We start from the raw sequence: 55,173 nt of genomic DNA, 5'->3' as shown, positions 1-55,173 counted from the left end.
TAAGGAAATATGTAGAACTAATACAATCAAGGAGGTGTGGGAACATATGCTTAGAAAATTCGTTTTGGCATTTGCCGGTCTTTGCGGTGCTTGGGCAGGCTTTGCATTGCACCAGGCAGGCGGATGGACGTTCCCGAGGTTAGGTATTGATCAATCCGTATGGGGTCATCTGATGTTTGCAGCGCTTGGCGCAATTTTATTTTTGTTGATAGGTTCCCTTTGTGCGCAGACTTTAACATCCCGCCTGCAATCGATGCAGCAGCTGCTGGCGGGCTTGCCGATGAATGAACTGGCTGCCGGGGCTGCGGGTCTTACGGGAGGTCTGCTGCTGTCGCTGCTGATTTATCCGAGTCTGGCTTGGGCCGGTAAAGCCGGAGAGCTAGCAGCTGTAGGCTTGACTCTTTTATGTGGGTACATGGGATTCCGGATCGGTTTGGACAAAAAGGATGAGCTTGCGACGCTCTGGACATCCGGCAGATGGAGCAAAGGGGATGCCTACGAAGACCGGAAGATCGAAGAACATAAGATCCTGGATACCAGCGTGATCATCGACGGCCGGATTGCCGATATCTGCAAGACGGGCTTTATCGAAGGGACGATCGTCATTCCGGAGTTTGTACTCGAGGAGCTTCAGCATATCGCGGATTCCTCAGATTTGCTTAAACGTAACCGCGGCCGGCGGGGACTTGATATTTTGAACAAAATTCAGAAGGAACTGGACGTGCGGGTGCTGATCTACGAAGGGGACTTCGAGGAAATTTCGGAGGTGGACAGCAAGCTGGTGAAGCTCGCCAAGGTGCTTCAAGGAAAAGTCGTCACCAACGATTTCAACCTGAACAAGGTGTGCGAGCTGCAAGGAGTTTCGGTGCTTAACATCAACGATCTCGCGAATGCGGTGAAGCCGGTCGTCCTGCCGGGGGAAGAAATTATGGTGCAGGTGATCAAGGACGGCAAGGAACATGGCCAGGGAGTGGCCTATCTGGACGACGGAACCATGATTGTGGTTGAGGGTGGACGTGACTATATCGGCAGCATGATGGAGGTCTTGGTGACCAGCGTCCTCCAGACATCGGCGGGACGGATGATTTTTGCCAAACCGAAACTGTTGGAAAAAGCCCAGTAAAAGGGGTATGATGGGGGTATACATTTTTTCTGGCAGGGATTGAGGGAGGCAGGACGAAGCTTGGACACTGAAAGCCATGTGGGCGTGGTGGTGGTTTCCGCGGGCAAAGGCACGCGAATGGGAACCCCTGAAAGCAAGCAGTATTTGCTGCTGGAGGACAAGCCCATCATTATGCATACTCTGGAAGTTTTCGAACAGATGCCGCTGGTTCAGGAAATCGTGCTGGTCACAGGGGCTGATGATATCGAGCGATGCTCCGCGTGGATTGCGGAGTACGGGCTTCGCAAGGTAATAAAGGTGATACCGGGCGGCGGCGAAAGACAGCAGTCCGTTTATAGAGGCTTGTTGGAAATCGGAACGGATTGGGTAATGGTGCATGATGGCGTACGCCCATTCGTCAAGCCCGAACATGTGGAGGCATGCCTGCGGAAAGCCCAGCTTTCCGGCGCGGCAGTCCTTGCGGTGAAGGTGAAGGATACCATCAAGCAGGTGAGCGAGTCGGGAACGATCGAAGCAACACCCGACCGCCGAAGTCTGTGGGCGATTCATACCCCACAGGCTTTTCGTCTTTCTGAATTGAAGCAGGCGCATGAGCAGGCCGCGGCAGACGGCTTTACAGGGACGGATGATTCCATGCTCATGGAGAGAATGGGGTCTGCGGTTGCCGTCGTCGAAGGCAGCTATACGAATATCAAAATAACGACGCCGGAAGATTTGGAATATGCCGCATTCATGCTGAAACGTGAGGGAGAGAAGAATACATGATACGTTTAGGACAGGGGTTTGACGTGCACCAGCTTGCAGAGGGCAGGCCATGCATTATCGGGGGCGTGACGATTCCATATGAAAAGGGACTGCTAGGGCATTCGGATGCCGACGTGCTGCTGCATGCCATTACGGATGCCATTCTGGGGGCGCTGGCGCTTGGGGATATCGGAAAGCATTTTCCGGATACGGATCCGGAATTCAAGGATGCGGACAGCTTGAAGCTGCTGCTTCATATTTGGGAGATGGCCAAGGAGCGGGGATACCGCCTTGGCAACATCGATTCCACCATTATCGCGCAAAAGCCGAAAATGGCTCCATATATTCCGCAAATGGTGGAAGTGATCGCCCGTGCGCTGGATGCTGACGTCGATCAGGTCAACATCAAAGCGACGACGACCGAGCAGCTCGGCTTTACTGGCCGCGGCGAGGGAATCGCTGCGCAGTCCGTTGTCTGCCTTGTGAAAGATGTATTATCATCTTGAAGGATTTGAAGAGGGAAAAGGTATAAAGCATTGTCCAATTCATTGCGAACTTATTATGGCGAAAAGTAGCGGAGGGGACGGAATCGTTTTGAAGAAGCGCGAGCGGTCGCCTAAAAGCTTTCCTTAGGAAAGCTCGCTTCGGAAGTATATGCTTTGTTTCCGTAATTTTAACCTTTGTAATATTTAATCGAGAAAATACGGGGACAACAGCGATCGGAAAAACGATCCGTAACCGTAGCGGTCACTTCGCACATTTCAGGAACGTGATGTATGAATTGAATGCAAACACAAAAGCGGAGGGGATTACCATGACCAATAAAGTTCGCGTACGATACGCACCGAGTCCTACTGGACATTTACATATCGGAAATGCCAGAACGGCGCTGTTTAACTATTTGTATGCCCGCAATCAGGGCGGAGATTTCGTGATTCGTATCGAGGATACGGACGTGAAGCGCAACATCGCCGGCGGCGAGGAAAGCCAGCTCAAATATTTGAAATGGCTTGGCCTGGACTGGGACGAGAGCATTGACGTAGGTGGCGAATACGGCCCTTACCGTCAAACCGAGCGCCTCGATATTTATAACAAATACACGCAGGATCTGCTCAGCAGAGGCCTGGCTTACCGCTGCTACTGCACGGAAGAGGAGCTTGAAAAGGAACGTGAGGAGCAGATGTCCCGCGGCGAAACGCCTCGTTATTCCGGCAAGCACCGGGATCTTACCGAGGATCAGTGCAAGGCTTTCGAAGCGGAAGGCCGCACGGCGAGCATCCGTTTCCGTGTGCCTGAAGACAAAACCTATACGTTCGATGATATCGTCAAGGGTGAGATTTCGTTTAATACGCAGGACACCGGCGACTTTGTTATCGTGAAAAGAGACGGAATTCCGACATATAACTATGCGGTTGTCATCGACGACTACCTAATGAAAATTACCCATGTACTGCGCGGAGAGGACCATATTTCAAATACGCCGCGCCAGCTGATGATCTATGAAGCGCTTGGCTGGGAAGCGCCCCGCTTCGGTCATATGACATTGATCGTCAACGAGAACCACAAAAAGCTGAGTAAGCGGGATGAATCGATCATCCAGTTTATCGAACAATATGATCAGCTCGGATATTTGCCTGAGGCGTTGGTTAACTTCATCGCGCTTCTCGGTTGGTCGCCGGAAGGGGAAGAGGAGATTTACAGCCTCGAAGAACTGATTAAAATTTTCAACCCGGACCGTTTATCGAAGAGCCCGGCCGTGTTTGACCAGAACAAGCTCGCCCATTTGAACAACGCCTACATCAAGAACGCCGATCCGGACCGTATCGCGAAGCTGGCAATCCCGCATTTGCAAAAAGCAAGCCGCCTGCCCGCGGAGCTAAGCGAAGAGCAGGAAGCATGGGCTAAAAATCTGGTGGCATTGTACCAGGAGCAAATGGTGGCTGCGTCCGATATCGTCGGCTTGTCCGACATGTTCTTCCGGACGCATCTGGAGGTCGATCATGAGGCTCTGCCGATTCTTGCAGAGGAACAGGTGCCGACCGTACTGAAATCCCTCGTAGACAAAATTGAGGCTTCCGAGGAATACACGGCAGCCCACATCGCCGTCCTGATCAAAGAAGTGCAGAAGGAAACCGGATTTAAGGGCAAGCAGCTGTTCATGCCGATCCGCGTGGCAATTACCGGACAAATGCATGGCCGCGATTTGAACGAAACGATTTACCTGATGGGCAAGGATCGGGTCATCGAACGCTTGAGATCGCAAATTAAAGGAGCCTGAAGGGGCCAGTCCGCTTCCTTTTAGCCGAATAGCGCCGAAAACATTTCTTGTCAGTCTGATGTATTTTCGGATATAATAACTACCAAAATAAGATCTATTACCACCTGTCTTAAACAGCAGGTTTCGAATAGATCATGCTGCAAACAGCGACGAACAGGAGAAGTACGCTTTAGCCAAGGGCATTTGCCAGAGAGGATAACCTCATGGAGATACAGCTTTCCATGCGGCTGGAAGTTATCCATATGCCGACTGCGGAAATGCGCCTGCGAGCTGCATGGATGAGCGGTTCAGCACGTGAACCGTTAGACTGTGCCGGGAGGTCCCCCGTTATCAGGACAGACGAGACGAATTCGTCCCCGGCCATGCAAGACAGAAGGCATGTGCCGACCAGGAAGGATTCAAGCAGAGTGGAACCGCGTATAACGCCTCTGCAGCGAAAGCTGCCGAGGCGTTTTTTGGTTTTGAGATATAGGAATGGGTTGCATTCAGGGCCTTAGCTGCCTTATATCGCACAAATGATGACCGCCGGTAGGGTGTAAATGAACTGGAGTAATCCTTCGATTTATGTAATAAGACGTCTTTCGCGGCACTTTCGCGAGGAACAGAAGAGGACGAAGAGGGGAACGGGTATGTTTAAGCAGATCAGATCGGATATCCAGACGGTATTTGAAAATGATCCGGCCGCCAGAAGATTGTTCGAAGTGGTATTCACATATTCAGGACTGCATGCCATCTGGGCCCACCGGGTTGCCCATAAGCTGTATACCCGCCGGTGGTTTACCCTGGCGCGCATCATTTCGCAGTTCAGCCGTTTCATGACGGGGATTGAAATCCATCCCGGCGCCAAGATCGGCAAAAGACTCTTTATCGACCATGGGATGGGCGTGGTGATCGGGGAAACCTGCGAGATCGGCGATGACGTCGTCATTTACCAAGGGGTAACCCTGGGCGGTACGGGCAAGGAAAAGGGAAAGAGGCACCCGACAATAGGGAATAATGTCGTTATCGCTTCCGGCGCGAAAGTGCTGGGCTCTTTCAAGGTGGGAGATCAGAGCAACATCGGCGCGAATTCTGTCGTTTTGAAGGAGGTTCCCGCGAATAGTACGGTTGTCGGCATTCCCGGTACGATAGTGAAACAGGATGGCCGGCGGGTGGACCGCCTCAGCCATCAGCTCCCGGATCCGATCGTCGATTCCATCCGCAGCATGCAGCAGGAGATGGACCGGCTGCGCGGCGAAATCGAAGGCCTCAAAAACGAAAACAACGAATTGGTTCGGATCAAAGCTGCTGCCGGAAGAGAGCACAGGGAGTAGGAGTGGCTTGCTCCGTTAATGGATCGACTTTTATTAAAGAAAGGAAATGTGACGATGGCACTTCAAATTTACAATACAATCATTCGGTCGAAGGAAGAGTTCGCACCGCAGGAACCCGGAAAGGTGAAAATGTACGTATGCGGACCGACCGTGTATGACTATATTCATATCGGCAACGCACGGCCGATGATATTTTTCGATGTGGTCCGCACGTATTTGGAGCAGATCGGCAATGAAGTGAATTACGTAGTGAATTTTACCGACGTGGACGACAAGCTCATCCGCAAGGCGGAACAGCTGGGCAGCACCGTTCCTGAGGTTGCCGACAGATTTATCGCGGCATACTTCGAGGATCTGGAAGGCCTCGGCATTCACAAGGCGACAATCAATCCGCGCGTAACGGAGAACATGGACAATATCATTGCCTTTATAACGGAACTCGAGCAAAATGGCTATGCTTACGAAAAGGGCGGGGACGTATTCTACCGGACGAACAAGTTTCCGGGCTACGGCAAGCTGTCGCATCAGAAGCTGGATGAGCTGCAGTTCGGCATCCGGATCAACGTCGACGAGCGCAAGGAGAATCCGGAGGATTTCGTGCTCTGGAAAGCCGCCAAGCCGGGTGAAATCTTTTGGTCGAGTCCATGGGGAGACGGCCGTCCCGGCTGGCATATCGAATGCTCCGCCATGGCACGCCGTTATCTCGGCGACACGATCGATATCCACGGCGGCGGACAGGATCTGCAGTTTCCGCATCATGAGTGCGAGGTCGCACAGTCCGAAGCGCTGACAGGCAAGCCGCTCGCCAACTATTGGATGCATAACGGCTACATTAAAATCAATAACGAGAAAATGTCGAAATCGCTCGGCAACGGTATCCTCGTCAAGGATCTTCGCAAGGAGTTCAAGAAGGAAGCGATTCGTTATTTCATGCTCTCGACCCATTACCGCAATCCGCTGAACTTTAACGCGGAAACGATGGATCAGGCGACAAACAGCGTGGAGCGTATCGCGAATGCCGTCGGCAATTTGAAGCACCGCCTTGAAACCGCAACGGCAGACGGCCATGGTCCGGTCCGGGAGGAAATGAAGCAAAAGCTGGACGGTATTTTGAAGCAGTACTATGAAAAAATGGATGACGACTTCAATACGCCGGATGCCATTACGGCGATGTTCGAGTGGGTGAATGAAGCGAACCTGCTGCTGCAGGAGCCGGTCGCCAATCCGGAAGATCTGAAAGCCATGCTGTCCGCCTTCGACGAACTGAACGCCGTGCTTCGCCTGTACGCAGGAGACGAGGCAGAGCTGCTTGACGAAGAAGTGGAGAAGCTCATCGCAGAGCGCGTGCAGGCCCGCAAGGATAAAAACTGGAGCCGTGCCGATGAAATCCGCGATACGCTTGCAGCGCAGGGGATCGTGCTTGAGGATACGGCGCAGGGTATGCGCTGGCGGCGGAAATGAGCGGCCAAGACAATCCGGGGCTGACACCTGAAGCGGGATGGTTCGATTTTCCGCCTTCCAGGCAGCCCCGGCTGATTCCGCCGATCGTGCTTGCCTATATCGGTGATGCCATTTATGAGGTCGCGGTCCGGCAGTACCTGATTTCCAAGCAGAACCTGAAGCCTCATCAGCTCCACCGCCAGGCCACCGGCATGGTATCGGCGAAAGCACAGAGCCGGATCGTGACCGCGCTTGAGCCCGTGTTAACGGATGAGGAGAAGGATGTCGTAAGGCAAGGACGCAACGCCAAATCCGGGAGCATTCCCAAGAACGCCGACGTGCTGGAATACCGGCACGCCACGGCCTTTGAAAGCCTGATCGGGTACCTGTATTACATGCAGCGTCTGGATCGGATGCGGGAGCTGATCGGAATGGGTATAGAATATATGGAGCAAGAGCAGCATGTAAAATAAAGCTTGTGGAGGATATCATGGAAGAAGAAATTATCGGCGGGAAGCATTCGGTCATCGAAGCGCTCAAATCCGGCCGTACGATCAATAAAATTTGGGTTGCCGAAAATGCGCAAAAGCATCTGACCCAGCCGATCATCATCGAGGCCAAGAAGCTGGGCATCGTCATTCAGCAGGTAGATAAGCGCAAGCTTGACCAGCTGGCGCCCGGAATGCAGCATCAGGGCGTTGTCGCTCAAGTAGCACCCTACGCTTATGCGGAAGTAGAGGATATCCTGCTTGCGGCAGAAGACAAAGGGGAGCCGCCTTTTATTCTGCTGCTGGATGAAATTGAGGATCCTCATAATCTGGGATCGATTCTCCGTACCGCGGACTGCACCGGCGTGCATGGTGTTATCGTTCCCAAGCGCCGCTCAGCACAGGTTACGGCAACGGTCTCGAAAACATCGGCCGGAGCCGCGGAGTATGTGCCTGTTGCGAGAGTGACCAATCTGGGTCAGACCATTGATGCTCTGAAGGAAAAAGGAATCTGGGTCGTAGGCACCGATGTATCAGCAGCAGCCGGTATTTACGAAACCAACGTTTTCGACGGGCCGGTAGCTATCGTCATCGGAAATGAAGGCAAGGGCATGGGACGGCTAATCCGTGAAAAATGCGACGTCCTGATCAAGCTGCCGATGAACGGGCAGATCAATTCACTGAACGCCTCGGTGGCTGCTGGTGTGGTCATGTACGAAGTATTGCGCCGCCGCAACCAAGGTTAACGTGCAATGGCAGATTTGCGGGATGTGCTTCTGGTGGACGGCTATAACATGATCGGAGCCTGGCCGTCTCTTGCGAAGCTGTCGCAAATCAGCATGCAGGAGGCGCGCGATAATTTGCTCGGCATGCTCGCGGATTATCAGGCTTTCACCGGCCGCAAGGTTATTGCCGTCTTCGACGCATACCGGGTGCCGGGGCTCGGCAAAGCCTTTCACCAAAGTAAAATTCAGGTTTACTTCACGAAAGAGAAGGAAACTGCCGATGAATGTATAGAGCGGCTCGTAGGAGAACTCAGCCTTCGCAGCCGCAAAATATACGTGGCGACCAGCGATTTCATCGAGCAGCATGTGATTTTTGCCCGTGGTGCGCTTCGGCTATCTGCCCGGGAGCTTCTGATCGAGGTGGAAAACTGCCAAAAGGCAATTCAAAACCGCATTAAGCATGATCAAGCTGCTTCTACACGGAACACGCTGGACAGCAAGCTCAAACCGGAGCTCAGGGAAATATTCGAGAAATGGCGCAGAGAATAACAAAATATGGAAGTTATTACAAATTTGAATCTCTTGACAATTTTGTTATTCATGTTCTTTTTTAGGGAATACGTGGTTGACGGCTTGAACTGCCATCATATATACTGTTCGTATATTTCACAGAGTAACGGGGTACCTTGCGTTGCAGCCGGGGGGATTCTTGGTGAGTGTAGACCTCAAAGAATTAACGTTGTCGGATTACGAGTATAAGTCAGATGAGGACGTTGTCGAATATTTTCGCGAAGGCGATAGCGAAGCGCTGGAGTTCTTGATTAACAAGTACCGGAATTTCGTACGCGCCAAAGCCAGGTCTTACTTTTTGATCGGTGCCGACCGGGAAGATATCATTCAGGAAGGCATGATCGGCTTATACAAATCGATTCGCGATTTCAGAACGGACAAGCAGTCTTCGTTCAAAGCCTTTGCCGAGCTGTGCATTACACGGCAGATCATTACGGCGATCAAGACGGCGACGAGACAGAAGCATATTCCGCTGAACTCATATGTATCTTTGGACAAGCCGATTTACGATGAAGATTCCGACCGTACGCTGCTTGATGTGATTTGCGGTTCCCAGGTTTCAGATCCTGAGGAGCTGATTATTAACCAGGAAGAGTTTGTGGGCCTGGAGGACAAGATGTCCGAAATTTTAAGTGACCTGGAACGCAAAGTGCTGATGCTGTACTTGGACGGCCGCTCCTATCAAGAGATCGCGGTCGATTTGAAGAGGCATGTGAAATCGATTGACAATGCACTGCAGCGGGTCAAACGCAAATTGGAACGTTATTTGGAAGTTCGCGACAATTAGACGCTTTGATGGAAAAGGCTCATTTCAGAGTCTTTTTTTTTCACAGAGGAAGTTTGCCAAGGTTTAAGCACAACAGGAATGAATCATAATGGTAAATGAATGCAGGCGGCTTTCGTCAGAGAAAAAAGGCTTGAAACGACAAGGGAAAAAGCGGTTTTTGCATGCCGAAAACAGAGGGATTCTTTCGTTGACACGGGTTGACCCTTATGATAAAGTGTTTTAGGTAGGCCTAAATTCGCGTGTTTTAATGAATATTCGAGCAAAGACCGGTCGGTTTTTGTTTCTTATTCATTTCGCAGGAACGGTTTTTTTCTTTTCAGCAATGAAGGGCTTGGGCTGTTCTGCTAGGAAATATAGACCCTTCTGAAAAGAAGGAAGTCTTCGGGAGGTGCACAGCATGCGGGTAATTATCACTTTGGCTTGTACGAACTGCAAACAAAGAAACTATACGACTACCAAAAACAAGCGAAATCACCCCGACCGCATGGAGATGAAGAAATTTTGCAAGTTCTGTAACGAGCAAACTCCTCATCGCGAAACCAGATAGTTTTTTGGAGGTGTAGTCGGCGTGAAAAGTAGTTTCAAGTCTCTGTTTTCCTTTTTCTCTGAAAGCTGGGCGGAGCTCAAAAAAGTTCGCTGGCCTAATCGTAAAGAGCTGACGAATTATACTCTGATCGTCCTCGGCACCATTGTATTCGTCACGATTTATTTTTGGGTTCTGGATATCGGCATTTCCGCTGTGATCGAAGCGATTATTTAAGAAGGGTCCCGGGTGGCTTGATATGGAAACTATGGAAAAAAGATGGTACGTTGTGCATACCTATTCCGGGTATGAGAACAAGGTAAAGGCCAATTTGGAGAAACGCGTTGAGTCTATGGGCATGGAAGACAAGATATTCCGCGTTCTTGTTCCGATGGAAGAAGAAATCGTAAACAAAGACGGTAAGAAGAAGACCGTCATGAGAAAAGTTTACCCCGGTTATGTCTTGGTTGAAATGATCCAGACCGACGACTCTTGGTATGTTGTCCGCAATACGCCTGGAGTTACAGGGTTCGTCGGATCGACGGGTTCGGGTTCCAAACCGACTCCACTGCTTCCGGAAGAGGTTGAGCAAATCCTGAAGCATATGGGGATGGAAGAACCGAAGCCGAAGATCGAATTCGACATCAAAGAATCTGTGCGTATCAAGGTTGGTCCGTTTGCGAATTTTGTGGGCTCTGTAGAAGAAATTCTGGCCGACAAGAGCAAACTCAAAGTTCACGTCAACATGTTTGGACGGGAAACCCCGCTTGAGCTGGATTATACTCAGGTGGAGAAGATATAATTATCTTCAGGTTTCTTGTGGGAGGGGCAACCTAGTCCCGTTAACCACTTTTGAAGGAGGTGTCTTACATGGCAAAAAAGGTAATCAAAATGGTAAAACTGCAAATCCCTGCAGGTAAAGCGAATCCAGCACCACCGGTAGGTCCAGCATTGGGTCAAGCAGGTGTCAACATCATGGCATTCTGTAAAGAATTCAACGCTCGTACTGCTGATCAAGCTGGTCTGATTATTCCGGTTGAAATCTCGGTATTTGAAGATCGTTCCTTTACGTTTATCACTAAAACTCCACCGGCTGCAGTTCTGCTTCGCGTAGCTGCAAAAATCGAGAAGGGTTCCGGCGAACCTAACAAGAAAAAGGTGGCAACAGTTAAACGTAGCGCGGTTCGTGAAATCGCTGAAACAAAAATGCCTGACCTTAACGCTGCTTCCGTAGAAGCTGCTATGCGTATGGTTGAGGGTACTGCCCGTTCTATGGGTATCAATATCGAAGACTAATTTTTATTCGGTTTTTCTGCGACAACCGGTCAAGCGTGACCGGCACATGTGGGAGGAATTTCCGTTAAAACCACAAAGGAGGAACAAACATGGCGAAACATGGTAAGAAATATGTTGAAGCTGCCAAGCTGATTGACAGCGAAACATTTTACGAGCCTTCAGAAGCTGTTGAGCTTGTGAAAAAGGCTGCGACTGCCAAATTCGACGAAACCGTTGAAGTTGCTGTTCGTCTGGGCGTAGACCCGCGTAAACAAGACCAGGCTGTTCGTGGTGTTGTTGTACTGCCTCACGGCACAGGTAAAACACAACGCGTACTGGTATTTGCAAAAGGTGACAAAGCGAAAGAAGCGGAAGCGGCTGGCGCGGATTATGTTGGCGATCAAGACATGATCAACAAAATCCAACAGGGCTGGTTCGAATTCGACGTCTGCGTAGCTACACCTGACATGATGAGCGAAGTCGGTAAACTGGGTCGTCTGCTCGGTGGTAAAGGCCTCATGCCTAACCCTAAAGCAGGTACAGTTACATTCGATGTTTCCAAGGCTGTTCAAGAAATTAAAGCCGGTAAAATCGAATACCGTCTGGACAAAGCAGGTCAAATCCACGCTCCAATCGGTAAAGTATCCTTTGATGCGACTCAACTGAATGAGAACCTCAAAGCTCTCATCGACGCACTCAACCGTGCTAAACCGGCTGCTGCAAAAGGTGTTTATCTGAAAGGGATCGCAGTATCCTCGACGATGGGACCAAGCGCACGCGTGAGCACAGCTACTTACAGATAATAAAAATAACGTTGACTTCTGTCACGTTATCTGATAATCTGTTAAAGTTGTTGCAAAGAAGTGACCATTAAAGTTGAATATGCTTACCGTAGACAGTAGGTGCCATCAAGGCTTAATTTCCTACCGAGGTGTTGTGATAGAATTTAGATGTTTGAATGAATTCGGTTCGGACAAACATCATTTATCAGGCCTTCGTGATTCTACGGAGGCTTTTTACTTGCCTAGAACGTAGTAGAGGGCGGAAGCAGTCATGCTTTTCGTCTGAACCTATAGCAGAATGTCCCGGCGACCGGATCACTCCGGTGGCTGAGGACAGTGAAATTTTTCAGGAGGTGTAGACATGGCAAACGCTAAAGTGATTCAAGCGAAACAAGAAGCAGTAGAAGTTGTGACGGCTAAATTGCGCGACAGCGCATCTACCGTTGTTGCAGACTACCGCGGATTGAACGTTTCCCAGGTGACTGAACTGCGTAAGCAGCTTCGTGAAGCTGGCGTTGAATTCCAAGTGTTGAAAAACACGTTGCTGCGCCGCGCTACCGCTGCTGCTGAGCTGACTGAACTGGACGAAGTTTTGACCGGTCCTACAGCGATTGCATTCAGCGCGGAAGACGCCGTAGCTCCAGCAAAAATCCTTAACGATTTTGCTAAAAAGAACGATGCTTTGAAATTGAAAGGTGGCGTGGTCGAAGGCCGTGTAGTTGGCGTTGACCAAGTCAAAGCGCTGGCAGAACTGCCATCCCGCGAAGGTCTCCTTTCCATGCTCCTCAGCGTGCTTCAAGCTCCAATGCGCAACTTCGCGCTTGCAGTTAAAGCCGTTGCAGAGAAAGAAGAACAAGGCGCGTAAGCACTTGCTTCTTCCCGCAATATGAAGTACAACCACAAAAAACTTTTATTATAAAATGGAGGTTCAACCATGAGTAAAGAGCAAATCTTGGAAGCAATCAAAGGTATGACTGTTTTGGAACTGAACGATCTTGTTAAAGCAATCGAAGAAGAATTCGGCGTAACTGCTGCAGCTCCAGTAGCTATGGTAGGCGGCGGCGCTGGCGCAGCTGAAGCTGAAGAGCAATCCGAATTTGACGTAATCCTGACTAACGCTGGTGCTTCCAAAATCAACGTTATCAAAGCGGTTCGCGAAATCACTGGCCTTGGCTTGAAAGAAGCTAAAGACCTCGTTGACAACGCACCAAAACCACTTAAAGAAAAAGTGGCTAAAGAAGAAGCTGAATCCGTTAAAGCAAAATTGGAAGAAGCAGGCGCTACTGTAGAAGTGAAGTAATTCCTTCTTAAGCGGCATTGAACATAACAAACCCCTTGAATCCTCAAGGGGTTTGTTTTTGTAAAAACAGTCTGTCCTTGAGGTCTGAGTTGCGGCCGGAAGGGGAATTCTGTGAATACAAGACCAAGATACGGAGGAACGGCATGTCACAGCATTACTATTCGAATCAGCCGGAAGCCAGTCATGACCGGCGTCAGCTGGAAGAAACGCTTCGAGGCCAAACCTTGAAGTTCGTTAGCGACGCGGGGGTGTTTTCCAAAAAGGGCGTGGACTTTGGCAGCAAGGTTCTGATTGAAGCGATGGATATTCCGGAGCATGCGGAAGTTCTCGATGTCGGGTGCGGATACGGCCCTATCGGATTTGTGGCCGCTCGACTAGCTGTTAAGGGTCATGTGACGATGCTCGACGTGAACTCCCGTGCAGTGGAGCTGGCCAAGGAAAATGCGAAGCTGAATGGCATCGGAAATGTGACCGTTCTGGAAAGTGACCTGTTCGCTGCTGTTAAAGACAAGAGCTTTGATGTCGTACTGACCAATCCGCCGATCCGTGCCGGCAAAGATACCGTGCATGCGATTTTTGAACAGGCTTATGCACATTTGCGGGACGGTGGAACGCTGTGGATTGTTATTCAGAAGAAGCAGGGTGCACCTTCGGCAAAGGCCAAGCTTGAAGGGTTGTTTGGGCGAGTGGAGGAAGTCACGAAGGATAAAGGCTACCGGATTTTTAAGGCTATAAAAACTTCTCAATAATGTGCAATAGGACTATTGACTTGAAATTACTGATGTGATATTATTATAAAATGTCAGTATTAGGATAGGCTTCTTGTCTTTAGTTGACTGAAATGTCAATAGTTTTTATGCGGAGAGATGCATAAACGAGGGCATGTTCACGTATAATATGTACATTTTGGGCAAATCTACAGGATATGAGGCCACTTCCGTGTTTAGCTAAGAAGACCATGGATAAGTTGCTCTTTGTTCGAAAGCATTCGGGTAAGGGCTTTTCTTTATTTGTGGATGAATCCTCTGCATGAATCCATTATAAGGTTCCAAACAGAGGTTCGCAATCAATTTTTGAAGTGAGTAGACATGAGGGGTGAGTTAAAGTTGGCAGGACATCTTGTTCAGTATGGTCGACGCACTCGGCGAAGTTATGCGCGAATTAATGAAGTACTAGAGGTTCCGAACCTGATCGAAATCCAACAGAAATCATACGAATGGTTTTTGGAGGAAGGATTGCGCGAAATGTTCCAGGATATCTCGCCAATTCAGGATTTTACGGGCAATTTGGTGCTGGAGTTTATTGACTACAGCCTTGGTGAACCTAAATACACCGTCGATGACGCTAAGGAACGCGACGTGACGTATGCAGCACCTTTACGGGTGAAGGTACGGCTCATCAACAAAGAAACCGGAGAAGTCAAAGAACAGGAAGTATTCATGGGAGATTTCCCTCTGATGACGGAGACCGGTACGTTTATTATCAATGGCGCAGAACGGGTCATTGTCAGCCAGTTGGTACGCTCTCCTAGCGTCTACTTCAGTACGAAAGTCGATAAGAACGGCAAAAAGACATACACCGCGACAGTTATTCCTAACCGCGGCGCATGGCTTGAACTGGAGACGGATGCGAAGGATATTATGTATGTCCGGATTGACCGTACCCGTAAAATCCCGGTTACCGTTTTGCTTCGGGCGCTTGGTTTTGGCAGCGACGCCGAAATTTTGGACCTGCTAGGCAATGACGAATATATCCGCAATACGCTGGATAAAGACAATACCGATTCTACGGAGAAAGCGCTCATTGAGATTTACGAACGCCTCCGTCCTGGCGAACCGCCTACGCTGGATAATGCGAAGAGCCTCCTCGTAGCGCGTTTCTTTGATCCAAAACGATATGATCTGGCCAACGTCGGCCGTTATAAAATCAATAAAAAGCTTCATATCAAGAACCGTTTGTTCAACCAACGTCTGGCTGAGACATTGATTGACGCAAGCACCGGCGAAATCATCGCAGAAGCAGGTCAAATGGTTGACCGCCGCTTGCTGGATGAGATTCTGCCACATTTGGACAACATGGTCGGCCACAAAACCTATCATGTTGCGAACGGTGTGCTTGATGCTGATGACATTCCGCTTCAAAGCATCGAAGTGTTCTCGCCGATCGAAGACGGGAAAGTTGTTAAGGTACTGGCGAATGCCAACATCGACAAATCGGTGAAGCATATTACGCCTGCTGATATTATTTCCTCGATCAGCTACTTTATTAATCTGCTGCACGGCATCGGCAATACGGATGACATTGACCATCTGGGTAACCGTCGTCTGCGTTCCGTTGGCGAGCTGCTGCAGAACCAGTTCCGGATCGGTTTGTCCCGGATGGAACGCGTGGTACGTGAAAGAATGTCGATCCAGGATGCCAATGTTATTACGCCTCAGGCACTGATCAACATACGTCCTGTGATTGCATCGATCAAGGAGTTCTTCGGAAGCTCCCAGCTGTCGCAGTTTATGGACCAAACGAACCCGCTCGCAGAACTGACGCACAAACGCCGTCTGTCCGCACTCGGACCAGGTGGTTTGACGCGTGAGCGCGCAGGCTTTGAAGTGCGTGACGTCCATCACAGTCACTATGGCCGTATGTGTCCGATTGAGACGCCGGAAGGTCCGAACATCGGTTTGATCAACTCCCTGTCTACGTTTGCCCGCATCAATGAGTACGGCTTTATCGAAGCTCCGTACCGCTGGGTAGATCCGAAGACGGGTGTGGTAACCGATCATATCGACTATCTCACGGCAGACGAGGAAGACAACTACGTTGTCGCCCAGGCGAATGCGAAGCTCAATGATGATGGAACGTTTGCGGAAGAAATGGTTATCGTCCGTTATAACAAACAGTCCGATAACATTTTGCCAATGCCGAATGAACGCGTCGATTACATGGACGTATCTCCGAAGCAGGTTGTATCCGTCGCGACGGCGCTCATTCCGTTCCTTGAGAACGATGACTCCAACCGTGCGCTGATGGGATCGAACATGCAGCGTCAGGCTGTGCCTCTGCTCATTCCTAAAGCTCCGCTCGTCGGAACCGGAATGGAGCACAAGTCGGCGAAGGATTCGGGCGTATGTATCGTTTCCAAGCATGACGGCATCGTGGAACGTTCGAGCGCGGACGAGATCTGGGTGCGCCGGATCGAAAACGTGGACGGCAAAGAAGTGAAAGGCGATATCGTTAAGCATAAATTACACAAATTTATGCGTTCGAACCAAGGAACGTGCATTAATCAGCGTCCGCTCGCCAAAAAAGGCGACATCGTGAAGAAAGGTGACATCCTGGCAGACGGTCCTTCCACAGAAATGGGCGAACTCGCTCTGGGACGTAACGTCGTCGTTGCGTTTATGACCTGGGAAGGTTACAACTACGAGGATGCGATCCTTCTGAGCGAGAAGATGGTTAAAGAGGATGTCTACACTTCGATTCACATCGAGGAGTACGAATCCGAAGCTCGTGATACCAAGCTTGGACCTGAGGAAATTACCCGCGATATTCCTAACGTGGGTGAGGATGCGCTTCGAAACCTTGACGAGCGCGGCATTATCCGCATCGGTGCCGAAATTAGCGCCGGCGACATTCTGGTTGGTAAAGTAACGCCAAAAGGTGTTACGGAGCTGACTGCTGAAGAACGTCTCCTGCATGCAATCTTCGGTGAAAAGGCTCGTGAAGTCCGTGACACGTCCCTTCGCGTACCGCATGGTAGTGACGGGATTATCGTTGACGTTAAAGTGTTTACCCGCGAGAACGGCGATGAGCTGCCTCCAGGCGTAAACCAGCTGGTTCGTGTGTACATCGCTCAGAAGCGTAAAATTTCCGAGGGTGACAAAATGGCCGGACGTCACGGTAACAAAGGGGTCGTGGCCCGCATTCTGCCGGAAGAAGATATGCCGTTCCTGCCGGACGGTACGCCTGTACAGGTCGTACTGAACCCGCTCGGCGTACCATCGCGGATGAATATCGGGCAGGTACTCGAAGTCCATCTGGGCTTTGCGGCCATGCAGCTCGGCATTCATGTGGCTACACCGGTATTTGACGGAGCCAATGAATACGACGTATTTGACACGATGGAAGAAGCAGGCATGCAGCGCAATGGTAAGACGGTGCTTTATGACGGACGTACAGGCGAAAGATTCGAACGCGAAGTAACGGTCGGCGTCATGCACATGATCAAACTGGCGCACATGGTTGACGATAAAATCCATGCCCGTTCCACAGGTCCTTACTCTCTCGTTACGCAGCAGCCTCTGGGTGGTAAAGCTCAGTTCGGCGGACAGCGCTTCGGTGAGATGGAAGTGTGGGCGCTGGAAGCCTACGGCGCCGCCTATACGCTTCAGGAAATCCTCACGGTCAAATCCGACGACGTGGTCGGCCGGGTGAAGACATACGAATCCATCGTCAAGGGCGAGAATGTGCCGGAACCGGGCGTTCCTGAATCATTCAAGGTCTTGATCAAAGAGCTTCAGTCTCTCGGTATGGATGTGAAGATCCTGAGCGGTGACGAGCAGGAAATCGAGATGAAAGAGCTCGATGACGAAGATGAGACTGCAGGCGATAAGCTGAGCCTCAATCTGGAAGGCGCGGAAGTCGGAGTGGAATAAGTTCGTGATTGACGGCGGACGGGGCTAACCCGTCTGCCTCATTCTCGGATTAAAACAATAGGACTAGGAGGGTTGCTCCTTGTTGGACGTAAACAATTTCGAATTCATGAAAATCGGGCTTGCATCCCCGGAAAAAATTCGTTCATGGTCCCGCGGAGAAGTAAAAAAACCGGAAACCATCAATTACCGTACGCTGAAACCGGAGAAAGAAGGCCTGTTCTGCGAACGTATTTTTGGACCGCAAAAAGACTGGGAATGCCATTGCGGCAAATATAAGCGTGTCCGTTACAAAGGCGTTGTCTGCGATCGCTGCGGCGTCGAAGTTACACGCGCGAAAGTTCGCCGCGAACGGATGGGTCATATCGAGCTGGCAGCTCCCGTATCCCATATCTGGTACTTTAAAGGCATTCCGAGCCGGATGGGTCTCGCTTTGGATATGTCTCCAAGATCTCTTGAAGAGATCATTTATTTTGCATCCTATGTTGTAACCGATCCAGGAGATACGCCTCTGGAGAAGAAACAGCTTCTGTCTGAAAAAGAATACCGCAGCTACCGTGAAAAATACGGCTACGGATTCCAAGCAGGCATGGGTGCCGAAGCTATCAAAAAGCTTCTGCAGGATCTCGATGTCGAGAAAGAACTCGAATTCCTGAAAGAAGAGCTTCGTACCGCTCAAGGTCAACGCCGTAACCGTGCGATCAAGCGCCTTGAAGTCATCGAAGCCTTCCGCAATTCCGGCAACAAGCCAGAATGGATGATCATGGATGTGCTTCCGGTCATTCCTCCGGAACTTCGTCCGATGGTACAGCTGGACGGCGGACGTTTTGCAACGTCTGACCTGAACGACCTGTACCGCCGCGTTATCAACCGTAACAACCGTCTGAAACGCCTGCTTGATCTGGGCGCACCTGACATCATCGTGCAGAACGAGAAACGCATGCTGCAGGAAGCTGTCGACGCCTTGATCGATAACGGCCGCCGCGGACGTCCTGTAACGGGTCCGGGTAACCGTCCTCTCAAATCCCTCAGCCATATGCTGAAAGGTAAACAAGGACGTTTCCGTCAAAACCTTCTCGGTAAACGTGTTGACTACTCTGGCCGTTCCGTTATCGTCGTTGGTCCTTACCTGAAAATGTACCAATGCGGTCTGCCGAAGAAAATGGCTCTGGAATTGTTTAAGCCGTTTGTCATGAAAGAACTGGTCAACAAAGGCCTTGCCCATAATATCAAGAGTGCCAAGCGCAAAGTAGAACGTGTAAGTCCGGAAGTATGGGATGTCCTCGAAGAAGTTATCAAGGAGCATCCGGTACTGCTGAACCGTGCACCGACGCTTCACCGTTTGGGTATTCAAGCGTTCGAACCGATTCTGGTTGAAGGTCACGCGATCCGTCTTCACCCGCTCGTATGTACGGCGTACAATGCCGACTTTGACGGTGACCAAATGGCGGTTCACGTTCCGCTGTCTGCCGAAGCTCAGGCCGAAGCCCGCATCCTGATGCTGGCATCCGGTAACATCCTGAACCCGAAAGACGGTAAACCGGTCGTTACACCATCCCAGGATATGGTCCTCGGTTCCTTCTATCTCACCATGGATAACAAGGAAGAGAAGGGCAGCGGTATGATCCTTCGTACCGTGAACGAAGCCGTATCCGCTTATCAGCGTGGTTCTGCAGGTCTGCATGCCCGCGTTGCAATCCCTGTCAAAGCTTTGGGTAAAACCAGCTTTACGGATAAGCAGCAGGATGCCATGCTCCTTACGACGGTAGGACGCATCATTTTCAACGAGATTTTCCCAAGCAGCTTCCCGTACATTAACGAAGCGACCCGCGACAACCTGTTCAACGGTACGCCTGAGAAATATTTCGTGTATGAAAAAGGCGTGGACATCCGCGAGCGTATGGAAGCACTGCCTGTCAGCAGCGCAGTAGGCAAGGAATATCTGGGTCAGATCATTGCCCGCTGTTTCGAAATTTACCATACGACGGAAACCTCCGTTATTCTGGATAAAATCAAACAGCTCGGTTTCACATACTCGACACGTGCCGGCGTAACCGTAGCGGTTTCCGACGTTATCGTGCCGGAAGAAAAACAAGCGATTCTGAAGGAATCCGACGACAAGGTTGCGGTTGTTACCAACCAATACCGTCGTGGTCTGATTACCAACGAAGAGCGTTATGACCGCGTTATCGATATTTGGTCCAAAGCCAAGGACGATATTACGGAAGTCCTCATGAAGTCGATGGACCGTTTCAATTCCATCATGCTCATGGTTGACTCCAAAGCGCGGGGTAACAAATCGCAGATCACCCAGCTGGGCGGTATGCGGGGTCTGATGGCCAACCCGTCGGGCCGTATCATCGAACTCCCAATCAAATCGAACTTCCGTGAAGGTCTGACAGTACTCGAGTACTTCCTTTCCACACACGGTGCGCGGAAAGGTCTGGCGGATACAGCTTTGCGTACCGCTGACTCGGGTTACCTGACTCGTCGTTTGGTTGACGTTGCGCAGGACGTGATCGTTCGCGAGGAAGATTGCGGAACCGATAAAGGCTTCACCGTCAGCCGTATCCAAGACGGTAAAGAGGTTATCGAGGATCTTTACGATCGTATCGAAGGCCGCTACTGCTTCGAGACGGTTCGTCATCCGGAAACCAAAGAAATTCTGGTTCACCGCAACGAACTGATCGACTCGGACAAAGCGAACCTGATCGTAAACTCTGGTGTTACCAAACTGCAAATCCGTTCCGTACTCAGCTGCCGTGCGCGTCACGGGGTATGTAAGAAGTGCTACGGACGTAACCTGGCTACCGGTAAGTTTGTCGAAATCGGCGAAGCAGTCGGCATTATCGCTGCCCAGTCCATCGGTGAACCGGGAACCCAGCTTACCATGCGTACGTTCCATACCGGCGGTGTAGCAGGTGACGATATCACTCAGGGTCTTCCGCGTATCCAGGAATTGTTCGAAGCGCGGAATCCGAAAGGTCAAGCAACGATCAGTGAAATTGACGGCGTGGTCAAAGAGATCCGCGAAGGCAAGGACCGTCGTGAAATCGAGGTTCAAGGCGAAGCGGAAACGAAAACTTACTCTGTTACCTACGGTTCCCGCCTCCGCGTAAGCGAAGGACAGGAAATCGAAGCCGGCGACGAGCTGACCGAAGGTTCGATTGACCCGAAAGAAATGCTGCGCATCAAAGGCATCCGCGGCGTACAGAACTATATCCTTCAGGAAGTTCAACGCGTATACCGGAACCAAGGCGTAGAAATCAACGACAAGCACGTTGAAGTGATGATCAAGCAGATGCTTCGGAAAATCCGCATCGTAGATGCCGGAGACACGCCGCTTCTGCCGGGATCCTTCAGCGACATGCATGAATACGAAGCAGCGAACAAGGAAGCGATCCTGAGCGGCAAGGAACCGGCTGTAGCCAAACCTGTCCTGCTCGGTATTACCAAAGCTTCCCTGGAAACCGATTCGTTCTTGTCTGCCGCATCCTTCCAGGAAACAACGCGCGTTCTGACCGATGCTGCCATCAAAGGCAAAGTCGATCAGCTGCTCGGCCTGAAGGAAAATGTCATCATCGGTAAATTGATCCCTGCGGGTACGGGTATGAACCGCTACCGCAGCGTCAAATTCGATGATCCGAACGCGGAAAATGACAGCTCCAAGGAATTGGAAACTGCTACTGTAGAATAGTCTTGAATGGGAATGTCTGCTGCGAGAGTGCCGGGCTGACCGGCGCCCTCGCGCAAGCCTTCCAATCTTTTGCTATTGCGCTATCCGAGAAATGGTTGGATTTATCTACATGAAGGTTTCTATGAAGCAATGGATGCTGGATCTAGTTATTTTTCATGCGAATAGCAAAAATTAATAGCTTGATGTTCTTGACATCGCTCAGTGCAGGTGCTAATATATCAAAGGTGCGTGAGACGTAACACCCTGTACTTTTGGAGGAATCGTAAAGATGTCTAATGATAAAGGATTACAGGACGCTCATGTAAAGATCGGGGCCAAACAAACCATGAAGCTTGTGGAGTTGGGCCAGGCTGCTGAAGTTTATGTAGCCGAAGATGCGGAACACCGGCTCATTTCAAAGATTGAAGGCTTGTGCGGTAAGCACGGCGTGAAAATCACCTATGTGGATACCATGGTACATTTGGGGAAAGCATGCGGTATTGAAGTGGGAGCAGCCATGGCTGCCATCATTAAACCATAGCGATATGGATGGACGTAAGTTCAATCTGTAAGGAACGTTTTTGTTAGGGGAGTGGTCAACTTCTCTCGGCAAAAACTTTTCATTTGTTCTTTTATGAACCGCCTGGGTCTGTGGACTTAAAACAAGGTTTGTAACGAGAATAATCATATTGGAAGGGGGTGGCTAGAATGCCAACAATTAACCAACTGGTTCGCAAAGGACGTCAAGCAAAAATCTACAAATCGAAATCCCCTGCTCTGCAGAAAGGATATAACGCTTTGAAGCGTGAAGATACGGATTTGAGCGCTCCTCAAAAACGTGGAGTTTGCACCCGTGTAGGTACAATGACTCCGAAGAAACCGAACTCCGCACTTCGTAAATATGCCCGTGTTCGCTTGACGAACCGCATTGAGGTGACAGCTTACATTCCGGGGATCGGACACAACCTGCAAGAGCACAGCGTGGTATTGGTTCGCGGTGGACGGGTAAAAGACCTTCCGGGTGTACGTTACCACATCGTTCGCGGCGCACTTGATACAGCTGGTGTGAACAACCGTATGCAGGCTCGTTCCAAATACGGTGCTAAGCGTCCAAAAGCTAAAAAATCGTAATACAACTTATATGAGTACATGACGTAAGAAAGGGGGATATCCATGCCACGCAAAGGTCCAGTTACCAAAAGAGACGTGCTGCCAGATCCGGTTTATAACAGCAAGCTGGTTACTCGTCTGATCAACCGCATTATGCTGGATGGTAAAAGAGGTGTTGCTCAAAGCATTCTTTACAATTCGTTCAAGCTGATTCAAGAACGTACTGGTAAAGATCCTATGGAAGTGTTTGAAGCAGCAATCAAAAACATCATGCCAGTTCTGGAAGTTAAAGCTCGCCGTGTCGGCGGTGCAAACTACCAGGTGCCTATCGAAGTAAAACCAGAGAGACGTACTGCTCTTGGTCTTCGTTGGCTCGTAAACTACTCCCGCAACCGCGGTGAGAAAACGATGGAAGAGCGTTTGGCGGCAGAGATCATCGATGCTTCCAACAACACAGGCGCTTCCGTTAAGAAACGCGAAGATACACACAAAATGGCTGAAGCGAACAAAGCGTTTGCACACTACCGCTGGTAGGATTCAGTTCAACAAATTACACTTCAATTTTGAAGGGAGACTATTTCATGGCAAGAGAGTTCTCCTTGAAAAATACACGTAATATCGGGATCATGGCTCATATTGACGCTGGTAAAACGACCACTACAGAGCGGATCTTGTTCTACACAGGCCGTACGCACAAAATCGGTGAAGTTCACGAGGGTGCTGCTACAATGGACTGGATGGAGCAAGAACAGGAGCGCGGGATCACGATTACTTCCGCCGCGACGACCGCTTCTTGGAAAGGTCACCGCGTAAATATCATTGACACCCCGGGGCACGTTGACTTCACTGTTGAAGTTGAACGTTCCCTTCGTGTATTGGATGGGGCAGTAGGCGTTTTCAGTGCGAAAGAGGGCGTTGAACCTCAGTCTGAAACCGTTTGGAGACAGGCTGATCGTTATGGCGTACCACGGATCGCATATGTAAACAAAATGGATATTATCGGTGCCGACTATCTGAACGTAGTTGCAGATATGCGCGACCGTCTGCAAGCGAACGCAGTTGCTATTCAGCTGCCGATCGGTGCGGAAAATGACTTCAAAGGCATCATCGACATCGTTGAGCAAAAAGCTTACATGTACAAAGATGACCTGGGTCAAGATATTGAAGAAACAGAAGTTCCTGCAGAGTTCAAAGAGAAAGTCGAAGAACTTCGCAATGAACTCGTTGAGAAAGTCGCAGAACTTGACGAAGAACTGACTATGAAGTATCTGGAAGGTGAAGAAATCACCATTCCTGAACTGAAAGCTGCACTCCGTAAAGGTGTTGTAGAAGTTAAGATCTTCCCAGTTATCTGCGGATCTTCTTACCGTAACAAAGGGGTTCAGCTGATGCTGGACGCTGTTATCGATTACCTGCCGGCTCCAGTTGATGTTCCATCGATCCAGGGTCACCTGGAAGACGGAACCGAAGTTGAGCGTCATTCTTCCGATGAAGAACCGTTCTCGGCTCTGGCATTTAAAATCATGACAGACCCTTACGTTGGTAAATTGACATTCTTCCGCGTATACTCCGGTATTCTTCAATCCGGTTCTTACGTATTGAATGCAACCAAAGGCAAACGTGAACGTATTGGCCGTATCCTTCAAATGCACGCGAACAGCCGTCAAGAGATCAGCGAAGTTTACTCCGGTGATATCGCAGCTGCCGTTGGTTTGAAAGACACTGGCACAGGCGACACGCTTTGCGACGAAAAGGCTCCGGTAATTCTGGAATCCATGAACTTCCCGGATCCGGTTATCGAGATTGCCGTAGAACCAAAAACCAAAGCCGACCAAGACAAAATGGGCGTTGCTTTGGGCAAATTGACAGAAGAAGATCCTACGCTGCGTGCTCATACAGATGAAGAGACTGGCCAAACCATCCTTGCTGGTATGGGTGAGCTTCACCTCGACATCATCATCGACCGCATGCGTCGTGAGTTCAAGGTAGAAACCAACGTGGGTAAACCACAGGTTGCTTACCGTGAAACCTTCCGTCAACCAGCTCGCGTCGAAGGTAAATTCGTTCGCCAATCCGGTGGTCGTGGTCAATACGGTCACGTATGGGTTGAGTTCGAACCTCTCGAAGCAGGTACTGGCAGCACATTCGACAGCAAAATCGTCGGTGGTTCCGTACCAAGAGAATACATTCAGCCTGCACTGACTGGTATCGAAGAAGCCATGAAAAATGGTGTACTCGCCGGCTTCCCACTTGTAGACGTTAAAGCTACAATCGTAGACGGTTCTTACCATGATGTCGACTCCAATGAAATGGCGTTTAAGATTGCCGGTTCCATGGCGCTTAAAGCAGCTAAAGACAAGTGTAAGCCTGTCTTGCTCGAGCCAATCATGAAAGTCGAAGTTACTGTGCCTGAGGAATACATGGGCGACGTAATGGGTATGCTGAACTCCCGCCGTGGACGGATCGAAGGTATGGATTCCCGTTCCGGTGCTCAAATCATCCGTGCGAAGGTGCCTCTGTCCGAAATGTTCGGATATTCGACAACTCTTCGTTCCGGTACCCAAGGACGCGGCGTGTTCTCCATGGAACTGTCTCACTACGAAGAAGTTCCTAAGAACATCTCGGAAGAGATCATCTCCAAGTCCAAAGGATCTGCTGAATAAGCAAACCAACGTTTCAAAGTCTGGCCGGAACATTTACATCCAAGACAACCTGCATAGAATCCGGTCAGCATAAACATACAAAACATTATTCCATTTAAGGAGGAATTGTTCAAAATGGCAAAGGCTAAATTTGAACGTAACAAACCGCACGTTAACATCGGTACTATTGGTCACGTTGACCATGGTAAAACTACTTTGACTGCTGCTATCACAACTGTATTGTCCAAAACTTACGGTGGTGCTGCTGTAGCATTCGACCAAATCGACAAAGCTCCAGAAGAGCGCGAGCGCGGTATCACAATCTCCACAGCTCACGTTGAATATGAAACACCTGCTCGTCACTATGCACACGTTGACTGCCCTGGACACGCCGACTATGTTAAAAACATGATCACTGGCGCTGCTCAAATGGACGGAGCAATCCTGGTTGTATCCGCAGCTGACGGCCCAATGCCGCAAACTCGCGAACACATCCTGCTGTCCCGCCAAGTAGGCGTTCCTTACATCGTTGTATTCTTGAACAAATGCGACATGGTTGAAGACGCTGAACTTCTTGAACTGGTTGAAATGGAAGTACGTGACCTGCTGAACGAATATGACTTCCCAGGCGACGACACTCCAATCATCCAAGGTTCTGCTCGTGAAGCTCTGCAAAACCCTGATGGCGAGTGGGCACAAAAAATCGTTGAAATGTTCAACATCATCGACGAGTACATCCCAACTCCAGAACGCGACACTGACAAGCCTTTCCTTATGCCTGTCGAGGACGTATTCTCCATCACTGGTCGCGGTACCGTTGCTACAGGTCGTGTAGAGCGTGGTACTGTTAAAGTGGGCGACGAAATCGAAATCATCGGTATCGCTGAAGAGTCCAGAAAATCCGTCGTAACTGGCGTAGAAATGTTCCGCAAATTGCTTGATTCCGCTCAAGCTGGTGACAACATCGGAGCCCTGCTTCGTGGTGTAGACCGTGCACAAATCGAACGTGGTCAAGTACTGGCTAAGCCAGGTTCAGTTAAGCCTCACACTGAATTCTCTGCTCAAATCTACGTTCTGACAAAAGAAGAAGGTGGCCGTCATAAGCCTTTCTTCACTGGATACCGTCCACAGTTCTACTTCCGTACAACTGACGTAACGGGTATCATCAACCTGCCAGAAGGTGCCGAAATGGTTATGCCTGGCGACAACATCACTGTAACCGTACAACTGATTGCTCCAATCGCGATCGAAGAAGGAACAAAGTTCTCTATTCGTGAAGGCGGACGTACAGTTGGCGCGGGCGCAGTAGCAACAATCTCCAAATAATTAAGGCTCTTGCCTTAATTCCCGATATAAGCAACATTGTACTGTAACGAGTAACGTGGTGTCGTAAACACAAGATGCAGAAGGTGCTTCTCCTTGGAGAAGCACCTTCTGTTTTTATGTACATATGGAAAGGAGAAACGTTTTACTAGAGGACATAGAAAATATAACAAAACCCTTTACAAAGTTGTACAAAATACATATGATGTTTGTACAAAGATTATACAAAATATAACTGTGATTGAGGAGTGACCAGGAGGTATGAAATGCCCTTTCGGTTTTCTGGAGAAGAAGCTTCATGGTTCGGTAAATGATAATTACAAACAAAACATTCCAATGGCATGGGGCGAAAGTGTAGAGGGAGAGCGACATCATCATTTTCTTTCGGGTCACGACGAACTCAATGAGCAGATGCGAATGATCGACTTGAACGAATCCGATTTAAGGCTGCTTCGGTTGATCAAGCCTGAAATGGAGCGTTACATAGATCGCATTACCGATTATTTTTATAAATCCGTGCTCGATGTGGACAAACTGGAACAAATCATCGTAAAGCACAGTACGATCGATCGTTTGAAGCAAACCCTTCGTGATCATTTGCTGGAAATTTTCAATGGTAATATTGATGAGTCCTATATATCCAAGCGGATGTTGATTGCCAAGGTACACAAGAGAGTAGGTCTGGAACCCAAGTGGTATCTATCCGCTTTTCAAAACTTGCAGAATGGTTTCATGGAAATGCTCTACAGTGAAATTCAAATGGAAGATCAGCAGCGATTAAGGGTGATTCGTACGATTACCAAACTGTTGAATCTGGAGCAGCAGCTGGTGCTTGAGGCTTACGAGAAGGAAAACATGCAGGAGAAGCAGCGACAGTACGAAATGGTAAAGGATGATTTAAAGGGCAAAATCGCTTCGTTCAGCGAGGATCTTGTCCAGCTTAGTATATCCACGAATGCCGCGATTAAGCAGCTTGTGGCAAGCAGCGCAGAGCTCAGCAATACCTTCCAGCAATCGTCTGTCATTGCGGTTGAATCGGAAAGGATGGCTCAGGAAGGCAGCCAGCAGATGGATGCGTTAAACGAGCAGATCAGCAGCATTCACGAGCGTACTCACGAGATGGAGAAACACGTCAGCGAACTAAGCGAAGCTTCCAGACAGATCGCCAACATTGTCGACTCCGTGAAGGAAATCGCAAGTCAAACCAAAATGCTTTCTCTAAATGCATCGATCGAGGCAGCCAGAGCAGGCGAACATGGGAAAGGTTTTGGCGTTGTCGCCCAGGAAGTCAGCCGGTTGTCGGAGGACACGAAGAAGACTGTTATTCGTATTGCCGAGCTGGTGCATAATTCCGGACAATTGACATCACAGGTTGTCTCAAAAATTGAGGAGGTACGTACCTTGACGGGGAAAGGGAGAGAGCAATCGCTTGATACGCGTACGGTTTTCACCAATATTGTCGACTCCATGGTGCACAGCAGCAGGGATATCGTTTCCGTAGAAGAGCGTATTCACACATTAATGACTACCATTGAAGGAATCGGAACTTCAACCGCCCAGGCAGCGGCATCTGCAGAGCGTTTTAAGATAGCTACCGCCGAGCTGTAATGGCTGCAACGAATGGATTTGTCGGCCATGCGAGAATAATTACGATCTTTTCATTTAAAGCTTGCAATGTGCCCATTCTTTATATATAATAGTGAATGTTGTTCTGAGACGTTGCGATGATGTGAGAGGTTACTGACACACCCGGCCCCTTTGCCATGGAGCGGTGGGTTAGAAAATTTTCACGGAGTATGTCCGATACCAAATTGGGCGATAGAAGGAGGGACTAAAATGGCAAAGCAAAAAATTCGTATTCGTTTGAAGGCTTACGATCACAGAATTCTTGATCAATCCGCTGAGAAAATTGTTGAAACTGCGAAACGTTCGGGTGCAGGTGTATCTGGACCGATTCCGCTTCCAACTGAAAAGCAAATCATTACTATTCTCCGTGCGGTACACAAGTATAAGGATTCTCGGGAGCAATTCGAAATGCGCACACATAAGCGTCTGATCGACATTGTGAACCCAACTCCACAAACTGTGGATGCTCTTATGCGCTTGGACCTGCCGTCCGGTGTAGATATCGAAATTAAATTGTAATATCCGAATTGAGAAGAGAAAAGAGGTGTCAACATGAAAGGTATCTTAGGAAAAAAACTCGGAATGACTCAAGTATTTACTCCAGAAGGTAATGTAATTCCTGTAACGGTTATCGAAGCAGGTCCTTGTGTTGTTCTGCAAAAGAAAGATGTCGAGAACGATGGATACGAAGCGATCCAAATCGGTTTCTCCGATAAGAAAGAAAGCAGATCCAACAAACCTGAAGCAGGCCATGCCAAAAAGGCTAATACTGCACCTAAGCGCTACGTTCGCGAAGTTCGCGGTGTTGACCTCGGGGCATACGAGGTTGGCCAAGAACTTAAAGCTGATATTTTTGCAGAAGGCGAATTTGTTGACGTGACTGGTACTTCTAAAGGTAAAGGTTTCCAAGGTAACATCAAACGTTGGGGACAAAGCCGCGGACCAATGGCGCACGGCTCCCGCTACCATCGCGGACCAGGTTCCATGGGCTCTATTCAAGCAAACCGTGTTCCTAAAGGCAAACACCTTCCAGGACAAATGGGTAACGTAACTGTGACTGTTCAAAAGCTTGAGGTCGTTAAAGTTGATACAGAACGTAATGTTTTGTTGATCAAAGGCGCAATCCCAGGCCCTAAAAACAGCTTCGTGAAAATCAATGAAACGGTGAAGAAATAATCACCTAAGGAAAGGAGGAACAATCAATGCCAAAAGTATCCGTGTTGAATGTCAGCGGTAGCCAAGTTGAAGAATTGGAACTGAATGATGCGGTATTCGGTATTACACCTAACGTTCATGTTATGAACCAGGCTGTATTGCTGCAAAGAGCATCTTTGCGTCGTGGTACGCACAAAGTGAAAGGCCGTTCTGAAGTACGCGGCGGCGGACGTAAGCCTTGGAAACAAAAAGGCACCGGCCGTGCTCGTCAAGGTTCGATCCGTTCACCACAATGGAAAGGCGGCGGTACTGTGTTTGGTCCAACACCACGCAGCTACTCGTTCAAGCTTCCTAAAAAGGTTCGTCGTCTGGCGATTAAATCCGCATTGTCTTCCAAAGTGATCGACAATAACATTATCGTTCTGGATGCACTTGCACTGAACACGCCTAAAACGAAAGAATTTGCAAACATCTTGAACAACCTGAAAGTGGAACGTAAAGCCCTGATCGTGGCTCCTAGCTATGATGATAATGTGGCTCTTTCCGCTCGTAATATTCCTGGTGTGAAATTCGTAGCGGCAGACGGCATTAATGTTCTTGACGTACTGATGTACGACAAGCTGATCATTACGAAAGAAGCAGTTCAGAAGGTAGAGGAGGTGCTCGCGTAATGAAAGATCCTCGTGATATTATCAAACGTCCGGTGATTACGGAACGTACTGCTGACTACATGGCTGACCTTAAGTATGCCTTTGAAGTTGACATTCGTGCCAACAAAACCGAAATCAAACAAGCCGTTGAGTCTATTTTCAAAGTGAAAGTGACCAACGTTAACACTATGCGCGTTCCAGCTAAGCCGAAACGCTATGGCCGCTACAACGGTTACACAACCGAGTGGAAAAAAGCCATCGTAACGCTGAGCAAAGACAGCAAAGCGCTCGAGTTTTTTGAATCTGTAGAGTAAGGAGGAAATCACGTGCCTATTAAAAAGTATAAACCTACTTCCCCGGCAAGACGCAACATGTCCGTGTCTACTTTCGAAGAGATCACGACAAATCAGCCGGAGAAATCGTTGCTTGCACCGCTCAGCAAAAAAGCTGGCCGCAACAACCAAGGTAAAATTACAGTTCGTCACCACGGCGGCGGACACAAGCGTAAATACCGTATCATCGACTTCAAACGTACGAAAGACGGCATACCAGGTACCGTTGCTACAATCGAGTATGATCCGAACCGTACTTCTAACATCGCTTTGATCCACTATGCAGACGGAGAGAAACGTTATATCATCGCTCCTAAAGGTCTGAAAGTTGGAGACAAGATCGAATCCGGACCGAGCGCCGACATCAAAATCGGTAACGCTCTTCCAATGGAAAACATTCCAGTAGGTACTGTTATCCACAACATCGAACTGCAACCAGGCAAAGGCGGACAATTGGTTCGTGCAGCCGGCACCGAAGCTCAGCTTCTGGGTAAAGAAGAAAAATACGTATCCGTACGTTTGTCTTCCGGTGAAGTTCGTAAGCTTCTGAAAGTTTGCCGCGCAACCATCGGTTCCGTTGGTAACGAAGATCATGAGCTCATCAAGATCGGTAAAGCAGGCCGCAGCCGCTGGCTCGGACAACGTCCTGAAGTACGCGGTGTCGTCATGAACCCTAACGATCACCCACACGGTGGTGGTGAAGGCCGCGCTCCAATCGGACGTAAATCGCCAATGTCTCCATGGGGCAAACCAACCCTTGGTTACAAAACGCGTAAAAAAGGAAAAGCTTCTGACAAGTATATCGTTCGCCGCCGCACAAAATAATGCACATTGTGCATAACTTTGTGAAGTGCCGAAAGTAACGAGAGATTGGACGAAGGGAGGATTTTATAGATGAGTCGCAGTTTGAAAAAAGGACCTTTCATTGATGGGTACCTGCTGAAAAAAGTAGAAGTGATGAACGAGTCGAGCAAGAAAGCTGTTATCAAAACTTGGTCCCGTCGCTCTACGATTTTCCCACAATTTATCGGTCACACGTTCGGTGTATACGATGGACGCAAACACGTTCCTGTATATGTAACGGAAGACATGGTAGGACACAAGTTGGGTGAATTCGCACCAACTCGTACTTACAAAGGTCATACGGACGATGACAAGAAGACAAGAAGATAATTTGAAGCTCTTTGTTTGAGAGGAGGTAAAATGAAATGGAAGCAAAAGCACATGCTAGATCGATCCGGATTGCTCCTCGTAAAGTCAAGCTCGTGATTGACTTGATCCGCGGCAAGCAAGTGGGTGAGGCTATCGCCATTCTTCGCCACACTCCGAAATCGGCTTCCCTGGTTGTAGAGAAGCTGCTCAACTCGGCAATCGCCAATGCTGAGCATAACTACTCCATGGACATTAACAATCTGGTTGTTAGCCAGGTTTTCGTTAACCAAGGACCAACCATGAAGAGATTCCGTCCACGCGCCATGGGCCGTGCAAGTCGGATCAATAAACGCACCAGCCACATCACTTTGGTGGTATCTGAAAAATAAGGAGGGATAAAGTGTGGGCCAAAAGGTAAATCCAGTCGGACTCCGGATCGGTATTATTCGTGATTGGGAATCGAAATGGTATGCAGGCAAAGATTTCGGAAATCTTTTGCTGGAAGACGTTAAAATTCGTGAATACCTTAAGAATAAACTGAAAGATTCTGCTGTATCTCGTATTGAGATCGAGAGAGCGGCAAATCGTGTGAATGTCACTATCCACACTGCGAAACCAGGTATGGTTATCGGTAAAGGCGGTTCTGAAGTCGAAGTACTTCGCAGCCAAGTTACGAAAATTGCAGGCGGTAAAAAAGTTCACATCAATATCTCTGAAATCAAACATGCGGATCTGGATGCAATCTTGGTTGCAGAAAGCATCGCACAACAACTGGAACGTCGTGTATCTTTCCGTCGCGCTCTGAAACAAGCGATTCAAAGAACCATGCGTTCTGGTGCAAAAGGAATCAAAACTCAAGTCGGCGGACGTCTTGGCGGTGCCGAGATCGCTCGTTCGGAAGGATATAGTGAAGGAACAGTTCCTCTTCATACGCTCCGTGCTGATATTGACTATGGTACAGCAGAAGCGCATACTACTTATGGCCGTATCGGCGTAAAAGTATGGATCTATCGTGGTGAGGTACTTCCTCCGGCTAAGAAACAAGCTGCTCAGGAAGGAGGCAACTAATCATGTTGGTACCAAAACGTGTAAAACACCGCAAGCAACAACGCGGTCACATGAAAGGTATGGCTAAAGGCGGCACTGAGCTGAACTTCGGTGAATTCGGTCTGCAAGCTCTTGAGCCAACTTGGATTACGAACCGTCAGATCGAAGCAGCGCGTATTGCTATGACGCGTTACATCAAACGTGGCGGTAAAGTATGGATCAAAATTTTCCCTGATAAGCCGATCACTCAAAAACCTCTCGAGGTTCGTATGGGTAGCGGTAAAGGTAACGTAGAGAAATGGGTCGCAGTTGTCAAACCAGGTAAGATTATGTTTGAACTTGGAGGCGTGCCTGAGGAAATCGCTCGCGAAGCGATGCGTCTTGCCGCTCACAAGCTGCCGATCAAAACGAAGTTTGTGAAACGTGAAGAATTGGGTGGTGAAGCAAATGAAAGCTAATGATCTGCGTAACTTGACCACTGCAGAAATTGAGCAAAAGATTGCGGGTTTTAAAGAGGAGCTCTTTAACCTCCGTTTTCAATTGGCTACCGGACAGCTTGACAACCCGACTCGGATCCGTGATGTGCGCAGGGAAATAGCTCGTGCTAAAACCGTCATCCGTGAAAGAGAACTTGGGATTAGTTAATTGAATCAGTCATTTGCCTGTATTCAGGAAGGAGGCTAACGATGAGCGAAGAACGCAATGCTCGTAAAGTGCAAGTTGGTAAAGTTGTCAGTGACAAAATGGAGAAAACCATTGTTGTAGCTGTTGAAACTTACAAAAAGCATGATCTCTACCACAAGCGCATTAAATACACGAAAAAATTTAAAGCGCATGATGAGAACAACACTGCAAAAATCGGAGATACCGTTAAAATCATGGAAACTCGTCCACTCTCCAAAGACAAACGCTGGAGACTGGTAGAAGTCGTTGAAAAAGCGGTTATCATCTAAAGATATAGCGATAGTTTTTCCGAAAGGAGGAAATTTCAATGATTCAACCATTTACACGTCTGCATGTAGCTGACAATTCTGGTGCGAAGGAACTGATGTGTATCCGCGTATTGGGTGGTACGGGTCGTCGTACTGCTGCAATCGGTGATTTGATCGTTTGTTCCGTGAAACAAGCAACACCAGGCGGCGTTGTCAAAAAGGGTGACGTAGTCAAAGCTGTTGTTGTTCGTACGAAGCGTTCGGTACGCCGTAAGGACGGATCTTACATCGCATTTGACGAAAACGCAGCGGTTGTTGTTAAAGACGACAAGAGCCCGCGCGGAACTCGTATTTTCGGACCAGTGGCTCGCGAACTTCGTGATAAAGACTTCATGAAAATCGTTTCCTTGGCACCGGAAGTTATCTAAGAAACAACTTGATCGGTCATACGATTGAATAAATTGTTCCAAGTTATGCTTGTCAGAAGGGCAAGCCGCAGGAGGTGTAACAAATGCCAAAAGTGAAAAAGGTTCTGGAATCGCACAATAACAAGCTGCACGTCAAAAAAGACGACACGGTTATGGTGATCAGCGGAAAAGACAAAGGCAAAAAAGGTCGCGTCATCGCTGCTTATCCACGTGAGAACCGCGTGCTTGTGGAAGGCGTCAACATGGTGAAAAAACACCAGAAGCCGAACCAAATGAATCCGCAAGGCGGAATTATTGAGCAAGAAGCGCCAATCCATGTATCCAATGTGATGCATCTGGATCCGAAGAGCGGTAAAGTAACACGTGTTGGTTACAAAACGCTTGATAACGGTAAAAAGGTTCGCGTTGCGAAAAAGTCCGGAGAAGTTATCGACTAATCGAGAGCTATAGAAAGGAGGTTTATGATTCATGGCAACAAGAATGAAAGAACGTTTTCTGAACGAAATCACTCCTGCCTTGATGCAGAAGTTCAATTATTCTACGGTAATGCAAGTGCCTAAAATCGAGAAGGTTGTTATCAACATGGGTGTTGGTGAAGCTGTATCGAACTCGAAAGTGCTTGATTCCGCAGTCAATGATATGCAGCTGATTTCTGGTCAAAAGCCAGTCATCACTCGTGCCAAAAAATCCATCGCTGGATTCAAATTGCGTGAGAATATGCCGATCGGTGTCAAAGTAACACTGCGCGGTGAGCGTATGTATTACTTCTTGGACAAATTGTTCAACATTACCCTTCCACGTGTACGTGACTTCCATGGCGTGTCCACGAAAGCATTCGACGGACGCGGCAACTACACACTGGGCCTCAAGGAACAACTGATTTTCCCTGAGATCGAGTATGATCAAGTGGATAAAGTCCGTGGTATGGATATCGTTATCGTAACGACGGCTAAAACTGACGAAGAGTCCCGCGAGCTGCTCGCTCAATTGGGAATGCCTTTTGCGAAGTAATTCGCAAATCCATTTCTCCGAAAATTTTTAGGAGGTGTCAGGCTAAGTGGCAAAAACTTCGATGAAAGTAAAACAACAACGTGCGCCTAAATATAAAGTTCGTGCTTACACGCGCTGCGAACGTTGCGGTCGTCCACATTCGGTACTGCAAAAGTTCAAAATTTGCAGAATTTGTTTCCGTGAATTAGCTTATAAGGGCCAGATTCCTGGCGTCAAAAAAGCAAGCTGGTAAGAAGTTTATAATCGGGAAGGAGGTTTACACACATGACTATGTCTGATCCAATTGCAGATATGCTTACTCGTATTCGTAATGCGAACACGGTTCGCCACGAAACAGTAGAAATGCCTGCTTCGACGATGAAAAAACAAATCGCTGAGATTCTGAAGCGTGAAGGTTTCATCCGTGATGCAGAATATATCGATGACAACAAACAAGGGATTATCCGTGTTTTCCTGAAATATGGTGCAAACAACGAACGCGTTATCTCCGGTTTGAAAAGAATCAGTAAACCAGGTCTGCGCGTATACACGAAGAGCAACGAAATCCCTCGTGTACTCGGCGGTCTTGGAATCGCGATTATCTCCACTTCTAAGGGGATTATGACCGATAAAGAAGCTCGTCAATCCAAAGCTGGCGGAGAAGTTGTCTGCTACGTTTGGTAATACACGTCACAAAACAAGGAGGTGCAACAAATGTCCCGTATTGGTCGCAAACCAATCGCAGTACCTAGCGGTGTGGATATCACACTGAACAATACCGAAATTACGGTTAAAGGCCCTAAAGGCTCTTTGACTCGTGAACTTCACAAGGATATGAAAGTAACGGTTGAGAACAACGAAATCGTCGTTGAACGCCCATCTGACAACAAACTGCATCGTTCCCTTCACGGCACGACCCGCAGCGTTGTCAACAACATGGTGAGCGGCGTAACTGAAGGATTCTCCAAATCTCTGGAATTGGTTGGGGTCGGATATCGTGCAAGCAAATCCGGAGATAAGATCGTCCTGAACGTTGGTTACTCTCATCCAGTTGAGATCACTCCAGAACCAGGTATCGAATTCGAAGTGCCTGCAAATACGAAAATCATCGTTCGCGGTATCGATAAAGAGCGCGTAGGTGCATACGCTGCTAAAATTCGTTCCGTTCGCGAACCTGAGCCTTACAAAGGTAAAGGGATTAAGTACGAAGGCGAGCGCATTATCCGTAAGGAAGGTAAAGCTGGTAAGAAGAAATAAGCTTTCTAAACTTATCAGTCTTTTACCCCATGCGTCTTAAAGTGAAGCTGTAATGGCAAACTGAAAGGAGTGAAAGGGAAGTCATGATTACAAAACAGGATAAGAACAAGGCACGTGTCAGACGTCATCTGCGTGTACGTAAGAAAATCCAAGGTACTGCAGCTCGTCCACGTTTGAACGTATTCCGTTCTTCTAAACATATCTATGCTCAACTGATCGATGACGTAGCTGGTGTAACCATCGTGTCCGCATCTACAGTTGATAAAGAACTTAGCGGTTCTGTTAAAAATGGCGGCAGCGTTGAGTCCGCTCGTCAAGTCGGCGAGTTGATCGCAAAGCGCGCGAAAGAAAAAGGTCACACAGCGGTTGTATTCGACCGTGGAGGTTACCTGTATCATGGACGGATTCAAGCCTTGGCTGAAGCAGCACGCGAAGCTGGCTTGGAATTCTAAGAATTTCTAAAAAGGAGGTTAACGACTTGCGTGTAGATCCGAACACTTTAGAACTGACTGAAAGAGTTGTAAATATTAATCGCGTAGCTAAAGTTGTAAAAGGCGGACGCCGTTTCAGCTTCAGCGCTCTGGTTGTTGTCGGCGACGGCAAAGGCTGGGTCGGTGCAGGTATCGGTAAAGCCGGCGAAGTACCTGACGCGATCCGTAAAGGCATCGAAGATGCTAAGAAAAATCTGATTCACGTTCCGATCGTAGGAACATCCATTCCTCACCTGGTTACTGGTCACTTCGGTGCTGGTCGCGTTCTTTTGAAACCAGCTTCTGAAGGTACTGGAGTAATCGCCGGCGGCCCTGTACGTGCCGTACTGGAACTTGCTGGTGTAGGTGACATCTTGACAAAATCTTTGGGTTCTTCGAACTCCATGAACATGGTCAACGCAACTTTGGAAGGCTTGTCCCGTCTGAAGCGCGTTGAAGATGTTGCCAAACTACGTGGCAAATCTGTCGAAGAGCTGCTCGGTTAAGGAGGGAATGTCATGGCTAAACTTCAAATTACCCTCGTCCGTAGTGTAATCGGTCGTCCTGAAACTCAGCGTACAACCGTTAAGACTCTCGGCTTGCGTAAACTTAACTCCAGCGTGGTACACAACGACAATCCCGCGATTCGCGGAATGATCAACAAAGTGAGCCATCTGGTATCTGTAACAGAAATCGAAGGTTAATCTGACGAAGATTAACCTATAAATATTAAGGAGGTGCAACGAACGATGAAGTTACATGAACTTACTTCAGCTACAGGGTCCCGTAAAGACCGTAAGCGTGTAGGTCGCGGTACAAGTAGCGGAACGGGTAAAACATCCGGCCGCGGTCACAAAGGGCAAAATTCTCGTTCCGGTGGCGGTGTACGTCCTGGATTCGAGGGTGGACAAAACCCATTGTATCGTCGTCTGCCAAAACGTGGTTTTGTAAATCCTACGCGGAAAGAGTATGCGATTGTTAACATCGAGGAACTGAACAGCTTTGCAGAGGGTACGGAAGTAACTCCTGAATTTTTGGTGGAAAACGGCGTCGTGAACAACACGAAGAGCGGCATCAAAATTCTTGGCAACGGTGAAGTTACCGTGAAGTTGACTGTAAAAGCAAATAAGTTCTCTCAATCTGCGGTAGAGAAAATCGAGGCTGCCGGCGGTAAAACCGAGGTGATCTAATGTTTAAGACCCTGAAGAATATATGGCGGGTTGAGGACCTTCGTAAAAGAATTCTGTTCACCTTGTTTGTACTGATCATTTACCGTATTGGTTCATTCGTTCCTGTTCCTGGCGTCAATAAAGATGTCCTGGAACAGACGAATCAGCAAGGTTCACAGTTATTTGGTCTCTTAAACACGTTCTCGGGTGGTGCGCTGCATCAATTCTCGATCTTCGCCCTCGGGATCGTGCCGTATATTACCTCGTCCATTATCGTTCAGTTGCTCTCGATGGATGTCATTCCGAAGCTGGCTGAGTGGGCAAAACAAGGCGAGCACGGGAAAAAGAAATCGGCGCAGTTGACACGTTATGGTACGATCATATTGGGTCTCATTCAGGCATTTGCGATGTCAATCGGATTTAACCGGTTGTATTCAGCCGAAATGATTCCTAATGCAACATTTGTGGATTACCTGATGATTGCCATCGTGCTGACAGCAGGTACCGCATTCCTGATGTGGTTGGGTGAACAAATTACGGAGAAGGGAATCGGCAATGGTATCTCCATTCTGATTTTCGCCGGGATTGTCGCAAATATTCCGAGCTATATCCGTTCTACAGCTCAATCCAATTTCATTCAAGAAGGTCAGGCGTTCATGAATACCCTGAAAACATTGATCGTTCTCATTGTCATCGTGGCGATTATTGTGGGTGTCATCTACATCCAGCAGGCGATTCGTAAAATTCCTGTTCAATATGCAAAACGTGTGGTTGGCAACAAGATGTACGGTGGACAGAATACGCATATCCCATTGAAAATCAATGCGGCTGGCGTTATTCCGGTGATCTTCGCCGTATCCCTGCTGCAGTTCCCTACCATTATTGCGAGCTTCTGGTCAACTCATGAGTGGGCGAAGTGGATTCAAACCAACTTGAGATATGACTATCCGCTGGGTATGGTACTGTACGTTCTGATGATTATCGGTTTCACGTTCTTCTACACCTTCGTGCAGATGAACCCGAACCAAATGGCAGACAACATGAAGAAAAACGGCGGCTACATCCCGGGCATTCGCCCAGGTAAAGCGACCGAGAAGTATCTGACCCGAGTAATGTCCCGTCTAACCATGACTGGTGCCCTCTTCCTTGCGGTTATCTCTCTCGTGCCGATTGGCTTCGGTACCCTGGCAGGCTTGCCTGACTCGGTTAAAATCGGAGGCACTTCACTGCTGATCGTCATCGGGGTAGCGCTGGATACGATGAAAACCATCGAAAGTCAGTTGATCAAACGTCACTACAAAGGTTTTATCAATAAATAAGTAATAGGTTCCGGTGAAGTGGAGTTTAAGCTTCCCGGCAACTTATTGCGTTGTTTCTTGTAAAGAGGCAGTGTCGGAGGGAGAGAGAAACGTGAACATACTATTCATGGGCCCTCCTGGGGCAGGAAAAGGCACACAGGCAGAAGTCATTGTCAATGAATTCGGCATTCCCCATATTTCCACCGGCGATGCATTTCGTCTGGCGATTAAACAGGGAACTCCCATTGGGATTAAAGCCAAAGAATACATGGATCAAGGGCTTTTGGTACCGGATGATGTAACGATCGGCATTGTGGAGGAACGTCTGCAGCAGTCCGATTGCGAAAAAGGTTTTTTATTGGATGGTTTTCCAAGAACCCTTTCGCAAGCGGAAGCGCTGGATGAAATTCTTAGCAGACTGGGCACCCAGTTGGATCATGTCATCAACCTGAAAGTAGACCGTGATAAATTGATGGCGCGCCTTACGGGACGCCGGATCTGCAAGAACTGCGGCGCTACTTATCATGTGATCTTTAACCCGCCGAAACAGGAAGGTGTTTGTGATAAATGCGGAGGCGAACTGTATCAGCGCTCGGATGACAACGAAGAGAGCGTAGGTACCCGTCTGGACGAATATATCAACAAAACAGCACCACTCCTAGCATTTTATGAGAACAAAGGTCTATTGCGTCAGATCGATGGTGATCAAGAAATCGGTACGGTATCAAGCGAAATCGTATCGGTGCTGCGAGGTTAGTCGTAATGATCATTTGTAAGTCCGAAACGGAACTAGGCTTTATGCGGGAAGCAGGGCGGATTGTGGCTGAAACGCACCGTCTCATGGCACAGCATATACAACCGGGCATTACGACCGGCGAACTTGACGCTATTGCCGACCACTACATTCGCAGTCAAAAAGCACTGCCGTCTTTTAAGGGCTACAATGGTTTTCCTGCCAGCATTTGCGCTTCAGTCAATGATCAGTTGGTACACGGATTTCCCGGCAAACGCAAATTAAACGAAGGCGACATTATTACGCTAGACATCGGTGCGCAGTACCGTGGTTACCATGGAGACTCCGCTTGGACCTATCCTGTTGGCAGGATTACGGATGAAGCCCAGCGTCTGCTGGACGTCACCGAACAATCCCTGTATGCAGGCTTGGAGCTTGTCAAACCTGATGTGCGCCTGTTCACGATCTCACATGCCATCCAGCGCGTCATCGAAGACGCCGGCTTCTCGGTAGTCCGGGAGTATGTCGGACACGGAGTTGGGGCAGAACTGCATGAAGAACCGAATATTCCGAACTTTGGCGTTCCGGATCGGGGACCAAGGCTTAAACCCGGCATGGTGCTGGCGATTGAACCTATGGTGAATGCCGGATCACGTTTCGTCAAAACGCTGGAAGACAATTGGACGGTCGTTACGGTCGACGGATCCTTGTGTGCTCACTTTGAGCATACGGTAGCCGTTACGGAACAAGGTCATGAAATTCTCACAAAACTGGATGCGTAGGTGATTGTCTTGAGTAATCAAAACAGCCTGCAAATCGGTCAGATTGTGAAGATCCTGAAGGGCAAAGATGCCGGTCAGGTGGCCGTGGTCGTATCTATTGATGACAGCAGGTTCGTGTATATAGCGGATGGGCATAAACGGAAGTTTGACCAGAGCAAGAAGAAAAGCCTTCTGCATCTGGAACCCCAATCCTTCATTAGCAGCGAGGTCGCTAACAGTTTAAATGAAAGCGGTCGGGTCACGAATGGAAAGCTGCGTTTTGCAGTAATGAAGTTTGTGCAGTCCACCGAACCCCATGCTGAAGAGAAAGGAGACTAACTGTGGCCAAAGAAGATGTAATTGAAGTGGAAGGTACGGTCATCGAGCCGTTGCCGAATGCTACGTTCAAAGTTGAGCTTGAGAACGGTCATCAAATTCTTGCTCACGTTTCCGGTAAGCTGCGGATGCACTTTATCCGTATTCTGACTGGTGACAAAGTGGTCGTGCAGTTATCGCCTTATGATTTAACCAAAGGCCGTATAACGTACCGTAAGTAATTTTTGCCGTTCCTTTCAATCATGCGCCAGGGATGTTATGATCCTATATGGCACTTGAAAAAGATTTGTCCTGATTTTACACTTGTAAAATCCGGCCCGATCCTATAAGATATGAATTTGCTTCCTTCATGATGGAAGCAAATCCTTAGTCAATCCTTACGAAGTGAGTTTTGCTATGCAAAACTTGAGGGAGGTAATTAACATGAAGGTGAGACCTTCTGTGAAGCCTATTTGCGAAAAATGCAAAGTCATTCGCCGCAAAGGTACTGTAATGGTTATCTGTGAAAATCCGAAACACAAACAAAAACAAGGTTAATAGAAGGGGGTGTAGCGTAAAATGGCTCGTATAGCTGGTGTGGATTTGCCACGTGACAAACGCGTTGAGATCGCCTTGACTTATATTTTCGGAATCGGTAAAACGACTTCCCAGAAAATTCTGAGCACTACAGGCATCAATCCGGACACTCGTGTTCGCGATTTGACGGAAGATGAAGTCAGCAAATTGCGTGAAACGATCGACAAAACGGTTAAGGTTGAAGGTGACCTGCGTCGTGAAATTTCCTTGAATATTAAACGTCTCGTTGAGATCGGTTGCTATCGTGGAGTGCGTCATCGCCGCGGTCTGCTGGTTCGTGGACAACGTACTAAAACAAATGCTCGTACACGGAAAGGCCCTCGTCGTACTGTAGCGAACAAGAAGAAATAAGAAGGGGGGATAAAAGACAATGGCTAAACCGAAAAAAGTCGTACGTACTAAACGTCGTGACCGCAAAAATATTGAATCCGGAGTGGCTCATATCCGTTCCACGTTCAATAATACGATCGTAACAATTACGGATCCTCACGGAAACGCGATTTCCTGGGCAAGCTCCGGCGGCCTTGGATTCAAGGGTTCCCGTAAGTCGACTCCGTTCGCAGCTCAAATGGCTGCAGAATCCGCGGCTAAAGCAGCTATGGAACATGGAATGAAGGCGGTAGAGGTTATGGTTAAAGGTCCAGGTGCAGGCCGTGAAGCAGCGATCCGCTCTTTGCAAGCTGCTGGTCTGGAAGTCAACCTGATCAAAGACGTAACTCCAGTTCCGCACAACGGTTGCCGCCCGCCTAAACGTCGTCGTGTCTAATTGAAGTCAACCTGAAGAATGTGGTATATTTCCGGCACAATCTGCTAATAATGGTTGTTTAGGCATACTACATGTTACACAAGATAAAGTTGACAGTTTCAAATAGGAGCGACGTTTGAAGGAGGGGTACTTGCGTGATTGAAATCGAAAAGCCGAAAATTGAGACCGTAGACGTCAGTGAAGACGGAGCCTATGGCAAGTTTGTAGTAGAACCGCTTGAGCGTGGATATGGAACGACTTTGGGGAATTCCCTTCGCCGGATCCTGCTATCCTCGCTGCCAGGCGCAGCCGTAACATCCGTACAGATCGATGGCGTTCTCCACGAGTTCTCAACGGTTCCGGGTGTAATGGAAGACGTGACGGAAATTATTCTGAACCTGAAGGCTCTTTCCCTGAAAATTCATTCTGACGAGGAGAAAGTCCTCGAGATTGACGCTGAGGGAGAAGGAGTTGTGACGGCAGGAGATATCCGGGCGGACAGCGATGTGGAAATTCTCAATCCAGACCTTCATATTGCAACAATGGGTCCAGGTTCGAGACTTCACATGCGTATTTTTGCTAACCGCGGTCGTGGCTATGTCCAAGCAGATAAGAATAAACGTGATGATCAACCGATTGGCGTCATCCCGGTCGATTCTATCTATACCCCGATTAGCCGCGTCAACTATGGCGTGGAGAATACGCGGGTTGGTCAAGTGACCAACTACGACAAATTGACGCTTGAAATCTGGACTGATGGCAGCATTCGTCCGGAAGAGGCTGTAAGCCTCGGCGCCAAAATTTTGACCGAGCATCTGATGCTGTTCGTCGGTCTGACCGATGAAGCGAAAGATGCTGAGATCATGGTCGAAAAAGAAGAAGACAAAAAAGAAAAAGTGCTTGAAATGACGATCGAAGAGCTTGATCTCTCTGTTCGTTCCTATAACTGCCTCAAGCGTGCCGGCATTAATACGGTACAAGAGCTGACCACGAAAACGGAAGAAGACATGATGAAAGTCCGCAACCTGGGCCGCAAGTCTTTGGAAGAAGTTCAAGAGAAGCTCGAGGAATTGGGTCTGGGACTCCGGACAGAAGAATAACTTCTTAGAATCGTTAGCGAAGGAGGGGAAAACATGGCATACCAAAAGTTGGGCCGCGATTCCAGCGCACGTAAAGCTTTGTTCCGCGATCTGGTAACCGACCTGTTCTTATATGAACGCATCCAAACTACGGAAGCTAAAGCGAAAGAAGTTCGTTCGATCGCTGAAAAGCTGATCACAAAGGCGAAGAAGGGTGACCTTCATGCTCGCCGTCAAGTGGCAGCATTCGTTCGTCGTGAAACGATTGATGGAGAGCAAGACGCAATCCAAAAATTGTTCAGCGAGCTGGCTACCCGTTATGCAGAGCGTCCAGGCGGATACACTCGTATCCTGAAGCTCGGACCTCGCCGCGGTGACTCCGCGCCTATGGTTTATCTGGAACTGGTTGACCGCGCGTAAACAGGTGAGGATGGGGAAAGGGGGGAAGGAATCACATGATTCTGATCGAACCCTTTTTTTCATGTCCGGGGCCGGGGAACGGATATAGACGTTCATCTTTTCCGGAGACAGCCCCGGATTCAAGTTCCTTTAACCTAACGGAACGGCTTCGCCGTGTTGTACGGCGGAGCCGTTTTGTGTTTCGGCGGGCAAGCAGCGCATGAATTCCTTTTTACGGGAAAAGGCAGGCAGAGGATTCGGGAGGTTTAGGGGAATGCGCAACATATGTATGAAGTGCAGCTATGACGGTACGAATTATAGTGGTTTTCAGACACAGCCCGATGGGAACGCTATTCAGGACTATTTGGAAAAGGCCATTGAGATGTTGACGGGAGAGAAAGTGAAAATCCATGCTTCGGGACGCACGGATGCAGGTGTGCATGCCTATGGGCAGGTGTTTCATTTTCACACGGCTTCCAAGATTCCTGCGGAACGCTGGTGTATGGCTCTTAATTCCAGACTTCCGAGAGATATCATGGTGACCGAAGCTAGAGAAGTCCCTTTGGAGTTTCATTCAAGAAGGTCTGCGAAGCGCAAAACCTACCGTTATACGATCAATGCCAATCAGTTTCCGGATCTTTTCCGGAGAAATACGGAGCTTCATCATCCCGGCAAGCTGAACATTGAGGCTATGGCCGAAGGGGTGAAGTTTTTGATCGGCACGCATGACTTTACATCTTTTGCATCCCGCCACTCGACCAAGCCATCTCATATCCGCACTGTTTATGATGTCCATATCGAAACGGATCAATCCATGTGCCGCCCGGGAACCCGGGACCAGGGCCTGATCCATCTTTATATCACCGGTAACGGCTTTTTGCAGCATATGGTCCGGATCATTGTGGGGACTTTGCTTGAAGTGGGGAAAGGCCGTAAGAAGCAGGAGGATATCGCTTCTATTCTGGAGGCGAAAGACCGGATGAAAGCCGGTCCGACCGCAGAATCCAAGGGTCTCATTTTATGGAATGTGGAGTATGAGAATTTCAATTAAAAACATTGAATTTCAGCTTGCGATTTATCTGCCTATACTGTAAAATAAAAGTTGTGTTTTCTTGATGGCTATCCCACAGCCCCCAATCGAGAAAATAACAACCTAACATTTACAAATGACTTTTGATAACCACAAAGAACGAAGATAAATGATTTTCGGACGAATACAAGGAGGAACTATTCATGCGTACCACCTATATGGCGAAGCCAAATGAAGTTGAGCGCAACTGGCACATCATTGATGCCGAAGGCAAAACGCTTGGTCGTTTGGCGAGCGAAGCTGCTGCTTTGATCCGCGGCAAACACAAGCCACAATTCACAACTCACGTTGACACAGGTGACTTCGTTGTCATCATCAATGCTGAGAAGATCCATCTGACAGGCAAGAAAATGCAAAACAAGAAATACTATCGTCACTCCATGCATCCAGGCGGTTTGAAAGTGACTAACGCTCACGACCTGCTGAACAGCAAACCAGAGCGCGTTCTTGAATCCGCGGTTCACGGCATGCTTCCTAAAACTCGCATGGGCGAGAAAATGAAGCTGAGACTGAAAGTATATGCAGGCACCGATCATCCACATGCAGCACAAAAACCAGAAGTTTACGAACTTCGCGGATAATTAAAAGGAGGACAGTTTCATGGCACAAGTACAATACTATGGGACAGGTCGTCGTAAACATTCGGTAGCACGTGTTCGCCTTGTACCGGGTGAAGGACGCATTGTCATCAATAAACGCGACATCAATGAATATTTCGGTTTGGAAACCCTCAAGCTGATCGTTAAACAACCACTGAACCTGACTGAAACACTTGGACAATACGACGTGCTCGTTATTGCTCATGGTGGTGGCATCTCTGGTCAAGCAGGAGCAATCCGTCACGGCATTTCCCGTGCACTGCTCAAAGCAGACCCAGACTTCCGTCCATCCCTGAAAAAAGCAGGATTCCTGACTCGTGACCCACGCATGAAAGAACGTAAAAAATACGGTCTCAAAGCGGCTCGTCGCGCTCCTCAGTTCTCCAAACGTTAATATCCCTTGGTACCCAAGGATTCAAAGCCTCTGGCCATTATGGTCAGGGGCTTTTTCATTGCAAAAAAAGAACTGCCAGAGGCAGTTCGATCGACATCTTGCGAATTATTAGCCCTGCAAAATGCGTAAAGCATCCTCAACGGACCCGATTTCCCCGTAGGCATCCCGGTGAAGGAGCTGGGCATGGCAGGAGGGGCATTCGGCGAACACCTGGCTGTAACCCAGACCATCGTCGTTGCGTCCATCTTTCCACCATACATGAATCTGTTCAGCGTCTTTGCCGCACTCTTGGCATACCAAGGAAGATGACTGAAGTTTTCCGGAATCGACTAGCATAGGATCACCTCACTTTAAATTCAAAAAGGAAATAGACCTGCAACGATCTATTTCCCTTTTTACATATTCGTCGTTTAGCGCTGGAAGCCTTGGAATCCGCCGATTCCCATTCCCATCCCTTGGTTCTGTTGTTGGGCATTCGAGTTAAAGGAATATGCATTGGTGTTCATGCCGCTGCTCAGCTGATGGGCCAGATTGGAGATTTGCTGCAGCTGTTGGATGGCATGGTGGTGCCCTTGCAATGCGGTTTGAATCGTTTGGGCTGCCTGCTGTTCGCGCTGAGCCATTTGTTCGAGCTGCTGTGCATTTTGCTGCTCTTGTCTGAGCAGCTGCTCGTATTTTTGCGAGGCCTGTTGGGTTTGTTGAATCAATTGCTGGACGAGTTGAGATATTTGCTGTTGGCTATAAGTGTTCAAAGTTGTTCCTCCTTGGGAATGGGATGTTGCTGCATTTGGTATTGTGCCTTTTTAAGACCAAAATTATTTCTGGTTTTTTATCAAGACAACGTGCCGAGTGGGCGTTCTCATCATAAGCTAGGGTATTACTTATACCGGAGGGATCTTATTTTGCAACCTAACACAATTGAAAATGTTAATGCCAACGTTAATGCCAACACGAATGCAAACTTGCAACGCAAACACTTGGCTTGGCATGAAACGATGGAACTCCATGAATTGACGGCTTCAACGGCCAACAATTTGATTGCCCTTAAAATGCATGTTCACGATGTCGCCGATCCGCAGCTTCGCCACATGTATGAAGAAACAATCCGTGCCATGGAAAGCAACCTGAGAGAGTTGCTGCACTTTTACTCGATGGCACCAACCGAAACGCGCAATAACAAAAGTAAAGGTGAGCATGAAGATTTGACCGGCTTTTATGCAGGCCATTTGCTGGGCATGCTGAAATGCAGCATAAAAAACTACGCAACAGCTATCACGGAAACGGCAACTCCCCAGTTAAGGGATACATTCGTGAAGCAGCTGAACGGTGCGATCAAATTACATGCGAAAGTGTTTAACTTTATGCTGGAGCGCGGCCTTTATCCCGCTTATGATCTGCATAAGCTGCTGGAGAATGATAAGAAGACGGCCAAGAAAGCACTTGAGCTTTAAATTAGAATGGAAGAAAGTCCTTCAAGCGAAGGGCTTTTTTTATGGTTTTCTGAGGAAAAAGACGGGCAAAGGCGATGAATTTATGGATTATGGCATTGACAACTACTCATATTGGTTTATACTGGATTTAATCATATTAAACCACTGGGTATTAACTGAATTTAACGAGGTGAATAATTGGAAGGGGAGACATTCACGATGAATTTGCTTGAAAAGGAAAAGTGGATTGAGGTTCAGGCTGCAGAATTGGAGCATGCCACAGCCGAAGAGGTCATTCGCATAGCCGTAGAAACGTTTCCAAATTTGACGTTTGCCTGCAGCTTTGGTGCTGAGGACGTGGTTCTGGTGGATATTTTGCAAAAGGTGAGCCCTTCGACAGATATATTTTATCTTGATACGGACTTTCACTTTAAAGAAACGTATGAGACGAAAGACCGCTTGGAGTCCAAATACGGCATTCAGTTCGTGCGCGTGTCCCCTAAGCTGACTCCTGAAGAGCAAAGTGCGCAGCATGGAGCTGAATTATGGAAATCAGATCCCAACTCATGCTGCAACATCCGTAAAGTGGAGCCGTTGACCCGTATCCTTTCCCAATATGATGCCTGGATCACGGGAATCCGCAGGGACCAGGCGCCCACACGGGCGAATGCCAAAAAGGTAGAGTATGACCATAAGTTTGGACTGGTGAAATTCAATCCGATTGCCGATTGGACTTCTGATGATGTCTGGCAATACATCCGTGAGAATCAAGTATTTTATAACCCCCTGCATGATCAGAACTATCCCAGTATAGGCTGCGAATATTGCACGCGTCAGGTGAACCCGGGAGAAGATCCGAGAGCGGGACGCTGGTCTGACAGTGAGAAAACCGAATGTGGACTTCATCAATAAAACGAATGAATCAAATCGAGGGGGAACGAAGATGACGACGATACTTCCGCATGGCGGGAAGCTCATTAACCGGATTGCCGAAGGACAAGAGAGGGAAGAGCTGCTCAAAGCATCCTATCACTTGAAGCAGATTCCGGTAAACAACTGGACCATATCCGACCTTGATTTAATCGGCAGCGGCGCTTTCTCACCGCTTAAAGGGTTTATGAACGAGGAGGACTATCATTCGGTCGTTCGCCATATGCGGCTTGCCAGCGGAGAAGTTTGGAGCATACCCGTAACGTTGTCCGTGAACGAGGAAACTGCAAGCAGTCTGAACATCGGTGATCAGGTTGCATTAACAGGGGCCGAGGATAACGTCGTATATGCCGTCTTGAACATTGAAAGCATATATGAGGCTGATCAGCAGGAAGAGGCCTTGAATGTATTTAAGACGAATGATCCGGAGCATCCCGGCGTGAAGAAGCTTCTTGAACGTTCCCCGATCTACGTAGGCGGCAGCGTAAAGATTCTAAACCGGCCTAAGCCGGAGCGCTTCAACGAGTTTTATTTCGATCCGGCAAGGACGAGAGAGCTGTTCAAGCAAAAGGGATGGAAAACCGTCGTAGGCTTCCAGACCCGCAATCCGGTTCACCGGGCGCATGAATACATCCAGAAGAGCGCCATGGAAATCGTGGATGCCCTTTTCCTGAACCCGCTCGTGGGGGAGACCAAGTCGGACGACGTTCCTGCAGATATCCGAATGAAAAGCTATCTGGTGCTGCTGGAGAATTATTACCCCGAAGATAGGACATTTCTAGGCGTTTTCCCTGCAGCAATGCGTTACGCCGGCCCGCGCGAAGCCATCTTTCATGCGATCGTGCGCAAAAACTATGGATGCACGCATTTTATCGTCGGCCGCGACCATGCCGGAGTTGGCGACTATTATGGCACCTACGAAGCACAAGAGATTTTTTCCAGCTTCTTGCCGGAGGAGCTTGGCATTACGCCGTTGTTCTTCGAGCACAGCTTCTTCTGCAAAACATGCGGGAACATGGCTTCGAGCAAGACCTGCCCGCATCCGCCGGAAGACCACCTCACCCTTTCAGGGACCAAGGTGCGCGGACTGCTTAGGGAAGGACAATGCCCTCCGCCGGAATTTACGCGTCCGGAAGTGGCTGAAGTGCTGATAGCCGGTATGAGAGTGCAAGTTACGCCTTAAGGTACTATTTGTCCACCTTCCCCCATATAGATGAGTAGAGTCGATATGGGAACGGAGGTGGATTTTTGATGTCCAAGCATAGGGCCGGCAAACAGGTGCTGTGGATCCGGCTGAGTTCGATCAAGAAATTGCTGATGGGTTTCTGTCTGCTGGTGGTGTTTATCGCCGTAGCCTCATTTAATATCCCGGCAGTGAAGACGACAGGGCACTGGAACCTTCCTCTATCAGGAAAGGTCATTACGCTGGATGCCGGGCATGGGGGGCCCGATGGCGGGGCCGTGAGCAAGCAGGGGGTCATCGAGAAGGATGTGAACCTGGCCATCACCTTATATCTGCGCGATTATTTGCAGCAGGCTGGAGCTGTGGTGTATCTGACTCGCGAAGGAGATTATGATTTGGCGGGGGCAGACACCAAAGGGTATTCCAAACGCAAGACGGAGGATTTGAAGCAGCGGGCGAAGATGATCGAGAACACGAAGGCGGATCTGTTTTTAAGCATTCATCTCAACAGCTATCCCTCGAGCCGCTGGAGCGGGGCCCAAACCTTCTATTATCCGAATCATCCCGACAATGCGGGTCTTGCCGCGCTTATCCAGGATGAGATCAGGCGGAATCTGGAGAATACCGATCGCGTCTCCAAAACCGTGAACACCGTTTATCTCCTTCAAGCTTTAAAAATGCCATCGGCACTTGTTGAGCTTGGCTTTCTGTCTCATCCCGGTGAATCACAGCTCCTGAGGGATGAGCATTACCAAAGGCAGGTTGCGGCAGCCGTTTATAAGGGTATCCTCAGGTATTTATCCGGAGAAAAGCCGAAACTGTCGTCATAAAATCAACGTTGATGGTATAATACCTACTGGGGCTTATCCATGTATGGATGCCAATATATAAAGCAGAGGTGCTGCCATCATGTTGTCACGTGAGCAAGTTCAAGAAGTGCTGCAGCCCATCGGCGATACAGCCACGGGCAGAAGCTTGATTGAGCTGCAAATGATAAGAGATATTGTTGTTAAGGAAAATAGGGTTTCCCTTTCCGTCATTACTTTGGATAACCGCGAAGGCTACGGACAAGCACTAGAGAAGGAAATTCGCGATCGTCTGCAAAAAGCCGGAGCCGAAGATATTCATATCCGCATGCGCGAAGCCAATGAGCATGAGCGCGGCAAGATCCTGGGCGAGCATGAGAGCAAAACGGACCAGGACAAGCTGGTGAAAGGGCATGCGGCCGGATTGGAGAAAAATGAGCTGCTGACCGACCCTAGCGTTCATTTTATTGCGGTAGCGAGCGGGAAGGGCGGCGTAGGCAAGTCGACCGTGACCGTGAATTTGGCTGCTGCGCTGGCCCGTCAAGGCAAGAAGGTGGGCCTCATTGATGCAGACATTTATGGCTTCAGCGTTCCGGATATGATGGGGATTGAAGAGGGGCCCGTCGTTGTTGACGGATCGATCGTTCCCGTTGAGCGTTTTGGCGTCAAGGTCATGTCCATGGGCTTCTTTATCCGCGAAAACAACCCGGTTGTGTGGCGTGGACCGATGCTTGGTAAAATGCTTCACCAGTTTTTCGGTGACGTGAATTGGGGAGAGCTCGATTATCTTCTGCTCGATTTGCCGCCGGGAACCGGCGATATCGCGCTGGACGTGCATCAGATGCTGCCGCAAAGCAAAGAGATCATCGTTACGACGCCGCATGCTACGGCTGCTTTTGTTGCCGCAAGAGCGGGGGCAATGGCGATTCAAACCAACCATGAAATTCTTGGTGTCGTGGAAAACATGGCTTACTACGAATGCAGTCATTGCGGGGAAAAGGATTACGTATTTGGCCGCGGGGGCGGCGGACAGCTGGCTGAAACGCTTCATACGAACCTGCTCGCCCAGTTTCCGCTGGGAGCTCCTGATAATCATATTTCCGAGCCTGATTTCTCGCCATCGGTTTATAAATCCGAATCGACAAGCGGCAAGCTTTATAATGAGCTGGCTGCCAACGTCATTGCGAAATGTGAGAAATAATTCGGATACTTATACAACAATAAAAGCCCCTGAAAGGGGCTTTTTGTTTGTCTTCGTTTCTTATGAACCGCCGCCGTCTCCGCCTTCACTACCGGAATCTCCGCCTTTATCTTTCTTGTCTCCGCCTTCCGATTTGCCGCCTTCCCCGCCCTTGCCGCCCTTTTCAACCTTAGGCTGCAATTCTTGGGTAACTACGCTCTTAAGGAGGGACATAACCTCCATTTTGAACATGGGATTCTGCATGGCTTCCTGCATGACGGTCATGGATTGCTTGCGGTATTCCGGCGTCTTCGTCAGATCCAGGAACATCTTTGCGACTTCAGGCGACTTCATGATATCCGATACCGATTTTTGATACGTCGGATCTTTGATGAGCTGCATATGCAGCTGCTTGTTCTGGGTATTGATCGCTTTCGCGAACTCGCCGGCGAACTGCGGGTCAGTCATGATTTTCTCGAATTCCTTTTTGTACTCTTCGGAAGTAATGGTGTCCTTCACGGCAGTACGGATCTGATCCGTTGCCTGGGTAGTCATCATCTGCATACCCATGCCTCCCGATGAGCTTCCGCCGCTCTGTTTGAGCGCGTCCTCAACGGCCTTTTTACCTTCGTCGCTTTTGAGGATGTCGACCACCATGGTTTTCATCTCTTTATAATCGCCTTGCGGCGGTGCATAGCTCTGTTCAGATCCGCAGCCCGAGAGCACGGCAGAAAGTCCAAAAATGATTCCCCATACGCCTATAACCGGCCACTTCATGTGCGTCACTCCTTTGCTTATTATCCTGAATGTAGTATGCCGTGGAGATTTTCGAAATATGTCGTTTCGGGAATGGTTTTTTAATGTGAACGTTGGTAAAATAAAGTCTTGGGGGTGCAGACGAGTTGAACTTGAAAAATTGGGCCAAGTTATTTTTAAAAACCTTGCTTGTGGGAGCCATCGTCTCCATAATTACCGGTTTCCTGCTGCCATACAGTAGGGAATCCATATCATTCAACGATACGAAGGATATTTTGTTCTACCTGCTCATCTTATTTGGTTTTGGAGCAATGGCGAGCGTATACTCGCAGCTTGGATTTTTTGCTTATATGATCCTGAATTATACAGCCATCGGTGTGTTCAAAAGAAAAACGTGGCAGTACATACAGTTTGTCCTGGCCATTCTGGCGCTGCTTGAAGTTATGTTCTTCCGCTCTTTTGTCGGCAGGGAGAACAGCAGCCAGATGGCCGATCTGATTCTGGGTGTAGTCATCCTGGTTGTCGCCGTAGGCGTGGCATACCTGAAGGTCAGAGCCACGAATCCGAGTGCATGGGTACCGACCCTCTTCTTCATGACCGCGGTTACAATCGTGGAAATGGTAGGGGGACTGAAAATCAACGACAACAATGCCACCATCTTTATTTTGGTTCCACTGCTAGCCTGCAATGCATACCAGATTTTAATACTTCATAAGATACTGAAACCAAAAAAGAGCTAAGAAACTTAGCTCTTTTTTCTTTACCGCATTCATATTTTTTACATGCCTGCAGCATCATCGATGGCTTGCTGCATCGTTGCTTGGTCCCGGATCTCCTTGCCCTTGGTATCTGCTTGGGTCAATAAATCGGAGACGGTAACGAATTCGTAGCCCTGCTTGCGCAGCTCGTCGATGATCACGGGAAGGGCCTCATGAGTTTGTTTGACGGAATCACTGGCATGAAGGAGAACGATGTCTCCCGGATGAGCTTTGCTTACAACACGGTTTACGATGTTGTCGACGCCGATGTTCTTCCAGTCCTGAGAATCCGTATCCCACTGGATGACCTTGTAGTTTAGACTGTCCGCAATTTTAAGCACCCTTTTATCGAAATCGCCATTCGGCAGACGAAGCAGCTTCGGTTCCTTCCCCGTCAAATCGGTTAATATAGAACTGGCTGTCACGAGCTGGGTTTTGATCTCCTCGTCACTGAGGCTGCTATAGTTCACGTGCTTGTGGCCATGGCTTCCAATCTCGAAGCCGGCGGTTTTAATCTGATTGACGATATCCGGATGGCTTTTGCTCCAGGGCGAGGAGAGGAAGAAGGTGGCCTTCTCGACACCCTTGTCTTTAAGGACGTTCAGAATGGGCTCAGGACGCTTTTCCCCCCAGCTGATATCAAATGTCAGGGCAATAACCTTCTTGTCCGTAGGAACGCTGTAAATAGCAGCTGGAGCGCCCTCAGAGAATACCGTAATATTGTCAGACTCTACATAAATAATGCCGATAGCGAACAGTGCCGCGGCGAGCACAAAAAAAGTGCGCTTGATCTTGCGGCCGTTCAGCACATAAAAAAATGAATTCATCGCTATAATCGCCCCTTTCCTGCTTTCGAAAAGCTTGTTTACTTCAATGTATGCTCGTACCAGCGAGTTATTACTAATAGGAGGTTATATATGCTCAGGTTCAGTGTGTTTCTAAAAGATCTCGTTTCGATTCGAAAAACGCTGCTTTTCGTAACCGTGCTGTTCATTTTTGGCATTGTTGCGGGATGGTACAGCACCCCCAAATGGAGCTTTTTTGTGTTCATATTCTTCAACAACAGCATTAAGGCGGTCGTGATGATTTTCCTGGGACTGCTCTTAGGAATTTTACCGATCCTGTTTCTGCTGATTAACGGAATGGCCGTAGGATTTCTTGTACACAGCTCGATGGAGCAGGGGAACAGTCTGTTTGATTTGGTTGTGAAGGGGCTGCTTCCTCACGGAATCATTGAGATACCGGCCATCATTATCGCATGCGGCTTCGGCGTTCAAATGGGGTTCATGGTATTAACCAGCGTTGGAGGGAGCGGGAAGGTTGACATGAAAAGAAGGTGGAGCGAAATGTTCAGGAAAGCGCTGACTGCATCCGTATGGATCGTCATTCTGCTGTTTGTGGCAGCCATTATTGAAAGCACGCTCACCTACACCTTGATGAAGGGATAGCGATAGTGAGAAGTGAAAGTGAAAAATTGATAATTTATATTCATAAATTTCCCAAAAACTGTGCATAACAGTAAGGCGGTAAAATCGAACAGGTATTTCATAAGGAACTGAAGCGGTCATATCATCTCATGCAGCAGCATCACGTGAGGAGGTGGGGCTCTTCAGTTCCATTGCATCCGGATCACAGTTCACTTTCGCTGAATTGATAAAACGTTTTTTAATCGACAAGGAGGCCAGGCAAACATGCTGGGTATGCTTTTTAATGATAAGGAATGCAAGGAACTGGATTATGTACTGCGTAAGGAATTGGATGAAATGTTATTTGATTTAAGTGATCAGAGACTCGACCTGGAGGTCAGAAACGCTATTTCCAAACGCTATCGCACCGTATTCCGCATGTATGCTAGGTTCGCTCCCCAAAAAGAGCTGTCCAAATATGCACGTAACAATAAGCTTTCTCAACTCAAGCAATGAATAAGGAATAAATGCTTGACGGTTTGCGGGAATCTATGATAAATTTATTTTCGCTTCAGTTTTAGTCACATAAAATTGCAAGCCTGCGAGGTACAGCAAGATTGAATATTTTGAAAGCTTCGAAAAAAGTTTTTAAAAAAAAGACTTGCAAAACACCGAGCATGTATGATATATTATAAAAGTCGCCGCTGAGATGCGGTGGTGAACGAAAGAGAGCTTCGAAAGAGGCTTGAATCGAAAGA

73 protein-coding genes and 1 other annotated feature are annotated in these 55,173 nt (G+C 48.6%); of the genes, 68 read left to right on the top strand and 5 right to left on the bottom strand.

Annotated elements, in window-relative coordinates; genetic code table 11:
- Window positions 1-46 precede the first annotated feature (46 nt).
- From ACTHPM_RS26665 to rpsI, 60 genes are all read left to right on the top strand, one after another.
- Entirely contained in the window at window positions 47-1,123 is a 1,077-nt protein-coding gene (locus ACTHPM_RS26665; protein WP_440398265.1) for a PIN/TRAM domain-containing protein, read from the top strand.
- 60 nt (window positions 1,124-1,183) lie between these two features.
- Entirely contained in the window at window positions 1,184-1,888 is a 705-nt protein-coding gene (gene ispD, locus ACTHPM_RS26660) for a 2-C-methyl-D-erythritol 4-phosphate cytidylyltransferase (RefSeq protein WP_440398266.1), read from the top strand.
- Entirely contained in the window at window positions 1,885-2,373 is a 489-nt protein-coding gene (gene ispF, locus ACTHPM_RS26655; protein ID WP_440398267.1) for a 2-C-methyl-D-erythritol 2,4-cyclodiphosphate synthase, read from the top strand. The genes ispD and ispF overlap by 4 nt, the downstream gene beginning before the upstream one ends.
- 308 nt (window positions 2,374-2,681) lie before the next feature.
- Window positions 2,682-4,145: a glutamate--tRNA ligase gene (gene gltX / locus ACTHPM_RS26650; protein WP_440398268.1), complete on the top strand. Its 1,464-nt coding sequence runs from the start codon at window positions 2,682-2,684 to the stop codon at window positions 4,143-4,145.
- A gap of 629 nt (window positions 4,146-4,774) precedes the next feature.
- Window positions 4,775-5,458 (top strand): serine O-acetyltransferase, encoded by a 684-nt coding sequence (cysE, locus tag ACTHPM_RS26645; protein WP_440398269.1) that lies wholly within the window; start codon window positions 4,775-4,777, stop codon window positions 5,456-5,458.
- 54 nt (window positions 5,459-5,512) lie between these two features.
- Window positions 5,513-6,919 (top strand): cysteine--tRNA ligase, encoded by a 1,407-nt coding sequence (gene cysS / locus ACTHPM_RS26640; protein WP_440398270.1) that lies wholly within the window; start codon window positions 5,513-5,515, stop codon window positions 6,917-6,919.
- Window positions 6,916-7,371: a Mini-ribonuclease 3 gene (locus ACTHPM_RS26635; protein WP_440398271.1), complete on the top strand. Its 456-nt coding sequence runs from the start codon at window positions 6,916-6,918 to the stop codon at window positions 7,369-7,371. The genes cysS and ACTHPM_RS26635 overlap by 4 nt, the downstream gene beginning before the upstream one ends.
- 17 nt (window positions 7,372-7,388) lie before the next feature.
- Entirely contained in the window at window positions 7,389-8,132 is a 744-nt protein-coding gene (rlmB, locus tag ACTHPM_RS26630) for a 23S rRNA (guanosine(2251)-2'-O)-methyltransferase RlmB (protein ID WP_440398272.1), read from the top strand.
- A 6-nt stretch (window positions 8,133-8,138) separates the two neighbouring features.
- On the top strand, window positions 8,139-8,660 hold the full coding sequence (locus tag ACTHPM_RS26625; protein ID WP_440398273.1) for an NYN domain-containing protein: 522 nt from the start codon (window positions 8,139-8,141) through the stop codon (window positions 8,658-8,660).
- Window positions 8,661-8,823: 163 nt separating this feature from the next.
- Complete coding sequence (sigH, locus tag ACTHPM_RS26620; protein ID WP_440398274.1) at window positions 8,824-9,468, top strand: RNA polymerase sporulation sigma factor SigH; 645 nt, start codon at window positions 8,824-8,826, stop codon at window positions 9,466-9,468.
- Window positions 9,469-9,865: 397 nt separating this feature from the next.
- Window positions 9,866-10,015 (top strand): 50S ribosomal protein L33, encoded by a 150-nt coding sequence (gene rpmG / locus ACTHPM_RS26615; protein ID WP_076176720.1) that lies wholly within the window; start codon window positions 9,866-9,868, stop codon window positions 10,013-10,015.
- A 21-nt stretch (window positions 10,016-10,036) separates the two neighbouring features.
- Complete coding sequence (gene secE, locus ACTHPM_RS26610) at window positions 10,037-10,228, top strand: preprotein translocase subunit SecE (RefSeq protein WP_036712533.1); 192 nt, start codon at window positions 10,037-10,039, stop codon at window positions 10,226-10,228.
- A 31-nt stretch (window positions 10,229-10,259) separates the two neighbouring features.
- Window positions 10,260-10,793: a transcription termination/antitermination protein NusG gene (gene nusG, locus ACTHPM_RS26605; protein WP_160501064.1), complete on the top strand. Its 534-nt coding sequence runs from the start codon at window positions 10,260-10,262 to the stop codon at window positions 10,791-10,793.
- 68 nt (window positions 10,794-10,861) lie between these two features.
- Window positions 10,862-11,287 carry a 50S ribosomal protein L11 gene (gene rplK / locus ACTHPM_RS26600; RefSeq protein WP_160501045.1) on the top strand — a complete coding sequence of 142 codons (426 nt, stop codon included), beginning with the start codon at window positions 10,862-10,864 and terminating at the stop codon, window positions 11,285-11,287.
- Between the two features lie 89 nt (window positions 11,288-11,376).
- On the top strand, window positions 11,377-12,069 hold the full coding sequence (gene rplA, locus ACTHPM_RS26595; protein ID WP_440398275.1) for a 50S ribosomal protein L1: 693 nt from the start codon (window positions 11,377-11,379) through the stop codon (window positions 12,067-12,069).
- Window positions 12,070-12,137: 68 nt separating this feature from the next.
- Window positions 12,138-12,294: a sequence feature (ribosomal protein L10 leader region), on the top strand.
- Window positions 12,295-12,409: 115 nt separating this feature from the next.
- A complete protein-coding gene (gene rplJ, locus ACTHPM_RS26590; protein ID WP_440398276.1) occupies window positions 12,410-12,913 on the top strand; it encodes a 50S ribosomal protein L10 in 504 nt (167 codons plus the stop codon).
- A 69-nt stretch (window positions 12,914-12,982) separates the two neighbouring features.
- Window positions 12,983-13,348 (top strand): 50S ribosomal protein L7/L12, encoded by a 366-nt coding sequence (rplL, locus tag ACTHPM_RS26585; protein ID WP_440398277.1) that lies wholly within the window; start codon window positions 12,983-12,985, stop codon window positions 13,346-13,348.
- A gap of 143 nt (window positions 13,349-13,491) precedes the next feature.
- Complete coding sequence (locus ACTHPM_RS26580) at window positions 13,492-14,097, top strand: class I SAM-dependent methyltransferase (protein ID WP_440398278.1); 606 nt, start codon at window positions 13,492-13,494, stop codon at window positions 14,095-14,097.
- 357 nt (window positions 14,098-14,454) lie between these two features.
- Window positions 14,455-18,000 (top strand): DNA-directed RNA polymerase subunit beta, encoded by a 3,546-nt coding sequence (gene rpoB, locus ACTHPM_RS26575; RefSeq protein ID WP_440398279.1) that lies wholly within the window; start codon window positions 14,455-14,457, stop codon window positions 17,998-18,000.
- Between the two features lie 79 nt (window positions 18,001-18,079).
- Window positions 18,080-21,694 carry a DNA-directed RNA polymerase subunit beta' gene (gene rpoC / locus ACTHPM_RS26570; protein ID WP_440398280.1) on the top strand — a complete coding sequence of 1,205 codons (3,615 nt, stop codon included), beginning with the start codon at window positions 18,080-18,082 and terminating at the stop codon, window positions 21,692-21,694.
- Window positions 21,695-21,962: 268 nt separating this feature from the next.
- A complete protein-coding gene (locus ACTHPM_RS26565; protein ID WP_440398281.1) occupies window positions 21,963-22,214 on the top strand; it encodes a ribosomal L7Ae/L30e/S12e/Gadd45 family protein in 252 nt (83 codons plus the stop codon).
- A 167-nt stretch (window positions 22,215-22,381) separates the two neighbouring features.
- The gene (gene rpsL / locus ACTHPM_RS26560; protein ID WP_127606536.1) at window positions 22,382-22,804 is read left to right on the top strand and encodes a 30S ribosomal protein S12; all 423 of its coding nucleotides are present in this window, start codon (window positions 22,382-22,384) and stop codon (window positions 22,802-22,804) included.
- Window positions 22,805-22,846: 42 nt separating this feature from the next.
- Window positions 22,847-23,317, top strand: a complete 471-nt coding sequence (gene rpsG, locus ACTHPM_RS26555; RefSeq protein ID WP_127606534.1) for a 30S ribosomal protein S7 — start codon at window positions 22,847-22,849, stop codon at window positions 23,315-23,317.
- Between the two features lie 47 nt (window positions 23,318-23,364).
- Window positions 23,365-25,446, top strand: coding sequence for an elongation factor G (gene fusA / locus ACTHPM_RS26550; protein WP_440398282.1), 2,082 nt, complete (start codon window positions 23,365-23,367; stop codon window positions 25,444-25,446).
- 114 nt (window positions 25,447-25,560) lie between these two features.
- Window positions 25,561-26,751 carry an elongation factor Tu gene (gene tuf / locus ACTHPM_RS26545; protein WP_440398283.1) on the top strand — a complete coding sequence of 397 codons (1,191 nt, stop codon included), beginning with the start codon at window positions 25,561-25,563 and terminating at the stop codon, window positions 26,749-26,751.
- A gap of 258 nt (window positions 26,752-27,009) precedes the next feature.
- The gene (locus ACTHPM_RS26540; RefSeq protein WP_440398285.1) at window positions 27,010-28,356 is read left to right on the top strand and encodes a protoglobin domain-containing protein; all 1,347 of its coding nucleotides are present in this window, start codon (window positions 27,010-27,012) and stop codon (window positions 28,354-28,356) included.
- A 228-nt stretch (window positions 28,357-28,584) separates the two neighbouring features.
- The gene (gene rpsJ, locus ACTHPM_RS26535) at window positions 28,585-28,893 is read left to right on the top strand and encodes a 30S ribosomal protein S10 (RefSeq protein WP_005544556.1); all 309 of its coding nucleotides are present in this window, start codon (window positions 28,585-28,587) and stop codon (window positions 28,891-28,893) included.
- Window positions 28,894-28,926: 33 nt separating this feature from the next.
- Complete coding sequence (gene rplC, locus ACTHPM_RS26530) at window positions 28,927-29,550, top strand: 50S ribosomal protein L3 (RefSeq protein WP_440398286.1); 624 nt, start codon at window positions 28,927-28,929, stop codon at window positions 29,548-29,550.
- Window positions 29,551-29,576: 26 nt separating this feature from the next.
- Window positions 29,577-30,200 carry a 50S ribosomal protein L4 gene (gene rplD, locus ACTHPM_RS26525; protein WP_440398287.1) on the top strand — a complete coding sequence of 208 codons (624 nt, stop codon included), beginning with the start codon at window positions 29,577-29,579 and terminating at the stop codon, window positions 30,198-30,200.
- Window positions 30,200-30,493 (top strand): 50S ribosomal protein L23, encoded by a 294-nt coding sequence (gene rplW / locus ACTHPM_RS26520; protein WP_440398288.1) that lies wholly within the window; start codon window positions 30,200-30,202, stop codon window positions 30,491-30,493. Before rplD ends, rplW begins: the two co-directional genes overlap by 1 nt.
- Before the next feature lie 12 nt (window positions 30,494-30,505).
- Complete coding sequence (gene rplB, locus ACTHPM_RS26515; protein ID WP_309275026.1) at window positions 30,506-31,336, top strand: 50S ribosomal protein L2; 831 nt, start codon at window positions 30,506-30,508, stop codon at window positions 31,334-31,336.
- Window positions 31,337-31,405: 69 nt separating this feature from the next.
- Window positions 31,406-31,684 carry a 30S ribosomal protein S19 gene (gene rpsS / locus ACTHPM_RS26510; protein ID WP_094600175.1) on the top strand — a complete coding sequence of 93 codons (279 nt, stop codon included), beginning with the start codon at window positions 31,406-31,408 and terminating at the stop codon, window positions 31,682-31,684.
- Window positions 31,685-31,719: 35 nt separating this feature from the next.
- Window positions 31,720-32,052: a 50S ribosomal protein L22 gene (gene rplV / locus ACTHPM_RS26505; protein ID WP_440398289.1), complete on the top strand. Its 333-nt coding sequence runs from the start codon at window positions 31,720-31,722 to the stop codon at window positions 32,050-32,052.
- Window positions 32,053-32,065: 13 nt separating this feature from the next.
- Window positions 32,066-32,731 carry a 30S ribosomal protein S3 gene (rpsC, locus tag ACTHPM_RS26500; RefSeq protein ID WP_136609113.1) on the top strand — a complete coding sequence of 222 codons (666 nt, stop codon included), beginning with the start codon at window positions 32,066-32,068 and terminating at the stop codon, window positions 32,729-32,731.
- 2 nt (window positions 32,732-32,733) lie between these two features.
- Window positions 32,734-33,168: a 50S ribosomal protein L16 gene (gene rplP / locus ACTHPM_RS26495; protein ID WP_094600172.1), complete on the top strand. Its 435-nt coding sequence runs from the start codon at window positions 32,734-32,736 to the stop codon at window positions 33,166-33,168.
- Window positions 33,158-33,355, top strand: a complete 198-nt coding sequence (gene rpmC / locus ACTHPM_RS26490; protein WP_036712586.1) for a 50S ribosomal protein L29 — start codon at window positions 33,158-33,160, stop codon at window positions 33,353-33,355. The genes rplP and rpmC overlap by 11 nt, the downstream gene beginning before the upstream one ends.
- 41 nt (window positions 33,356-33,396) lie before the next feature.
- Entirely contained in the window at window positions 33,397-33,663 is a 267-nt protein-coding gene (rpsQ, locus tag ACTHPM_RS26485) for a 30S ribosomal protein S17 (protein WP_136609114.1), read from the top strand.
- A 38-nt stretch (window positions 33,664-33,701) separates the two neighbouring features.
- Window positions 33,702-34,070, top strand: a complete 369-nt coding sequence (gene rplN, locus ACTHPM_RS26480; protein ID WP_244730743.1) for a 50S ribosomal protein L14 — start codon at window positions 33,702-33,704, stop codon at window positions 34,068-34,070.
- Between the two features lie 83 nt (window positions 34,071-34,153).
- Window positions 34,154-34,507, top strand: a complete 354-nt coding sequence (rplX, locus tag ACTHPM_RS26475; RefSeq protein WP_440398290.1) for a 50S ribosomal protein L24 — start codon at window positions 34,154-34,156, stop codon at window positions 34,505-34,507.
- Window positions 34,508-34,538: 31 nt separating this feature from the next.
- Window positions 34,539-35,081 (top strand): 50S ribosomal protein L5, encoded by a 543-nt coding sequence (rplE, locus tag ACTHPM_RS26470; protein WP_440398291.1) that lies wholly within the window; start codon window positions 34,539-34,541, stop codon window positions 35,079-35,081.
- A gap of 46 nt (window positions 35,082-35,127) precedes the next feature.
- Window positions 35,128-35,313, top strand: a complete 186-nt coding sequence (locus ACTHPM_RS26465; RefSeq protein WP_127606512.1) for a type Z 30S ribosomal protein S14 — start codon at window positions 35,128-35,130, stop codon at window positions 35,311-35,313.
- A gap of 32 nt (window positions 35,314-35,345) precedes the next feature.
- A complete protein-coding gene (gene rpsH / locus ACTHPM_RS26460) occupies window positions 35,346-35,744 on the top strand; it encodes a 30S ribosomal protein S8 (protein ID WP_127606510.1) in 399 nt (132 codons plus the stop codon).
- A 30-nt stretch (window positions 35,745-35,774) separates the two neighbouring features.
- On the top strand, window positions 35,775-36,317 hold the full coding sequence (gene rplF, locus ACTHPM_RS26455) for a 50S ribosomal protein L6 (RefSeq protein ID WP_440398292.1): 543 nt from the start codon (window positions 35,775-35,777) through the stop codon (window positions 36,315-36,317).
- Between the two features lie 83 nt (window positions 36,318-36,400).
- Window positions 36,401-36,769 carry a 50S ribosomal protein L18 gene (gene rplR, locus ACTHPM_RS26450; protein ID WP_440398293.1) on the top strand — a complete coding sequence of 123 codons (369 nt, stop codon included), beginning with the start codon at window positions 36,401-36,403 and terminating at the stop codon, window positions 36,767-36,769.
- Window positions 36,770-36,795: 26 nt separating this feature from the next.
- Window positions 36,796-37,293, top strand: a complete 498-nt coding sequence (gene rpsE / locus ACTHPM_RS26445) for a 30S ribosomal protein S5 (protein WP_440398294.1) — start codon at window positions 36,796-36,798, stop codon at window positions 37,291-37,293.
- 12 nt (window positions 37,294-37,305) lie between these two features.
- Window positions 37,306-37,491, top strand: a complete 186-nt coding sequence (gene rpmD / locus ACTHPM_RS26440) for a 50S ribosomal protein L30 (protein WP_127606503.1) — start codon at window positions 37,306-37,308, stop codon at window positions 37,489-37,491.
- A 45-nt stretch (window positions 37,492-37,536) separates the two neighbouring features.
- Entirely contained in the window at window positions 37,537-37,977 is a 441-nt protein-coding gene (rplO, locus tag ACTHPM_RS26435; protein ID WP_440398295.1) for a 50S ribosomal protein L15, read from the top strand.
- Window positions 37,977-39,275, top strand: a complete 1,299-nt coding sequence (secY, locus tag ACTHPM_RS26430; RefSeq protein WP_440398296.1) for a preprotein translocase subunit SecY — start codon at window positions 37,977-37,979, stop codon at window positions 39,273-39,275. The genes rplO and secY overlap by 1 nt, the downstream gene beginning before the upstream one ends.
- 91 nt (window positions 39,276-39,366) lie before the next feature.
- Complete coding sequence (locus tag ACTHPM_RS26425; RefSeq protein WP_440398297.1) at window positions 39,367-40,011, top strand: adenylate kinase; 645 nt, start codon at window positions 39,367-39,369, stop codon at window positions 40,009-40,011.
- A 5-nt stretch (window positions 40,012-40,016) separates the two neighbouring features.
- Window positions 40,017-40,769 carry a type I methionyl aminopeptidase gene (gene map, locus ACTHPM_RS26420; protein WP_440398298.1) on the top strand — a complete coding sequence of 251 codons (753 nt, stop codon included), beginning with the start codon at window positions 40,017-40,019 and terminating at the stop codon, window positions 40,767-40,769.
- Between the two features lie 9 nt (window positions 40,770-40,778).
- Window positions 40,779-41,087, top strand: coding sequence for a KOW motif-containing protein (locus ACTHPM_RS26415; protein WP_440398299.1), 309 nt, complete (start codon window positions 40,779-40,781; stop codon window positions 41,085-41,087).
- A 2-nt stretch (window positions 41,088-41,089) separates the two neighbouring features.
- Complete coding sequence (gene infA, locus ACTHPM_RS26410; RefSeq protein WP_006212898.1) at window positions 41,090-41,305, top strand: translation initiation factor IF-1; 216 nt, start codon at window positions 41,090-41,092, stop codon at window positions 41,303-41,305.
- A 202-nt stretch (window positions 41,306-41,507) separates the two neighbouring features.
- Window positions 41,508-41,621 (top strand): 50S ribosomal protein L36, encoded by a 114-nt coding sequence (rpmJ, locus tag ACTHPM_RS26405; RefSeq protein WP_003322638.1) that lies wholly within the window; start codon window positions 41,508-41,510, stop codon window positions 41,619-41,621.
- 21 nt (window positions 41,622-41,642) lie between these two features.
- On the top strand, window positions 41,643-42,011 hold the full coding sequence (gene rpsM, locus ACTHPM_RS26400; RefSeq protein ID WP_440421737.1) for a 30S ribosomal protein S13: 369 nt from the start codon (window positions 41,643-41,645) through the stop codon (window positions 42,009-42,011).
- A 19-nt stretch (window positions 42,012-42,030) separates the two neighbouring features.
- On the top strand, window positions 42,031-42,426 hold the full coding sequence (gene rpsK / locus ACTHPM_RS26395) for a 30S ribosomal protein S11 (protein ID WP_440398300.1): 396 nt from the start codon (window positions 42,031-42,033) through the stop codon (window positions 42,424-42,426).
- 134 nt (window positions 42,427-42,560) lie between these two features.
- Window positions 42,561-43,505, top strand: a complete 945-nt coding sequence (locus ACTHPM_RS26390; protein WP_127606487.1) for a DNA-directed RNA polymerase subunit alpha — start codon at window positions 42,561-42,563, stop codon at window positions 43,503-43,505.
- A 33-nt stretch (window positions 43,506-43,538) separates the two neighbouring features.
- The gene (rplQ, locus tag ACTHPM_RS26385; RefSeq protein ID WP_194234555.1) at window positions 43,539-43,904 is read left to right on the top strand and encodes a 50S ribosomal protein L17; all 366 of its coding nucleotides are present in this window, start codon (window positions 43,539-43,541) and stop codon (window positions 43,902-43,904) included.
- Between the two features lie 253 nt (window positions 43,905-44,157).
- Window positions 44,158-44,934 carry a tRNA pseudouridine(38-40) synthase TruA gene (truA, locus tag ACTHPM_RS26380; protein ID WP_440398301.1) on the top strand — a complete coding sequence of 259 codons (777 nt, stop codon included), beginning with the start codon at window positions 44,158-44,160 and terminating at the stop codon, window positions 44,932-44,934.
- 182 nt (window positions 44,935-45,116) lie between these two features.
- Window positions 45,117-45,554, top strand: coding sequence for a 50S ribosomal protein L13 (rplM, locus tag ACTHPM_RS26375; protein ID WP_127606481.1), 438 nt, complete (start codon window positions 45,117-45,119; stop codon window positions 45,552-45,554).
- 19 nt (window positions 45,555-45,573) lie between these two features.
- Window positions 45,574-45,966, top strand: a complete 393-nt coding sequence (rpsI, locus tag ACTHPM_RS26370; RefSeq protein ID WP_136609131.1) for a 30S ribosomal protein S9 — start codon at window positions 45,574-45,576, stop codon at window positions 45,964-45,966.
- A 108-nt stretch (window positions 45,967-46,074) separates the two neighbouring features.
- On the opposite strand, the gene ACTHPM_RS26365 is transcribed toward rpsI, so the two are convergent.
- Window positions 46,075-46,302 carry a hypothetical protein gene (locus ACTHPM_RS26365; protein WP_440398302.1) on the bottom strand — a complete coding sequence of 76 codons (228 nt, stop codon included), beginning with the start codon at window positions 46,300-46,302 and terminating at the stop codon, window positions 46,075-46,077.
- Between the two features lie 74 nt (window positions 46,303-46,376).
- Window positions 46,377-46,673, bottom strand: a complete 297-nt coding sequence (locus tag ACTHPM_RS26360; RefSeq protein WP_440421735.1) for a hypothetical protein — start codon at window positions 46,671-46,673, stop codon at window positions 46,377-46,379.
- A 288-nt stretch (window positions 46,674-46,961) separates the two neighbouring features.
- On the opposite strand from ACTHPM_RS26360, the gene ACTHPM_RS26355 reads away from it, so the two are divergent.
- From ACTHPM_RS26355 to ACTHPM_RS26335, 5 genes are all read left to right on the top strand, one after another.
- A complete protein-coding gene (locus tag ACTHPM_RS26355; RefSeq protein ID WP_440398314.1) occupies window positions 46,962-47,417 on the top strand; it encodes a spore coat protein in 456 nt (151 codons plus the stop codon).
- A 198-nt stretch (window positions 47,418-47,615) separates the two neighbouring features.
- Window positions 47,616-48,308 carry a phosphoadenylyl-sulfate reductase gene (locus ACTHPM_RS26350; RefSeq protein WP_440398304.1) on the top strand — a complete coding sequence of 231 codons (693 nt, stop codon included), beginning with the start codon at window positions 47,616-47,618 and terminating at the stop codon, window positions 48,306-48,308.
- Between the two features lie 31 nt (window positions 48,309-48,339).
- Window positions 48,340-49,509: a sulfate adenylyltransferase gene (sat, locus tag ACTHPM_RS26345; RefSeq protein ID WP_440398305.1), complete on the top strand. Its 1,170-nt coding sequence runs from the start codon at window positions 48,340-48,342 to the stop codon at window positions 49,507-49,509.
- Window positions 49,510-49,577: 68 nt separating this feature from the next.
- The gene (gene cwlD, locus ACTHPM_RS26340; RefSeq protein ID WP_440398306.1) at window positions 49,578-50,339 is read left to right on the top strand and encodes an N-acetylmuramoyl-L-alanine amidase CwlD; all 762 of its coding nucleotides are present in this window, start codon (window positions 49,578-49,580) and stop codon (window positions 50,337-50,339) included.
- A 79-nt stretch (window positions 50,340-50,418) separates the two neighbouring features.
- Complete coding sequence (locus ACTHPM_RS26335; RefSeq protein WP_440398307.1) at window positions 50,419-51,516, top strand: P-loop NTPase; 1,098 nt, start codon at window positions 50,419-50,421, stop codon at window positions 51,514-51,516.
- 60 nt (window positions 51,517-51,576) lie between these two features.
- On the opposite strand, the gene gerD is transcribed toward ACTHPM_RS26335, so the two are convergent.
- A complete protein-coding gene (gerD, locus tag ACTHPM_RS26330) occupies window positions 51,577-52,272 on the bottom strand; it encodes a spore germination lipoprotein GerD (RefSeq protein ID WP_440398308.1) in 696 nt (231 codons plus the stop codon).
- A 125-nt stretch (window positions 52,273-52,397) separates the two neighbouring features.
- Here gerD and ACTHPM_RS26325 point away from each other — a divergent pair, with 125 nt between their 5' ends.
- A complete protein-coding gene (locus ACTHPM_RS26325) occupies window positions 52,398-52,991 on the top strand; it encodes a KinB-signaling pathway activation protein (protein ID WP_440398309.1) in 594 nt (197 codons plus the stop codon).
- Between the two features lie 38 nt (window positions 52,992-53,029).
- On the opposite strand, the gene pdaB is transcribed toward ACTHPM_RS26325, so the two are convergent.
- Entirely contained in the window at window positions 53,030-53,836 is an 807-nt protein-coding gene (gene pdaB / locus ACTHPM_RS26320; protein WP_440398310.1) for a polysaccharide deacetylase family sporulation protein PdaB, read from the bottom strand.
- Between the two features lie 90 nt (window positions 53,837-53,926).
- On the opposite strand from pdaB, the gene ACTHPM_RS26315 reads away from it, so the two are divergent.
- Together ACTHPM_RS26315 and ACTHPM_RS26310 are read left to right on the top strand one after the other, a co-directional pair.
- A complete protein-coding gene (locus ACTHPM_RS26315) occupies window positions 53,927-54,457 on the top strand; it encodes a stage II sporulation protein M (protein ID WP_440398311.1) in 531 nt (176 codons plus the stop codon).
- 243 nt (window positions 54,458-54,700) lie between these two features.
- Complete coding sequence (locus ACTHPM_RS26310) at window positions 54,701-54,931, top strand: hypothetical protein (RefSeq protein WP_440398312.1); 231 nt, start codon at window positions 54,701-54,703, stop codon at window positions 54,929-54,931.
- A gap of 61 nt (window positions 54,932-54,992) precedes the next feature.
- Here the strand turns inward: ACTHPM_RS26310 and ACTHPM_RS26305 are convergent.
- Window positions 54,993-55,173: hypothetical protein (locus ACTHPM_RS26305; RefSeq protein ID WP_440398313.1), on the bottom strand; the 181-nt coding region annotated here is incomplete at its 5' end.

This window comes from Paenibacillus sp. SAFN-054, assembly GCF_051966755.1.
GTDB lineage: Bacteria > Bacillota > Bacilli > Paenibacillales > Paenibacillaceae > Paenibacillus_AQ.
This window is presented reverse-complemented; position numbering and strand designations above follow the sequence as displayed.

Coding starts and splice junctions, on each gene's coding strand:
- ACTHPM_RS26665 (WP_440398265.1), top strand. CDS start 47: ATGCTTAGAAAATTCGTTTTGGCATTTGCCGGTCTTTGCGGTGCTTGG.
- ispF (WP_440398267.1), top strand. CDS start 1,885: ATGATACGTTTAGGACAGGGGTTTGACGTGCACCAGCTTGCAGAGGGC.
- gltX (WP_440398268.1), top strand. CDS start 2,682: ATGACCAATAAAGTTCGCGTACGATACGCACCGAGTCCTACTGGACAT.
- cysE (WP_440398269.1), top strand. CDS start 4,775: ATGTTTAAGCAGATCAGATCGGATATCCAGACGGTATTTGAAAATGAT.
- cysS (WP_440398270.1), top strand. CDS start 5,513: ATGGCACTTCAAATTTACAATACAATCATTCGGTCGAAGGAAGAGTTC.
- ACTHPM_RS26635 (WP_440398271.1), top strand. CDS start 6,916: ATGAGCGGCCAAGACAATCCGGGGCTGACACCTGAAGCGGGATGGTTC.
- rlmB (WP_440398272.1), top strand. CDS start 7,389: ATGGAAGAAGAAATTATCGGCGGGAAGCATTCGGTCATCGAAGCGCTC.
- ACTHPM_RS26625 (WP_440398273.1), top strand. CDS start 8,139: ATGGCAGATTTGCGGGATGTGCTTCTGGTGGACGGCTATAACATGATC.
- rpmG (WP_076176720.1), top strand. CDS start 9,866: ATGCGGGTAATTATCACTTTGGCTTGTACGAACTGCAAACAAAGAAAC.
- nusG (WP_160501064.1), top strand. CDS start 10,260: ATGGAAAAAAGATGGTACGTTGTGCATACCTATTCCGGGTATGAGAAC.
- rplK (WP_160501045.1), top strand. CDS start 10,862: ATGGCAAAAAAGGTAATCAAAATGGTAAAACTGCAAATCCCTGCAGGT.
- rplA (WP_440398275.1), top strand. CDS start 11,377: ATGGCGAAACATGGTAAGAAATATGTTGAAGCTGCCAAGCTGATTGAC.
- rplJ (WP_440398276.1), top strand. CDS start 12,410: ATGGCAAACGCTAAAGTGATTCAAGCGAAACAAGAAGCAGTAGAAGTT.
- rplL (WP_440398277.1), top strand. CDS start 12,983: ATGAGTAAAGAGCAAATCTTGGAAGCAATCAAAGGTATGACTGTTTTG.
- ACTHPM_RS26580 (WP_440398278.1), top strand. CDS start 13,492: ATGTCACAGCATTACTATTCGAATCAGCCGGAAGCCAGTCATGACCGG.
- ACTHPM_RS26565 (WP_440398281.1), top strand. CDS start 21,963: ATGTCTAATGATAAAGGATTACAGGACGCTCATGTAAAGATCGGGGCC.
- rpsL (WP_127606536.1), top strand. CDS start 22,382: ATGCCAACAATTAACCAACTGGTTCGCAAAGGACGTCAAGCAAAAATC.
- rpsG (WP_127606534.1), top strand. CDS start 22,847: ATGCCACGCAAAGGTCCAGTTACCAAAAGAGACGTGCTGCCAGATCCG.
- fusA (WP_440398282.1), top strand. CDS start 23,365: ATGGCAAGAGAGTTCTCCTTGAAAAATACACGTAATATCGGGATCATG.
- tuf (WP_440398283.1), top strand. CDS start 25,561: ATGGCAAAGGCTAAATTTGAACGTAACAAACCGCACGTTAACATCGGT.
- ACTHPM_RS26540 (WP_440398285.1), top strand. CDS start 27,010: ATGAAATGCCCTTTCGGTTTTCTGGAGAAGAAGCTTCATGGTTCGGTA.
- rpsJ (WP_005544556.1), top strand. CDS start 28,585: ATGGCAAAGCAAAAAATTCGTATTCGTTTGAAGGCTTACGATCACAGA.
- rplC (WP_440398286.1), top strand. CDS start 28,927: ATGAAAGGTATCTTAGGAAAAAAACTCGGAATGACTCAAGTATTTACT.
- rplD (WP_440398287.1), top strand. CDS start 29,577: ATGCCAAAAGTATCCGTGTTGAATGTCAGCGGTAGCCAAGTTGAAGAA.
- rplW (WP_440398288.1), top strand. CDS start 30,200: ATGAAAGATCCTCGTGATATTATCAAACGTCCGGTGATTACGGAACGT.
- rpsS (WP_094600175.1), top strand. CDS start 31,406: ATGAGTCGCAGTTTGAAAAAAGGACCTTTCATTGATGGGTACCTGCTG.
- rplV (WP_440398289.1), top strand. CDS start 31,720: ATGGAAGCAAAAGCACATGCTAGATCGATCCGGATTGCTCCTCGTAAA.
- rplP (WP_094600172.1), top strand. CDS start 32,734: ATGTTGGTACCAAAACGTGTAAAACACCGCAAGCAACAACGCGGTCAC.
- rpmC (WP_036712586.1), top strand. CDS start 33,158: ATGAAAGCTAATGATCTGCGTAACTTGACCACTGCAGAAATTGAGCAA.
- rpsQ (WP_136609114.1), top strand. CDS start 33,397: ATGAGCGAAGAACGCAATGCTCGTAAAGTGCAAGTTGGTAAAGTTGTC.
- rplN (WP_244730743.1), top strand. CDS start 33,702: ATGATTCAACCATTTACACGTCTGCATGTAGCTGACAATTCTGGTGCG.
- rplX (WP_440398290.1), top strand. CDS start 34,154: ATGCCAAAAGTGAAAAAGGTTCTGGAATCGCACAATAACAAGCTGCAC.
- rplE (WP_440398291.1), top strand. CDS start 34,539: ATGGCAACAAGAATGAAAGAACGTTTTCTGAACGAAATCACTCCTGCC.
- rpsH (WP_127606510.1), top strand. CDS start 35,346: ATGACTATGTCTGATCCAATTGCAGATATGCTTACTCGTATTCGTAAT.
- rplF (WP_440398292.1), top strand. CDS start 35,775: ATGTCCCGTATTGGTCGCAAACCAATCGCAGTACCTAGCGGTGTGGAT.
- rplR (WP_440398293.1), top strand. CDS start 36,401: ATGATTACAAAACAGGATAAGAACAAGGCACGTGTCAGACGTCATCTG.
- rpmD (WP_127606503.1), top strand. CDS start 37,306: ATGGCTAAACTTCAAATTACCCTCGTCCGTAGTGTAATCGGTCGTCCT.
- rplO (WP_440398295.1), top strand. CDS start 37,537: ATGAAGTTACATGAACTTACTTCAGCTACAGGGTCCCGTAAAGACCGT.
- secY (WP_440398296.1), top strand. CDS start 37,977: ATGTTTAAGACCCTGAAGAATATATGGCGGGTTGAGGACCTTCGTAAA.
- map (WP_440398298.1), top strand. CDS start 40,017: ATGATCATTTGTAAGTCCGAAACGGAACTAGGCTTTATGCGGGAAGCA.
- rpmJ (WP_003322638.1), top strand. CDS start 41,508: ATGAAGGTGAGACCTTCTGTGAAGCCTATTTGCGAAAAATGCAAAGTC.
- rpsM (WP_440421737.1), top strand. CDS start 41,643: ATGGCTCGTATAGCTGGTGTGGATTTGCCACGTGACAAACGCGTTGAG.
- rpsK (WP_440398300.1), top strand. CDS start 42,031: ATGGCTAAACCGAAAAAAGTCGTACGTACTAAACGTCGTGACCGCAAA.
- rplQ (WP_194234555.1), top strand. CDS start 43,539: ATGGCATACCAAAAGTTGGGCCGCGATTCCAGCGCACGTAAAGCTTTG.
- truA (WP_440398301.1), top strand. CDS start 44,158: ATGCGCAACATATGTATGAAGTGCAGCTATGACGGTACGAATTATAGT.
- rplM (WP_127606481.1), top strand. CDS start 45,117: ATGCGTACCACCTATATGGCGAAGCCAAATGAAGTTGAGCGCAACTGG.
- rpsI (WP_136609131.1), top strand. CDS start 45,574: ATGGCACAAGTACAATACTATGGGACAGGTCGTCGTAAACATTCGGTA.
- ACTHPM_RS26365 (WP_440398302.1), bottom strand. CDS start 46,302: ATGCTAGTCGATTCCGGAAAACTTCAGTCATCTTCCTTGGTATGCCAA.
- ACTHPM_RS26355 (WP_440398314.1), top strand. CDS start 46,962: ATGGAACTCCATGAATTGACGGCTTCAACGGCCAACAATTTGATTGCC.
- ACTHPM_RS26350 (WP_440398304.1), top strand. CDS start 47,616: ATGAATTTGCTTGAAAAGGAAAAGTGGATTGAGGTTCAGGCTGCAGAA.
- sat (WP_440398305.1), top strand. CDS start 48,340: ATGACGACGATACTTCCGCATGGCGGGAAGCTCATTAACCGGATTGCC.
- cwlD (WP_440398306.1), top strand. CDS start 49,578: ATGTCCAAGCATAGGGCCGGCAAACAGGTGCTGTGGATCCGGCTGAGT.
- ACTHPM_RS26335 (WP_440398307.1), top strand. CDS start 50,419: ATGTTGTCACGTGAGCAAGTTCAAGAAGTGCTGCAGCCCATCGGCGAT.
- gerD (WP_440398308.1), bottom strand. CDS start 52,272: ATGAAGTGGCCGGTTATAGGCGTATGGGGAATCATTTTTGGACTTTCT.
- pdaB (WP_440398310.1), bottom strand. CDS start 53,836: ATGAATTCATTTTTTTATGTGCTGAACGGCCGCAAGATCAAGCGCACT.
- ACTHPM_RS26315 (WP_440398311.1), top strand. CDS start 53,927: ATGCTCAGGTTCAGTGTGTTTCTAAAAGATCTCGTTTCGATTCGAAAA.
- ACTHPM_RS26310 (WP_440398312.1), top strand. CDS start 54,701: ATGCTGGGTATGCTTTTTAATGATAAGGAATGCAAGGAACTGGATTAT.